We start from the raw sequence: 57,671 nt of genomic DNA, 5'->3' as shown, positions 1-57,671 counted from the left end.
CGCCAGGTGTTGCAGAGCCATGTTTAGAAATCGCAGCAAACGTTGAAGACGTTTATAAATATACAGCAAAAGGAAATTTAGTAGCTGTAATTTCAAACGGTACAGCTGTTTTAGGACTTGGAGATATTGGACCTGAGGCAGGGAAACCTGTAATGGAGGGGAAAGGTTTATTATTTAAAATATTCTCTGATATTGACGTTTTTGATATCGAAGTAGATACAAAAAATGTAGAAGAGTTTATCCAGACAGTAAAAAATATCGCTCCAACTTTTGGAGGAATTAATCTTGAAGACATCAAAGCTCCGGAATCTTTCGAAATCGAAAGAAGACTTATCGAAGAATTAGATATTCCGGTAATGCACGATGACCAACACGGAACAGCAATCATTTCTTCGGCTGCTTTAATTAATGCACTTGAATTAGCAGGTAAAAAAGCTGAAGATGTAAAAATGGTTGTTTCTGGTGCAGGATCGGCGGCAATTGCTTGTACAGATTTATATGTTTCATTAGGTGTAAAAGTAGAAAACATCTTAATGTATAATAGTAAAGGACTTTTAACAAAAGACAATCCTTCACTTTCAGACTTACAATTAAAATATGCTATTGATGGTCCAAAGATTGAATTAGCAGAAGCTGTAAAAGGCGCTGACGTTTTCATTGGATTATCTTCAGGAGGTATTTTATCGCCAGAAATGTTATTGACAATGAAAGATAACCCGATTGTTTTTGCAATGGCAAATCCAAATCCGGAAATCGATTATAATTTAGCTGTAGAAACTCGTAAAGATGTTATTATGGCTACAGGACGTTCAGATTTTCCTAATCAGGTTAACAACGTACTTGGATTTCCTTATATTTTTAGAGGAGCACTTGATGTAAGAGCTAGAAAAATTAACGAAGCTATGAAAATGGCTGCGGTAAAAGCTTTGGCGATTTTAGCAAAAGAACCAGTTCCAGAACAAGTTAACGTAGCTTATGGCGCGACAAAACTTGGTTTCGGACAAGAATATATTATCCCTAAACCGTTTGATCCACGTTTGATTACAGTTGTAGCTCCTGCAGTTGCAAAAGCAGCAATGGAATCTGGAGTTGCGAAAAATCCAATTACGGATTGGGCTGCTTATGAAGATAAGCTTCGCGAACGTATGGGTAACGATAATAAAATGGTGCGTTTGATTACAAACCGTGCTAAATTAAATCCTAAAAAAGTTGTTTTTGCAGAGGCTGATCAGTTAAATGTATTAAAAGCGGCACAAATTGTACATGAAGACGGAATTGGTATTCCGGTTTTATTAGGAAATAGAGAAACGATCTTAGAATTAAAAACTGAATTAGGATTTGATGCAGATTTAGAAATCATTGATCCTAAAACAAATGAAGAAGAAGAGAGACGTAATCGTTTTGCAAATTCATATTGGGAAGCAAGAGAAAGAAGAGGTGTTTCGTTACTTGATGCTCAGAAATTTATGCGCGAAAGAAACTATTTCGCTGCGATGATGGTAAACGAAGGCGAAGCAGATGCTGTCGTAACAGGATATTCAAGAAGTTATCCAAGTGTTGTAAAACCAATGCTTCAGTTGGTTGAAAAAGCGCCAGGCGCTTCACTTGTTGCTACTGCAAACATGATGCTTACGGCACGTGGACCAATGTTTTTGTCAGATACAGCAATTAATATCGATCCATCTTCTGAAGATTTAGTAAATATTGCATTGATGACGGCTAAAACAGCAAAAATGTTTGGTATTGAGCCAGTTATTGCAATGGTTTCTTACTCAAACTTTGGGTCTTCAACACATAAAAATGCTTCAAAAGTAAGAGAGGCAGTAGCTTATTTACATAAAAATCATCCAGATATGATTGTAGATGGTGAAATTCAAGCAGATTTTGCTTTAAATTCAGAAATGCTTAAGGAAAAATTCCCATTCTCTAAATTAGCAGGAAAAAAAGTAAATACATTGGTATTCCCTAATTTGGAAGCAGCAAACATTACTTACAAGTTAATGAAAGAATTAAATAAAGCAGGTTCAATTGGCCCAATCATGATGGGGCTTGGCAAACCAGTGCATATTTTCCAATTAGGAGCAAGTGTTGAAGAAATGGTAAATATGGCAGCAATTGCTGTGATTGATGCTCAAGAAAAAGAAAATAAAAAAAATAAATTAGCCCAATAGGCTACAGAAAGGATAAGAGTATTGTCTTACTTTTTATGTATATTTGGTACTATAAATTATTTTTATGATAGCACATTTGCAGGGAAAACTAGTTGAAAAGAATCCCACAGAAGTTGTAATTGATTGTGGTGGAGTGGGATACCATGTAAATATCTCTTTGCATACCTTTTCGTTAATTCCGAATGCTGATTTTATAAAATTGTATACGCATCTTCAAATCAAAGAAGATGCGCATACTTTATTTGGCTTTGTAGAAAAGTCAGAGCGTGAAATATTCAGAATGTTATTGTCGGTTTCTGGTATAGGCGCTAATATTGCGAGGACAATGCTGTCTTCAATAGAACCGAAACAAATTATAAATGCTATTGCATCTGGAGATGTAGCAGTTATTCAGTCAATTAAAGGAATAGGCAGCAAAACTGCCCAGCGAGTTATACTTGATTTGAAAGAAAAAGTGTTAAAATTGTATGATTTGGATGAAGTTTCAGTAATTCAAAACAATACAAACAGAGATGAAGCGTTATCTGCATTGGAAGTTTTAGGATTTGTCCGTAAAGCTTCTGAAAAAGTAGTTGAAAGGATTGTTAAGGAAGATCCAGAAGCTACAGCCGAAACCATCATCAAAAAAGCATTAAAAAGCTTGTAACACAACTAACATAAACCAATTGTATGCGTAAAATTTGTATTTTTTTACTGGTTTTATTTTGCGGCAATGTTTTGCGAGCGCAAGTAAATCCAGCAGTTCAAGATACAACCAAAACTCAGTATTCTACAGGTAAAGTAGAACTGAAAGATCCTCCAAGCATACTGTCGGCATATAAATACGATCCAATATCTGATCGTTATATTTATACAAATTCAGTTGATGGTTTTCCTGTCAATTATCCTATTATTTTAACTCCTAAAGAATATGAGGAATTAGTTTTGAAAGAATCTCGACGAGACTATTTCAAAAAAAAATCCGATGCAATTGATGGAAAAAAAGCAGGCAGTGAAGCGGCAAAGAAGAATCTATTGCCGAGATATTACGTGAATTCAAATTTCTTTGAAAGTGTTTTTGGAAGTAATACAATTGACGTAAAGCCAACAGGTTCAGTTGAAATGGATTTGGGGATACGTTATACAAAACAAGATAATCCTTCATTCTCGCCAAGAAACAGATCCAGTCTAACATTTGACTTTGATCAACGTATCAGCATGAGTTTGATGGGGAAAGTAGGTACAAGATTAGATGTAAATGCGAATTATGACACTCAGTCTACATTTGCTTTTCAAAACTTATTTAAACTTGCCTACACACCTTCAGAAGATGATATTATTCAGAAAGTTGAAGTGGGTAATGTTAGCATGCCTTTGAATAGTACCTTGATTCGTGGCGCACAAAGTTTATTTGGTGTGAAAACGCAATTGCAATTTGGTAGAACAACAATTACGGGTGTTTTCTCTGAACAAAAATCACAAACTAAGAGTGTTGTAGCCGAAGGAGGTGGTACCGTTCAAAACTTTGATTTGTATGCATTAGATTATGACAATGACAGACACTTTTTCTTGTCACAATATTTTAGAGATAAATATGATGAGTCATTAAAAACATATCCTGTAATAAATAGCCGTGTTCAGATTACTCGAATCGAGGTTTGGGTAACTAATAAACAAAATAGAGTAAGTACAACCAGCAACAATCTTCGTAACGTAGTTGCACTTCAGGATTTAGGTGAAGGACGTCTTAGTGATGTGCCAGACAATGAAGTGGTTGTTATCAGTTCAACAACTGGATTCTTTAATCCCTCAAAACCTATTGATTCTCCTGCGGAAAATGAGAACAATGCTTATGATCCTGCGGCAATTGGCCAGCCAGGTTCATTTTTAAATTCGAATATTAGGGAAATTGTTACGGCTAAGTCTGGATTTAACAATACAAATGTTAGTGAAGGAACGGATTATTCGATATTAGAAAATGCTAGAAAATTAACAGCAAACGAATTTACTTTCAACCCACAATTAGGATATATATCGTTGCAACAACGTTTGGCAAATGACGAAATTTTGGCTGTTGCTTACGAATATACTGAAGGGGGCAAAATTTATCAGGTAGGGGAATTTGGAAGTGACGGAGTTGATGCAACTGTTGTGACGGGAAGTAATAATTCGAATCAGGCAATCATTACACAAAGTTTGATTTTGAAAATGCTTAAGAGCAATTTGACAAACGTACAAAATCCGGTTTGGAACTTGATGATGAAAAACGTTTATCAAATTCCGCAAGCTTATCAAATCAAGCAGGATGATTTTAGAATGAATATTTTATATACAGATCCTTCTCCTATAAATTATATTACGCCGGTTACAGGAACTTCTTTTCCATCCAATCCAACAGCAGATAATAAAGTAGATCAAACGCCTTTATTGAATGTGTTTAATTTGGATAAATTGAATTATAATAATGATCCGCAAACTGGAGGAGATGGTTTCTTTGATTATTTGCCTGGTATTACGGTAGATGTTCAAAATGGTAGAATTATCTTTACTACAAAAGAGCCTTTTGGAGAATTGTTGTTTAAAAAATTGCAAAACCAAGGTTCTGGCGAAACCTATAACGATCCAAGTACTTATAATGCGAATCAGCAGAAATACGTGTTTAGAAACATGTATCGTAATACACAATCGGGGGCTTTACAGGATAGTGATAAAAATAAATTCTTGTTGAGAGGAAAATATAAATCTTCAGGAAGTAGCGGAATTCCAATCGGTGCTTTCAACGTGCCTCAAGGATCAGTTGTCGTAATGGCGGCAGGAAGAAGATTGGTTGAAGGAATTGATTATAGTGTCGATTATCAATTAGGACGTGTTCAAATATTAGATCCTTCGCTTCAAGCTTCAAATACACCAATTGAAGTTTCATTAGAGAATAACTCAATTTTTGGGCAACAAACTAGAAGGTTTATAGGATTCAATGTTGAGCATAAAATTTCAGATAAATTTGTTGTAGGAGGTTCTTATTTGAAAATGACTGAAAAGCCATTTACGCAAAAATCAAGCTATGGCCAGGAATCTGTAAACAATACAATTTTTGGATTCAATGGGAATTATGCGACAGAAGTTCCCTTTTTTACTAGATTAGTAAACAAACTGCCTAATATCGATACTGATGTTCCGTCAAATCTTTCGATCCGTGGTGAAGTCGCATTCTTAAAACCTGATGCTCCAAAAGCAAGCGATTTTGAAGGTGAAGCAACTATTTATGTTGATGACTTTGAAGGTTCTCAAACCACTATTGATATGAGATCTGCTTATGCATGGAGTTTGGCTTCGACACCTTTTTTGGGTTCAATAAACGACAATACTTTTAATGCTAATTCTAGTACATTAGATTACGGTTTCAAACGTGCAAAATTGGCATGGTACACGATTGATCCGGTCTTTTATTCTTCAAAACCGAGTGGAATTTCAAATGATGATTTGTCATTAAATACAACCCGAAGAATTTATAGTAAAGAGTTGTATCCAAATACAGATATTGCACAAGGGCAGATTCAAGTAATTAACACGCTTGATTTGACGTATTTCCCATCTGACAGAGGGCCTTATAACAATGATCCAAATTTTGGAACGAACAATCCGTCTTCTAATTTCGGAGGGATTATGCGTTCGTTAAATTCTACGAACTTTGAGCAAGGAAATGTTGAGTATATTCAATTTTGGGTACTAGATCCTTATGTTGGAAATGGACAAGCGCCGGCAAATAATACGGGAAAAATTTATTTCAACTTAGGTGAAATTTCAGAAGATGTTTTAAAAGATGGTAGAAAACAATACGAAAATGGTTTAGGCCCTGATCAAGTAATGGTAAATCCGCAACCACTTTGGGGAGATGTGCCAGCTTCTCAGTCGTTGATTTATGCATTTGACACAAATACAGATAATCGTAAAAACCAAGACGTCGGTCTTGATGGTTTGCCCGATGCTAAGGAAGGTTCTATTTATACTAATTATGCAGGAGAAAATGACCCTGCAGCGGATAATTATACATATTACCTAAATACAGATGGAGATGTCATCAACCGTTATAAAAAATATAATGGAACAGAAGGGAACTCAGCTGTAAGTATCGATGACCCAAATCGTGGATCAACAACATTGCCAGATGTAGAGGATATTAATCGTGACAATACTATGAGTACGATTAATGCTTACTATGAATATAGTGTAGAGCTTAAACCTGGAATGCAAGTTGGGTCAAATTATATTACTGATATCCGTGAAGTAACCAATGTTGAATTACCAAACGGCGGAACAACAACGGCAAGATGGATTCAGTTTAAGATTCCGGTAGCATCACCTCAAAATACAATTGGAAACATATCTGATTTTAGATCGATTCGTTTCATGCGTATGTTCATGACTGGCTTTAATGATCAAATGACAGTTCGTTTTGGAGCATTGGATTTAGTGCGAGGTGAATGGAGAAAATATACAGGAACACTTGATGCAAACGATCCAAATCCAGATGATGATGGCGTTCAGTTTGATGTTGCAGCAGTTAATATTCAGGAAAACGGTACAAAATGTCCTGTAAATTATGTAATGCCTCCTGGAGTTCAAAGAGAGCAATTGTATAACAATAATACCGTAATCAACCAAAATGAGCAGGCTTTAGCCGTTCGAATTGCAGGTAGTGGATTGCAATATTTAGATTCAAGAGCAGTTTTCAAGAATGTGAGTGTTGATATGCGTCAATACAAAAAATTAAAAATGTTTTTGCACGCAGAATCATTGCCAAATGAAGCAAATTTATTAGACGATGAAATGGTTGGTTTTATTCGTTTTGGTAATGACTTTACGCAAAACTATTATCAAGTCGAAATTCCTTTAAAAGTGACGCCAACAGGAGGTTCTTGTACAATAAGCCCAGATTTGGTTTGGATGGAAGAAAACGACATTGATTTAGCGCTTGAATTATTGACTCGTATGAAAATCAAGGCAATGCCTTTGGATGTGAATTCTCCAAAAAGAGATATTAATGGAGTATACTATCCTGATGATGATCCAGATTTGATTTCAAGTGGAGGTGATGGTGACAGTAAATTGAGATTAGGTATTAAAGGAAATCCGAATTTTGGTTTGGTCAGAAATTTAATGGTCGGAGTTAAGAGTAGGACAGATCATAAAGATCTAAAGGGAGAGGTTTGGTTCAATGAGCTTCGAATGTCAGATTTGGACAATAAAGGCGGAATGGCAGCATTGTTGAATGTGGATACCAATATGGCTGATTTTGCAACAGTTTCTGCGACCGGAAGAAAAAGTACAATTGGTTTTGGATCTTTAGAACAAGGCGCAAACGAAAGAGACAGAGAAGATATCCAGCAATATAATATTGTTACCAATTTGAATTTAGGAAAATTAATGCCTCATAAATGGGGAATTAATTTGCCGTTCAATTATGCTATTGGTGAAGAAGTTATTACGCCAGAATATGATCCGTTTAATCAGGATATCAAATTAGATCAATTGATTAAAGAGACTACTGATCCGGCAGAAAAAGACAATATTAGAACTCGTGCAGTAGATTATACAAAACGCAAGAGTATTAACTTTATTGGTGTTAGAAAAGATAGAGCTCCAGAACAAAAACCTCATGTTTATGATGTAGAAAATTTCACGTTTTCACAATCTTATAATGAAGTGGCACGTCATGATTATGAAGTGGAAGATTATCGCGATCAACAATCAAATTCAGCAGTGAATTATGCGTATACTTTTCAGCCAAAAGAAGTTGTACCATTCAAGCAAACTAAATTCATGAAAAAAAGTGATTATTGGAAAATGCTGAGTGATTTCAATTTTAATTATTTGCCTTCAAATATTACATTCAACACCAATATTTTAAGACAAAGCAATCGTCAGCAATATAGACTTGTTGAAGTAGAAGGAATTGGCCTTGATCCGCTTTATAGACGAAATTTTGCCTTTAATTATCAATATGGTTTTGGTTTTAATTTGACCAAATCTTTAAAATTAACATACACAGCGGCTTCGAATAATATTGTGAAAAATTATTTGAATGAAGATAAAACGCCAAAAGAAGATTTTAATATCTGGGACGATTATTTTGATTTAGGAACTCCAAATCAGCACATACAACAGTTAGTGTTGAATTATGAAATTCCGATCAATAAAATTCCAATTTTTAGTTTTGTAAAAGCAAATTATGAATACAAAGCAGATTACAGTTGGCAACGTTCTTCTACTGCAATGGCTGAATTTGTTGATGACAATGGAGTCCAATATAATTTAGGAAATACGATTCAGAATGCAAATTCAAATACGCTCACAACAGCTTTAAATATGAATTTGTTGTATAAATATCTTGGACTTACTCCTGATGCTAAAAAAGCAGCAAAACCTAAACAACCTGTTGGTCCGCCAAAACCAGGAGAAAAGGTGGTAAATACTCAAGCTAAGCCTGCGGTAGCTAATAATAGTCCGTTTTATGACGGTTTGATTGGTGTTTTGACAAGTGTGAAAAATGTTCAAATCAACTATACTAAAAATAGCGGAACCGTATTGCCGGGTTATACGCCTAGTATTGGTTTCTTCGGTACATCAAAACCTACATTAGGATTTATTTTTGGAAGCCAAGATGATGTTCGTTATGAATCTGCAAAAAATGGCTGGTTGACAAATTATGAAAATTTCAACCAAAATTTCACACAGGTTACAAACAAGCTTTTGAAAGTAACAGCAAATGTTGATTTACTGCCAGATTTAAAAATTGATTTGGCTATGGATCGTGCTTATTCGCAAAATTCATCAGAACAATATAGTGTGATAAATGGAGAATATACGCCATTATCACCATATACTTATGGAATGTTTTCGATTTCAACGGTGCTGATTAAAACATCTTTTGCGACAAGCAATGAAACTGAATCTGCTGCGTTTGATGAATTTAGAAATAATCGTCTGGTTATTGCAAACCGTTTGGCTGAAGAACATTATGGTGCGGGAGCTCCAATACCGAGATATGGAGATGCAAACAATCCAATTCCGGCAGTTGGAGATCCAAATTACGCTATTTATACAGCAAATGTTGGTTATCCAATTGGTTTTACAAAAAGTAATCAGTCGGTTTTATTGCCTTCATTTTTGGCAGCATATTCAGGGGGAAATGCATCAAGCAGCTCAACTGATATATTTAGAAGTTTCCCGATTCCAAACTGGAGCATAAAATACAATGGTTTGATGCGCTATAAATATTTCAAAGATAAATTTAGACGTTTCTCATTGCAACACAATTACCGTGCATCGTACACGATTAACCAGTTTAGATCTAATTTTGATTATTATGAAAATCCGAATGGACAAGATGTCAATACGAATTTCTATAATCAAACCATCATGTCAAACGTCAATTTAGTAGAACAATTTAGCCCGCTGATTCGTGTCGATTTTGAGTTGAAAAATTCATTCCGTTTGCTTACAGAAGTTAAAAGAGATCGAGCATTGTCAATGAGTTTTGACAATAATTTGTTGACTGAGGTTAGAGGAGTTGAATATGTTGTTGGTATGGGATACCGTTTCAAAGATGTTATTTTCTCATCTAAATTGGCAGATAGCCCAACAGGAATTATTAAAAGTGACATTAACATAAAAGCTGATTTTTCATATCGAAATAACCAGACATTGGTGCGTTATTTAGATTATGACAATAATCAATTGGCGGCAGGTCAAAATATTTGGGCATTAAAATTAACTGCAGATTATGCTTTCAGCAAAAATTTGACAGCGATATTTTATTATGACCATTCATTTTCAAAAGCAGTTATTTCGACTTCTTTCCCGCTTACAAATATTAGATCAGGATTTACGCTCAGATATAATTTCGGAAATTAAATTTAGGATTCTGAACCAAATTTTATTAGAAGATTATTACATTTGTGACTTAATTATTAAATTATCAATTTTCAAACATACTATTATGAGCATACCAGCAAATTTAAAGTACACAAAAGATCACGAATGGGTTAGCATCGATGGAGATGTTGCGACTGTAGGAATTACTCATTTTGCACAAAAAGAGTTAGGAGATATCGTGTATGTTGAGGTAGAAACTTTAGATCAGACATTAAATAAAGATGAGGTTTTTGGAACTGTTGAGGCTGTAAAAACAGTTTCAGATTTGTTTTTGCCTTTAACAGGTGAAATCATCGCATTCAATGACGATTTAGAAAGCGCTCCAGAAACTGTAAATTCTGATCCTTACGGAGCAGGATGGATGATCAAAATTAAAATTGCTGATGCATCAGAAATAGATTCATTATTGTCTGACGAAGCTTACAAACAACTTATCGGTGCCTAAACAACTTCTTTTAATTTGGGCAATTATTTGTTCAGGTATCATTACTTATTTTTGTTTGACAAATTCAAGTAATATTCCAGCAATAGATTTCCCAAGTATAGATAAGATTGTTCATTTTTGTTTTCATTTTGGATTTACGATTTCATGGATTTTGTTTTTCAAAAAAGAACTTAAGGGGCAACATGCAAATGATTATAAAGCCTATCTGATTTCGTTTATATTTTCAGTTTTCTTCGGAATTACAATTGAAATTATGCAAGGAGTTTTGACGACTACAAGAACTCCAGATGTAACAGATGTTTTAGCCAATACAATTGGTGCGACCGCCGGAGTATTTTCGGCAATAGGTTTTAGGAAGCTGATCGATAAAATAATAGGAATATAATTACCCACTTCGGTGGGTTTTTTATTATCCAAAAATGAAGCCTAATAATAGTGCTGTTTTTTGAATTTAAAATGTATTTTTGTGCCGATCTGATGAAATACAAAAATCATGAACATTAAGCAATACCTTGATTCAACGTATCTTAAAACTGCCTCCCAAGCTGGACTTTCGGAAGCAGAAAATAATGCTGTCGTTGTAAAAGCAATTGAAGAAGCAATTGCAGAAGGATTTAAATTGATCATGATTAGGCCGGAGCATGTTAGTTTGGCTAAAAAAATGATTTCGGAAGCTAGTTCGGCTTTGCTTGTTGGTACTGTAATTGATTTTCCAGAAGGCAAATCAGATTTGGAAACCAAAATTAAAGAGGCGAATGAAGCCATTGAAAATGGAGCAGATGATTTGGATTTTGTCTGCAATTACGAAGCTTTCAAAAATGGAGATGCCACTTTAGTCAAGAATGAGATTTTATTAGGCACGCAAATTGGCTTGGCTCATAACAAAACCGTAAAATGGATTATTGAAACGGCTGCCTTGACAGATAAAGAAATTATCCAGCTTTCTGCTTTGATAAAAAATGTAGTGGTGTCTAATTTTAAAGAAGAGAATTACGCGTCTGTATTTGTAAAGTCATCTACGGGTTTTTATAAAACAGAAAACGATTTGCCAAATGGAGCTACGGTTCCAGTAATTATTATAATGTTAGAAAACGCATCACCATTGCCAATCAAGGCTGCGGGCGGTGTGCGATCATATGAAGATGCAATAGAAATGATTCGTTTAGGTGTTAAACGAATTGGAACTTCGGCGGCAAAAGCAATTGCTGACGGAGGGAATACCCCAAATAAATATTAAATGAAAACCAAAACCTACTTAGCAAACAAAAGCGCCCTTACTTTTGTTTTATTAATAACTTCTTTATTTGCTTTTGCGCAGGAAAATAATGCTACTTCAGTTAAATCTGGATTTACGAGTGAACAGTTTCCCGTTTTTCAGAATTGTGAAAATTTAACCGATAAAAAATTAGAAGATTGCTTTTATAAAGAAGTTCATGATTTTGTTTTTCAAAATTTTGAAGTGCCAGAAAATTTAAAACAAAGCAATTATAAAGGAGAGGTAAAAGTGCTTTTTGAGGTTGATGCAACGGGCGTTTTTAAAGTCATTTATGTAAATACCGGAAATGAGGAATTATCTGAAGCGGCAAAACGCGTTTTTGCAAAGTTCCCAACAATTAAGCCTTCAACTTATAATGGAAAGCCTACGTACTCGAAATACACTATCACAATTAGTATTCCTTTAAAAAGTTCGGAACAATTGGCGGCTGAAGCTTTAGCGGCATCGCAAATTTTAAAGCCCGCCGAAAAGCCGATGACGGAATTGGATAGTATTGTGTACAAAAAATACAATAATCCAGAATTTGACAGTCATTTAAATATTCCTTTTTCTCATAGTTATTACGCACAATTTGATGGCGCTATGAATCAGGTAGGAAGTAATAGTCATACTGCTTCAAAACCTTATACGTACAGCGAGGTTTCAAAATATTATAATTTAAGAGCTGTAAATGAGTCGCTTCAAAAGAAAGCAACAACTTGGTTAGGAAGAAAATGGTGGAATGAAAATTTAGTACAGATTCAAGGAGAAGATTATTGGTTGGCTTTAAACCCTATAGTTGATTTACAACTTGGAAAAGCTTCAGATCTTGATGCTTCTTATACTTATGTAAATACGCGTGCTTTAAATTTTAAAGGCGGACTTGGGAAAAAATTAAACTTTACGACGACTATCTTTGAAAGCCAAGGTCGTTTTGCGGGATATTTTAATGATTATGCTGAATCATTAAAACCGTCGGGCGGAAATCCAGCGATTATTCCTGGAATTGGTATAGCAAAACGTTTTAAAACTGATGCGTATGATTTTCCATTGGCAGAAGCTGATATTACATATGCACCTTATAAGTTTTTTGATCTTCAGTTAGGTTATGGAAGAAATTTTATTGGAGATGGATATCGTTCGTTGCTTGAAGGTGACGGAGCAAGCCCGTATCCGTATTTTAAAATTAATACGACTTTTTGGAAAATCAAATATACAAATACGTACATGTGGCTGAAGGATGTTCGTCCAGAGGTTACTGTAGATAAGACATACGCAACAAAATTTATGGCGAATCACTATTTGAGCTGGAATGTTTCAAATAGATTAAACTTAGGTTTCTTTGAATCAGTTGTTTGGACAGATACAAACAATAGAGGATTTGACGTCAACTTTGTGAACCCAATTATTTTTTACAGAACGGTTGAGTTTACGTCTTCTTCAAGAAGCGGAAATGCAATGCTTGGAATTACTGGGAAATACAAATGGAACAACAGCATCAATTTGTATTCACAGTTTTTAATTGATGAATTTTCAGTTTCTGATGTGAAAGCGGGAGATCAAAGTTGGAAAAACAAATTTGGTTTTCAAATTGGAGGAAAATATTTCAACGCATTTAATGTAAAAGACCTTTTATTTCAGGTAGAATACAATCATGTTCGTCCGTATGTGTACTCGCATAGTGCTGTAATTACAAATTATGGGCATAACAATCAAAGTATTGGGCATCAATGGGGCGGAAACTTCAATGAGCTGGTAGTGATTGGAAGATATCATAAAGGCCGTCTTTTTGGTGATGCCAAATTTAATATTGGAAAACGTGGACTTGATTTTAATACCGCACAGGATAGTTATAATTATGGAGGTGATATCTATAAAAGCTATGACGTAAAACGTCCTTATGATAAAGGGGTGAAAGTGGGTCAAGGAAATAAAACAGATGTTTTTATTGCAGATATCCAAGGAGGTTATTTGATCAACCCAATGACGAATCTAAAATTGTTTGGAAGCTTTATTTATAGAAACTTCGATCCAACTCAAGATACACCAACAACTTTTAAGCAAAGCACTACTTGGTTTACTATCGGATTGCGTTCGGATATTTTCAATTGGTATTTCGATTACTAGAATTTTTATAGGATTTTTCGAAATAAATGTGTTAAAGATTTGCAAGTCCTTATTTTGTAAAGGTTTTATTGAAAAAAATCTAAATTTATAGGTTTAGATTCTACAATCTAATTTGTACATTTGCAGCACTCAAAAAAAATATACAAACAATAAAGGTTTGAACGCTACAAAAAATACAATTTCACTAAAATCAATATTTCTGGATTTCAAAGAGATTACTAAGGCTGGTTTGGCTATTAGTGTTTTGTTCTCTTCAATTGCTGGATATTTATTAGGTGTAAATGATGAACACCCTTTTAAATGGAGTGTTTTGCTTGTTTTGTCAATTGGCGGTTACTGTATGGTTGGAGCATCGAATGCATTCAATCAGGTAATTGAAAAAGATATCGATGCTTTAATGGATCGAACTAAAAACCGTCCAGTTCCTTCTGGGCGCATGTCGCCTAAAATGGCTTTGTTTGTAGCAAGTCTGTTGACGATTACCGGAATCAGTTTGCTTTATACGATCAATGCTAAGTCGGCAATGTTTGCTGCAATTTCTATATTTTTATACACAAGTATCTATACACCATTAAAAACGGTTACTTCATTGTCTGTTTTTGTGGGTGCCTTTCCTGGTGCAATTCCATTTATGTTAGGATGGGTTGCGGCTACAGGCGAATTTGGAATTGAAGCGGGGACATTGTTTTTGATTCAGTTTTTCTGGCAATTCCCTCATTTTTGGGCGATTGGATGGTTTTTGTATGAAGATTATGAAAAAGCTGGAATCTTTATGCTTCCAACAGGAAAGAAAGATAAAGGCACAGCCTTGCAGGTTATTTTGTATACAATTTGGCTTATTATAGCGTCATTGCTTCCGGTTTTGGGTTATACAGGGCAATTGTTTATTTCTCCAATTGCAGCAGTTTTGGTGTTTTTATTAGGATTGTGGATGTTGTTTTATGCGGTAAAGCTGTATCAGTTGAGAACTGCAAAAGCGGCAAGAACGTTGATGCTGGTGAGTGTTTCGTACATTTCGCTATTGCAGATCGTATTTATAGTAGATAAATTTTTAAGATAGTTATGGAAATGACAATTAAAGCAGATGATGAACAATTAAGAAAATCAAAATCGGCAAAACTGATTTTGTTATTCGCCATGGTAAGTATGACCATGATGTTTGCAGGACTTACAAGTGCATTTGTGGTAAGTAAATCAAGAGCCGACTGGTTGAAGGATTTTGAACTTCCATCAGCATTTTATTATAGTACAGCAGTAATTATCGGCTGCAGTATTACTTTTTATTTGGCAAAAAGAGCAATTCAGAAAGACAAAAGAAGTGAAGTTACGGCTTTGCTTTTGGGAACTTTGGCTTTAGGAGTTTTGTTTGTGGTATTACAATTTCAAGGATTTGGACAAATCGTTGAAAAAGGATATTATTTTACAGGACAAGGTAGCTCAATTACTACAACTTTTCTCTATGTAGTTACTGTAACGCACCTATTGCACTTGGCTGGCGGATTAATTTCGCTTTTAATTATAATTTATAATCATTTTAAACAAAAATACAATTCGACTCAAACTCTTGGTATAGAACTAGGTGCGATGTATTGGCACTTTTTGGATTTATTATGGGTATATTTATTTTTATTTTTATATTTCTTTAAATAAGAAAAAAACGTAAATTTGGGAACTTTTTAACGAATATCTTTTATGGAAGCGACAGTTACTACTGCAAATAACAACGAAAAAACTTGGGGAGGCGGAGATGATATCCAACCATTAGGAGCAAGTTATGGTAAAATGATGATGTGGTTTTTCATCGTATCAGATGCCTTAACATTCTCTGGATTCCTTGCTGCTTATGGTTTTTCTAGATTTAAATTTATTGAAACTTGGCCTTTGGCTGATGAAGTGTTTACTCACTTCCCATTTATGCATGGCGTTTCGGCTCCTATGTATTATGTAGCCTTAATGACTTTTATTTTGATTTTCTCATCTGTAACAATGGTTTTGGCTGTTGATGCAGGACATCAATTAAAAAAGACAAAGGTTGCTATTTATATGTTCTTAACTATTATTGGAGGTTTAATTTTCGTTGGTTCTCAAGCTTGGGAGTGGAAAAACTTCATTAAAGGAGAATATGGTGCAGTAGAAACAGCAGGTGGAAGTTTATTACAGTTTGTTGATAAAGATGGTAAAAGAGTTGCTCTTGAAGAGTTTGCTGTAAAATTACCTGAACAAAGAGAAGCACTTTCTAGAGCTAAAGCAAAATGGTTTATGGAAGATGCTGAAACGCAACCAACATATACAGTTGCTGAAGTACAAGCAGGTTTTAAAGCGCACCCTGAATTGTTGATAAGAACAGAACAGATTATTGAAAATAACGGAAAAAAGAGTAAAAAAATTCTAACTAGAGCAGAAGCTGAAACTCGTTTAGCAACTGCAAAATACGTAGTAGAAGGAGCAAACTTAACTAGAAACGAATACGGAAGTAAATTATTTGCTGATTTCTTCTTCTTCATCACTGGATTCCACGGATTCCACGTATTTTCTGGAGTTATCATTAATATCATTATTTTCTTTAATGTATTATTAGGAACTTACGAGAAAAGAAGAAGCTACGAAATGGTGGAGAAAGTTGGATTATACTGGCACTTTGTAGATTTAGTTTGGGTATTCGTATTTACAGTTTTCTACTTAGTTTAATTTTTTAAGATTTATTATTATGGCACACGGTCACGAATACGTATCAAATACAAAAAGAATCTGGTTTGTTTTTGCGTTACTATCAGTAGTAACTACAGTAGAGGTTATTCTTGGTATCTACAAACCTGCAGTTTTAGAAGGTAATCATTTTGTTGGTTTGAATTTGTTAAACTGGATTTTCTATATCCTTACAGTTTTCAAAGCATATTATATTGTATGGGCATTTATGCACATGGAAGGTGAAAAAAGCAGCCTTAGATGGTCTGTTGTATCACCAGTTATTTTCCTAGTTTTATATTTATTGTTTATTCTTTTGACGGAAGGACATTATATTTATGGGGTTTTTAAAGATTCTACTATTAAATGGAATTTTTAACATGATATTAATTCGAAAAGAAGCTCCGATTTACGGAGCTTTTTTTATTTTTGTACCTCAATATTTTCCCGCATAAACAATGAAAAAAAATATAGTTCTCTTTGTACTTTTTGTTTTGCCAATTGTAGCCTATTTGTTTTTTGCTTCTGGTGTAAATAGCTTTACAACACTTCCTGTAATAACACCTAAAGTGGCTGATTTTGGAAATTGGAATTCATTAAACGGAAAAAAAATCTCGCTCAATAAAAAGATTACTGTACTTGGTTTTGGAGGTACAAATATTTTAGAAAACCGAGGAAATTATTTTAATCTAAATGAAAAAATCTACAAACGTTATAACGGTTTTGAAGATCTTCAGTTTGTAGTTTTATGTCCGCTTGGAACTGAAAAAGAAGCTCAAAAAATAGTTGATGCTTTATCTCCTTTTACAGATGTCAAAAATTGGAATTTTGTATTTGCTTCAAAAGAAGAAATTCAAAAGTTTTATGACGGACTTCATTTAAAAGGGAAATTAGATCAGAATCTTGGAAGTCCAAACGTTTATATTGTTGATAAAGAAAGAAATCTGAGAGGTAGAAAAGATAAGAGTGAGTATAAGGAAGGGTATGATACTTTTCATCCGTCTGAGTTGAGCAATGAAATGCTGGATGATTTTAAAATCATTTTATATGAATATCGTGCCGCTCTTAAAAAGAATCACAACGCTACTAAACAACTTTAAATTTTATCTACATGTTTAAAAATAAATCATATATCGGAATTTCGTTTATCGTTCTTATTTTCGGAATTTATGCTGTGCCGAAAATTGTCGATAGAGTAAAAAACGGAGAAGTTGTAAAAGGAAACCGCTTGGATAATGTAGGTTTGAAAGATTCAAAAGACGCAGCTAAATTGTTGACTATTGGACCAGCTCCTAAATTTGAATTGACAAATCAGGACGGTGCAAAAGTTTCAAATGAGACTTATAAAGGAAAAGTTTATGTTTTAGAATTCTTCTTCACCACTTGTCCTTCAATTTGCCCAAAAATGAACTTGAGCATGTTGGAGATTGAAAAAACTTTCTTTGGAAATCCAAACTTCGGAATTGTTTCAATCACTATAGATCCTAATCACGATACGCCAAAGGTCTTAAAAGATCACGCGAAGTTGCTTGGAGTAAAATCGTCAAATTGGAACTTCCTTACGGGCGACAAAGCAACAATTATGGATTTGTCTAACAAAGGATTTAATTTATATGCTGGTGAAAATGACAAAGTGAGCGGTGGTTTTGAGCATTCTGGATTATTTGCTCTAATTGATAAAGACGGAAAAATCAGATGCAGAAAAGATGAATTCGGAAATCCTATTTTATACTATGATGGATTAGATAAAAAAGGAGTTAGAGAAATTCAGGAAGATATTAAAGTATTATTAGCAGAATAAAAATGGAAGATAATTCGATAGAAAAAAAATACAATAAATTTATTATTGCGGTTTCAATTGTAATACCGCTTGTTGTGGCAATTTTGTTTGGTGTCAAACTAAAAGATTTTGGGATCAATGTGGAGCCATTGTCAATGTTGCCTCCAATTTACGCAACGATAAACGGAATAACGGCTGTTGTGTTAGTTTGGGCTGTGATTTCGATTAAGAATGGAAAACGTGTATTGCATGAGCGTTTGATGACTTTTGCAATTGCTTTGTCTGTTGCTTTTTTAGTGATGTATGTTGCGTATCATATGACAGCAGATTCTACTAAGTTTGGAGATGTTAATCATGATGGAGTTCTTGATGCAGTAGAAAGTGCTAAGGTTGGATCGCTTCGATTAGTATATTTCGTTATTTTAATAACTCATATTTTGCTTTCAATAGCAATTATTCCACTTGTACTGATTACTTACGTTAGGGCTTTTGCACAGCGATTTGATAGACATAAAAAAATAGCTAAAATCACTTTTCCAATTTGGTTATACGTTGCTCTAACTGGAGTAGTGGTATTTTTAATGATTTCTCCTTATTATGCTAATTAATAAAAATAAAACTCAATATTTAAACTCAAAATTTCAAACCTTGTTTTTGGGAATTTGTGTTTTCTTTATCGGAATTTCAGCAAATGCTCAATGTGCTATGTGTCGCGCAGCATTGGCGGGAGATTCAAATACTAAAAAAGCAGAAGCAGTAAATGATGGAATTGTTTATCTAATGGTAATTCCGTATTTGTTAGTTGGTATAATTGGTTATCTGATTTACAGAATGTATCAATCTAAAAAGAAAAAAGCAGTCTAATTAGACTGCTTTTTTTATTTTAATCCGTTTACTGAAACATTCACCGTTCCGTTTATTTTGATGAAAGCTATAATGGCTTGATTGGTTAATTGGATTTTATCAAACTGAATATCTTCCATTTTTCCGTTTACAAAAACGCCTGGCATCGGAGAGTAGTTTTTAAGATACGAAGCCAAGCTTTTTTTTCCTTCTTCTAAATTCGGCTGAATCGAATAACGGCAACTTTCTTCCATCTTTCTCAAGATATAACCTTGCCCAAGCCAGCTTGCAGTTCGCATCAATTTGCTTTTGGTATCTAAAACATAATCAAGTTTGTCAAAATAGATTTCTTTTGTTTGTGGATTGTACTGCGGAAAGCCGTTTAGATATAAGGTTCCGTTTACTGATCCTAAAACATCTAAAGCAATAACCATTTTTCCGTCTTTATGCCAAATCGAGACATTTTTTACGGTCACCTTTTTGCTTCCGGATCCAAATTCCTGATCGGCAAAATTTTTGGTCATTATTTTTGAAGCATCCGTGTAGGTAGAAATAGCGGCAATGTTAGCAGCAATTTGATTTGGAATTTTGGCAACAGGTTTCAAGACGATTTTATTCGCATTGAATTTAGATTCCGGTTGTTTTCCCACAATGGTTTCCATGTTGCATTTCATTCCCATATCTAATAAAAAAGAATCATTTTTCAACTTCGCATTTGTTGAATAAACTTCTACAGGAGCAATTCTCAACCAGCTTTCATACGTATCGCTCATTTGAAAAGGCGTACAGATTTTTTCCAAAGCAGCTAAAACATTCGGTTTGAAATCCATCGATTTTTCAATGGATTCGTCTATTTTCTTTTCGATTTTTGATTTGAAAATTGAAATCGCGGGATTTATTAAATAAGTAATTGGCATGCTTTTTCCGAAAACCATCATAGTTGGACTTTCGTTCCAATCTAATGATTTGAATTCAGTTTTAGTGTTTAGTTTCCAATTCGTCAAAGCAACATCGCTCGACAGTGTAATGACGCCATTTAAATTGAATTCACGAGTATCATAGAGTTCAACACCTAATTTTTTTGTTCCAATTCTGTATTTTACAGTTGCTTTTAAGGGCAAAATAGTTTTGATCTTTTTATCAGGCGATGCTGGATCATTTTGAATTTTAATAGGTGCCTGTTTCCAAACTTTCATTTCAATATCATCATCTTCGATATTGTTGTCTTCATAAATCAATCCATTTAAAAGACCATTCGTCTGATTTTCGATATCAGCCAATTTTACGGTTATGGGCAAATTAATAAATGACGGACTCGCATCATAAACTAAAGGACTTGCGTCATCGGGTTCCGGTTTTAAAGTTTCTAATTTTTGAGATGTAGAACAGCCAGCAAGGATTGCAGAGGCAGTAAATAAAGCGAAAATTGAAGTAAGCTTCATTGGTACAATTTTTTTTAGTGACACAAAATTAAGAAAACAATTAAATAATTGTAAAAAAGTGTAACAATTGCAAAAGTATGCCGTCTTATTTAAATATTAAAATCAAATTATTAACGTTTTGTTATCATAATTTACTTATAAAAAATATTATTATTGTTTTAAAAAATTAACAATACCATGATTGAAATCAAAGATTTGCATAAATCCTATAAAATGGGTAGTTCAGAACTGCATGTGTTAAAAGGCATAAATTTTAATATTGAAGAAGGCGAGCTGGTAGCTATCATGGGATCTTCAGGATCTGGAAAATCGACGCTTCTTAACATTTTAGGAATCCTAGATGAAGCTGATTCTGGAAGTTATATTTTGGATAAAACTCCTATTAAAAAACTGAACGAAACAATTGCGTCTAAATACCGCAATAAATTTTTAGGTTTTGTGTTTCAGTCTTTTAATTTGATCAACTATAAAAGTGCGCTTGATAATGTGGCAATGCCATTGTATTATCAAGGTGTGAAAAGAAAAGAACGTTACGACATTGCAATGAAATATTTGGAGAAGGTTGGTTTGGGTTCGCACTCACATCACTTGCCAAATGAGCTTTCAGGAGGTCAAAAACAACGTGTTGCAATTGCAAGAGCCTTAGCTTCAAATCCAAAAGTTTTGCTTGCGGATGAGCCTACGGGAGCTTTGGATACCAAAACTTCTTATGAAGTAATGGAGCTTATTCAAGGTATTAACGATGAAGGTAAAACTATTTTGATCGTTACACACGAGCCGGATATTGCCGCTATGTGCAAGAGAAATGTGGTCCTGAAAGACGGATTAATTATCGATGACAAAAAAGTAGAACAAGTTAGAGCTTCATCTTATGTTTAATATTGAGCGTTGGCAAGAAATATTTGAAGCGATCTCCAAAAACCGGTTGCGAACATTTTTGACTGGAGTTTCAGTCGCATCTGGAATTTTTATTTTGGTGATTTTGCTTGGAGCTGGAAAAGGGCTTCAAAATGGAATTGAAAAACAGTTTGAGCGCGATGCCGCCGGACTTATTGAGGTTTGGTCTGGAACGACAACAAAAGAATACAAAGGATTAAATCCGGGAAGACAAATTCAGCTTAGAAATAGTGATTATAATCAATCTGTTCAAAAATTTGAAGATAAATTAGATTTACGTTCTGCTTCATATAATTTTTGGGGTGGTACGATTTCTTATGGTAAAGAATCTGCAAGTTATCAATTCAGAGGAGTAGATCCTGATCATGGTTCAGTAGAAAACCTTACCGTTGTTCAAGGCCGATTTATAAATAGTAACGATTTGGCTAACAATGAAAAAGTAGCGGCGATTGGGATGAAAGTAAAAACAGATTTGTTTAAAGATAAAGACGCTTTAGGTAAGGAAATCGCAATCAATAATGTCAATTTTAAAGTAGTGGGTGTTTTTACAGATCCTGGAGGAGAAAGAGAGGAATCCAGAGCGTATTTGCCTAGAACTACGGTGCAAAGAGCTTTTGGGGGAGGTGATAAAATTAGTTATATGTCTTTTAACTTAAAGAAAACAAAGGATTATGATGAAGCTTTGGCTGAATCAGAAAAGTTTACTCAAGATGTAAAGGCGCTACTTAAAAGTAAAAATATGGTCGCGCCAGATGATGATAGCGGAATTGGTGCATATAATTCAGTAAAAGATGCAAAGCAATTTTATGATTTAAATTTATATATAAGATTATTCTTTTGGTGGGTTGGTATTTGTACAATCATTGCAGGGGTTGTTGGTGTAAGTAATATCATGCTGATTATAGTGAAAGAAAGAACAAAAGAAATTGGAATTAGAAAAGCCTTGGGAGCATCTCCATTTTCTATTATTTCAATGATACTTCATGAGTCAATTTTTATTACCACAATTGCTGGCTTTACCGGATTACTAGCTAGTTTATTATTGCTGGAATTTGTTGGGCCAATGGTGCAGAGTGAATATTTCAGAAATCCAGAAGTTGATTTTAGTGTAGCTTTAACTACGCTTGTATTATTGGTATTTGCCGGAGCTATCGCTGGATTTTTCCCAGCTTATAGAGCAGCCAAAATTAAACCTATTGTAGCACTTAGAGACGAATAATTATGTTTAAGAAAGATAATTGGGACGAGATTTTACAGGCCTTGACTGCAAATCCTTTTAGGACAATCTTGACAGCATTTGGAGTATTTTGGGGAATCTTCATTTTGGTGATTTTGCTTGCTGCAGGTAATGGTCTGGAAAATGGAATTAAAAAAGGTTTTGATGGAATTGCTACAAACACCATGTTTATGTGGAGCCAAACGACGTCTAAAGCCTATAAAGGTTTGCCAAAAACACGCCGATATGATTTTAGAAACAGCGATGTCGCCGCTTTAAGAGCTGCATTGCCAGATTTATTATATGTTTCGCCAAGAAATCAGTTAGGAGATTTTAACGGAACAAATAATGTGGTGCGAGGAACAAAAACTTCTGCATTTACGATTTATGGCGATTATCCAGAACTGATTAAGCAACAGCCGATGGATATCATAAAAGGCCGTTTTGTAAACCAAAAAGATATTGAAGGTAAAAGAAAGGTTTGCGTAATTGGTCAAGGTGTTATCAGCGAACTTTATGGAAAAGAGGAAGAAGCCGTTGGAACTTACATTAAAATTAACGGAATAAATTTCATGGTTGTTGGGATTTATAAATCAAAACAACAAGGCGGAAATGCGGAACAAGAGCAGAAAAACATTTTTATTCCGTTTACGACTTTTCAGCAAGCATTTAATTATGGAGATAAAGTAGGATGGATGGCAATTACGGCAAAAGATGAAACTTCGATTACCGACTTAAAACCAAAAATCCTTGAAATAATTAAAGCATTACATTCGATAAATCCTGCAGATGACAGAGCAGTAGGTAATTTTGATTTGTACGAGCAGTTTAACAAAGTGCAAAGTTTGTTTAATATCTTGAAAATCATTGCTTATTTTGTTGGAATTCTGGTTCTGATTTCTGGAGTAATCGGGATTTCGAATATTATGCTTATTGTAGTTAAAGAGCGTACAAAAGAAATAGGAATTCGAAGAGCCTTAGGAGCTACTCCTGGAGCGATTCGCGGACAAATTTTATCAGAATCTATCTTTTTGACTATTATTTCAGGAATGCTTGGAATAGCCGTCGCCACCGGAATCATAGCTGTGCTAAATATGATTTTGGATTCGATGCCGGCTGACAGCAATACAATGTTCGCTAGTCCGAGTGTAGATTTAGGAGTTGTATTTGTTGCCTTATTAATATTAGTAGGTTCAGGTTTGCTGGCTGGATTTATTCCTGCACAAATCGCAATTAATGTAAAGCCAGTTGACGCTTTACGAACAGAATAATTATCAATCAAAATATAATCGATTAAACCAAAAACAAAATGAAAAAAGGAGTAACCGTAACCATTTTAATCTTTATTGCTATAATTTTCTTTGGTGCACTGTATTATTTATATGCTAAAAATCAAGAATCGCCAATTGTGTTTCAAACAGATAAGGCAGAGATTAAAACGATCGTAAAAAATACCATTGCAACTGGTAATATTCAGCCTGATGAAGAGGTCTTAATCAAACCAAATATTTCAGGAATTATTGAAGAAGTATACATCAAAGCCGGCGAGAAAATCAAGGCTGGTGATATGATTGCAAAAATTAGAGTTGTTGCCAATGTTTCAAATGTAAGCAGTACCGAAAATCAAGTACAGACTGCAAAAATTGCATTGGACAATCAAGAAAAAATTTATCAAAGACAAAAAACGTTGTTTGATAAAGATGTAATTTCTGCAAACGATTTTGATGCAGCACAAGTAGCTTACAAACAAGCAAAACAGAATTATGTGGCTGCAAAACAAAATTTAGACATTGTAAAAACTGGTACAACAACTTCTTTAGGAAATTATGCAAATACATTAATCCGTTCAACTGTAAACGGAATGGTATTGCAGGTACCTGTAAAAGTTGGAAACCAAGTTATCGAAAGTAATAATTTTAATGAGGGAACTACAATTGCCAGCGTAGCAGATGTTGGAAGAATGATTTTCATTGGAAAAATTGATGAATCTGAGGTAGGAAAAATCAAAGTTCAAATGCCAATTGAAATCACTGTTGGAGCTATCGAAAACAAAAAATTTGAAGCAGTTCTAACAGATATTGCACCAAAAGGTGTAGTGGAAAATGGCGCAATTCAGTTTGAAATAAAAGCTAAATTAGAAAATAAAGGGGATACTTTTATTAGAGCTGGTTTAAGTGCAAATGCATCGATTATTTTAGAAAAAGCAGACAAAGTTTTAGCTATCAAAGAATCGCTTGTGCAGTTTGACAAAAAAACTCAAAAACCTTATGTTGAAGTAGAAACTGCTCCACAAAAATTTCAAAGAAGAGATTTAGTTTTAGGAGTAAGCGACGGAATCTATGTTCAAGTTAAAAGCGGTGTAAAAGATTCAGATAAAATAAAAATCTGGAATCAAGGCTTGATTAACGAAGGAGACAAAGAGAAAAAATAATTTGATTATTTGAGGAGTTTTTTGGGTTTTTAAAATGTTAAATTTGCATGACTTGTGGTTGTGCTTCATTCAAAATATATGAAAATAAATAAAATAAATAGTCTTGTTTTTGCCATGCTTTTCGGATTTGGATTGTCAGGTCAGGCGCAAACAAAACAATGGACATTAGAGGAATGTGTACGATATGCATTGGACAATAATATCACGATCAAAAATTCGGAATTAGATGTCGAAAATGCTGAAATAAATAAAAAAGATGCTTTTGGCAGATATCTTCCATCAGTAAACGGAAATGCATCACATTCTTGGAATATTGGTTTGAACCAGGATGTAACTACGGGTGTTTTGCGTAATCAGACAACTCAGTATTCATCTGTAGGTTTAAATGCTGGAGTTGATATTTACAGAGGTCTGCAAAATCAAAATACATACAGAAGAACAAAACTTGCTATTATTGCATCTCAATATCAATTATTAAAAATGCAAGAAGATGTTTCGTTGAATGTTGCGAATGCTTTTCTTCAAATTTTGGGATATAAGGAAGATTTAAAAATCAAAACAGAACAGCTTGCAATTGATGAAAAACGTTTAAAACGTTCAGAAGAAATGGTGAGTGCCGGAACAATTCCGCGCGGTGATTTATTTGATTTGAAAGCAACTATTGCAACCGATAAGCAAAATATTGCAGTTTCAGAAAACAATTTATTGATTTCAAAATTGAGCTTAGCACAGCTTTTACAGCTTAAAGAATTTACTGATTTTGATGTTGTTGATGATACAAATGCAAAAGATGAAAATAATATCATGGCACAAAATCCAGTTGATATTTATAATAAAGCAAAGGAAACAAGAACGGAATTAAAACTGGCGCAAACCAATCTTGAAATTGCCGAAAAGAACGTAGCAATTGCTAAAGGTGCTTTTCAGCCTACTCTTACTGGCTTTTATGGTTTTAATACAAGAGCAAGTTATAGTGATCAAATAAAGTTTGATGATCAAAACCAGCCTTATACGACTGGACCAGATCCGATATTCCAACAATTTAGCGACAATAAAGGGCATAATTTTGGTTTGCAATTGAATGTTCCAATTTTCAATGGATTTTCAGTCAGAAATAATGTTGAACGAAATAAAGTAAGTTTAGAGAAATCTAAAATAGATTTAGAGCAAAAAAGTTTAGATTTGCAACGTAACGTTTATACTGCATTTACAAATGCAAAAGGTGCGTTGAATACTTATGAAGCTGCAACGGTAACATTAGAAGCGAGACAACAAGCTTATAACTATGCTAAGGAAAAGTATGATGTAGGATTGATGAATTCATTCGATTTTACGCAAGCGCAAACATTATTGACAAATGCACAATCAGAAGTTATTAGAACGAAATACGATTATATATTTAAAATAAAGATTCTTGAATTCTATTTTGGAATTCCAATTGTTCCAATTCCTGCAAAATAATTTACTATGTCAAAAAAAACAATTTATTTCTTAGTTGGGGGCGCAATTATTGTAATTGGCACTTTAATAGTTCTGTCGAAAAAGGGAATTATAGGAAATAAGGACGAAGGCAAAGAAGTAGAAATATCAAAAGTTGTGGCTTCAACAATTGTTGAAACCGTGTCAGCAACTGGAAAAATTCAGCCTGAAATCGAAGTTAAAATTGCTTCAATGGTTTCAGGCGAAATTATCGCACTAAACGTAAAAGAAGGCCAAGTAGTTAAAAAAGGCGATTTATTAGTTAAGATAAATCCGGATTTATATACTTCAGGTTTAGAGCGTTCGGTTGCAAATTTGGCTGGAACTAAAGCGGGTTTAACGCAATCTGATGCCAACTTTAGAGAAGCAAAAGCAAATTATGAGCGAAACAAAACCTTGTATGACAAAGGCGTAATTTCAAAATCAGATTGGGATAAAGCAATCTCGACTTATGAAGTTGCAAAAGCAACAAAACAAAGTTCGTATTATAATGTTCAAAGTGCTACGGCATCGGTTACTGAAGCCAGAGACAATTTAGGGCGTACAACGATTTATTCTCCTGCAGATGGTACTATTTCAGTATTAAATGTTGAATTAGGAGAGCGTGTTTTAGGAACACAACAAATGGCAGGAACAGAGCTTTTGCGTGTTGCAAACTTGAACAATATGGAAGTTGAAGTTGATGTCAACGAAAATGATATTGTAAAAATCAAGATTGGAGACGAAGCAAATGTTGAAGTGGATGCATATTTGAAAAAGAAATTCCGTGGAGTTGTAACCAGTATTTCGAATTCTGCAAGTACAGCTTTGACTTCTGATCAGGTCACTAACTTTAAAGTTAAAGTTCGTATTCTGAAAGATTCTTATAAAGATTTATTGGAAGGAAAACCAGAGGCTTATTCACCTTTCAGACCAGGAATGACCGCTACGGTTGATATCATCACAACAACTAAAACGAATGTTTTGGCAGTGCCAATTAGTTCTGTTGTCGTTAAAGCAGATACTACCGCAGTAAAAGAATTTAAGGTTGATGATCCAAACGAAGATAAAAAAGCTGCGCCAAAAGTGGATAAAAAATACGAATGTGTTTTTGTGAAAGTGGGTGATAAAGCGAAAATCAGAATCATTAAAACAGGAATTCAGGACGATACTAATATCGAAGTAATGTCTGGGTTAAAACCAGGAGATGTCGTGATTACAGGTCCTTATACAACGGTTTCTAAAGACTTGAATTCTGGCGATAAAGTAAAATTGAAAAAAGCAGAAACTCCTAAGAAATAATTTGCTATGATAATTGCATTACATGGTGGATTTTCAATGGAAATGATCTATGGGTTTGGTGCCGCATTAGCAACAATTGCTGTATTTATTATTTACATGCATGTTCGTGTATATAGATCAGATTATTATAATGAAGAATACGTTTATTTTTCTTCATGGAAAAAGCTATTTTTATACTTAGGTTTTTTGATTGTCAGTTTATTCATTTCTATAGCATTGTTTTGGATATTGTCATTCATTTTTATCGGGATAGCTGTCGCAGTTCAAAAAATAATTTGATTTTTAGTGATTATGGTTTCATTATGTGGAAGTCCGCCTGCGGGATTTTTTGAATTGATTGGTGTGAGCTTAATTATAGCGGTAATATTTCTTGGTTTTACTCATTATAAGGCCTACAAAACCGATTATTATAATGAAGAATATGTCTATTTTTCAGATGGAAAAAAGGTTTTGCTTTATTTATTGTTTTTAGCTCTAAATTTGTGTGTTCTGCCTTTATTGCTTTTATTAGTGGTTTCTCTCTATGCAGGACTTAACTAGAATATTTAATAATTAAAAAAATAAACATTTTGTCTTTTATTCTCAATATCGAAACAGCAACCAAAAATTGTTCAGTATCAATTGCAAAAAATGGAGAAACCATTGTCTGCAGAGAAATCGCTGAAGAAGGGTATTCGCATGCCGAAAAACTTCATGTTTTTATTGAAGAAATAATAGCCGAATCAAATATCTCGGTTCAGGATTTAGTGGCAATTGCTGTAAGTCAAGGACCGGGTTCTTATACCGGTTTGCGAATTGGAGTTTCTGCTGCAAAAGGATTGTGTTATGCTTTAAACATTCCGTTGATTGCCATTGATACGCTGGAAACTTTAGCTTCAAGAGTGTCAGTTTCAGAAGGAAAAATTATCCCGATGCTGGATGCTCGAAGAATGGAAGTGTACAACGAAATTTTTTCTGTAGATTTAAAAACAGAAAGAGCAATTCAAGCCGAAGTTATCACAGAAGATTCTTTTGCAGAATATACTGAAGTGCTTTATTTTGTTGGGGACTGCGCCGATAAATGCAAACCAGTTTTGACAAAAGAAAATTTTGTCTTTTTAGAAGAAATTAAATACCCTTCTGCGCGTGAAATGAGTAAAATCAGTTTTGATAAATATCAAAAAAGCGACACTGTTGATGTCGCTTATTTTGAACCTTATTATTTAAAAGATTTTATGATGACATTGCCATCAAAAAAATAACAATCTATTTTATTTTTGAAGTGTGTACGGCTGAACGGAAATTCCTGCTTGGTCTAAAGCCGTTTTGCAATTCTCTAAAGTTTCAGAAAAAACAGCTGAGTAATTGGCGTTTTTAGCCCAAGGACGAACTGCAAAATCCACAGAACTTGCTGATAGATTTTTTACAAAAACTTCTGGTGCAGGAGTTTTAAGCACTTTTGGGTTGTTGTTTAAGGTAGCTAAAAGAATGTCTTTTGCCTTTTTAATATCAGAATCATAAGAAATAGAGAAAGTCAAATCAGCTCTTCTTTCTCCTTGCATTGAATAATTGATAATTGTTCCGTTTGATAAAGCTCCATTTGGAACAAAAACAGTTTGATTGTTTCCAGTCAACATTTTAGTGACAAAAATTTGAATCTCTAATACGGTTGCTACAACTCCTTGCGCTTCGATTGTATCGCCTACTTTGAAAGGTTTAAAAACGATGATAAGCATTCCGCCGGCAAAATTAGAAAGCGAACCTTGAAGAGATAAACCAATCGCAAGTCCCATTGCTCCTAAAATAGCTACAAAAGACGAAGTGTCAATTCCTATTTTTGAAATAAAAGTTACAAACAATAAAACTCGCAGTGCCCACAATAAAATATCGGCGAGAAATTTAGTCAGAGTAGGATCTAAATTTCGCTTTACCATTATTTTTCTGATCAATCGGTTTATTAATCTTATAGCGTATAATCCAATAAATAAAATCAGAAAAGCTGAAAATAATTTTGGAGAATAATCAATTAATAAATTGATCAAACGGGTCGTGTAACTTGCTAATTGTTCTGGGCTCATATTTGTATTTTAAGAATAAAAAAACCTTCTCAAAACGAGAAGGTGTAAGATTTTGCAAATATAAAAAATATTTATTTTTATAAGAAAAGGAATGCGGTTTTATTCCTTGTCAGCTTCCTCGATTTCTGGTTCACTTGTGTCGACAACAGTTTCAGTAACAAGTCTTTTTGCGTCATCTGCAGTTTCAGTAGTTGCCTCTTTTATGCTTTCGATAACATCACTAATGGTGTCTGAAGCCTTTTCTGCATATTCGGTCACAGTTTCTTTTGCTTGATGCGCATATTCAGTGGCAGTTTCGATAATTGGTTCTGAGGCTTCTTTTGCTTTAGCGATTGTTTCTTCTGCAAAAGTTTCAGCTTTTTCAATATATGGAGCCGCGGCTTCTTTTGCCTGCTCTAAAGTAGTTTCGGCATTAGTTGCCAATTCAGTTACCGATTCTTTGGTTGAACCAAATAAATTTTTGAAAAAAGATGATAATCCCATAGTTTTATATTGATTGGTTTAGAACTACAATATTAAACTTTTTTGGAGAATTTCAATGTTCTCGTATTGATAATTTGTTGAGAACAAGATTAATATAAGGTTAAATAAAAAACGTCCGCAATTTGCGGACGTTTTCTAATATCTAATTTATTTTAGATTAAGCGTTCAAAGCTTCAACTGTAATCGCTTCATCATTCAGCATGCTTTTCAGCATATTTTCGATACCGCTTTTTAAAGTAAATGTTGATGAAGGACAACCGCTACAAGCGCCTTGTAGAATTACTTTAACGGTTTTGTTGTCTTCATTATAAGAATCAAAAGCAATGTTTCCACCATCTGCCGCAACCGCTGGTTTTACATATTCTTCCAAAATGTTGATGATTTGCTGTGAAGTCACATCTAATTTATCAAATGCTTCGTCTTTTGCAGCTTCATTTTTAGCTTTGGTTTCGATCAAGCTTTCGTCTAGAACAGTTCCTCCATTTTCGATATATTGTTTGATGAAAGTTCTTAATTCCAATGTAATTTCATCCCAATTGTTGATTTCATATTTCGTTACCGAAATGTAGTTTTCATCAATAAAAATCTCTTTTACATAAGGAAATTTGAACAATTCCTGCGCTAATGGAGAAGAAGCTGTTTGATCTATGTTTTTGTATTCAACAGCATTTCTAGTCAACATTCTGCTAACTACAAATTTTAATGCTGCAGGATTTGGAGTTGTTTCTCCATAAACTGTAATAGGTTGCTTTTTAGGCGCGTTTTCGTCAATATTAACGATAACGCCACCTTTGTCTACAAATGCAGCAATTTGTTCTGCTACAGCGTCTTTTACATCATCCCAATCTACGATGCTGAATCGCTCTATTGCAATAAAATTTCCAGAAATATATACTGTTTTTACAAACGGAAGATAAAATAACTGCTGTGCAAGAGGTGAAGACTTGGCTTCGTCAATGTTTTTGAACTCAAAATTTTGATTTCTAGTAATGAAATCATCAAACTCAAACTTAAGAATGGTAGGGTTTTGTGTTTCTTTTATAGTGATTTTTGTCATGGTCGTATATTTTTTGCAAATTTAGTAAAGTTATTTTCTACTAATACTTATATTTGATTTTTTAATAAAATAATTAAGACTCTTTACAAATAAATCGTATTAAATTAGAAGAGTCAAAAATTTCTTTAAACAATTTTGCCTTTATGAAATTTAGAATCAAGGTTTTGTTCATTTTTTTGGTTACCTCATTTTATTCCTATTCGCAAGAAGGAATTCCTGTTTACTCGGATTATTTGTCTGATAACCTTTATTTGATTCATCCATCTATGGCTGGGGCGGCAAATTGTGCAAAAGTTAGATTGACAGCAAGAAAACAATGGTTTGGTGAAGAAGATGCGCCATCATTGCAGACTTTAAGTTTTAACGGAAGGATAGGGGATCGTTCTGGTGCTGGAATTATTGTTTTTAATGATAAAAACGGATATCATTCTCAAAAAGGAGTAAAACTTACTTATGCCCATCATATTATGTTTTCGAGAGATGAGCTTGATTTGAATCAGCTTTCATTTGGTATCAGTGGCGGTTTGATTCAGAGTCAGCTAGATGAGACAAAATTTGGAGGAACTTTTGACCCGATCGTTTTTGGTTCAATTCAAAAAGATTCTTATTTCAATGTTGATGTTGGAGCATCTTATAACTATTTAAATTTTTATGCTCATGCCACAGTTCAAGGACTTCTTGAAACTAGGAGAGACTTATATACAGATTACGAAAGCGATAATTTGAGAAAATATTTGCTGAGTGCAGGATATGTTTTCGGGAAAAGAGAAAAATTTACTTGGGAGCCTTCAATATTGTTGCAAGTATTTGATAAGACAAAAGAAAAAACAATCGATTTGAATATGAAAGGCTACAAAAATATGGACTTTGGAAGTTTATGGGCAGCATTTTCATACAGAAGAAGTTTTGATGGAGCGCAATACAGCACGTCAAGTGGTGTAAAAGCTCAAAAATTACAATATTTTACTCCAATAATCGGAATCAATTTCAACAATTTTATGTTTGCTTATACGTACTCACAAGTGATGGGCGATGTGAAATTTGATACTGGAGCCTATCACCAAATTACTTTAGGGGTTAATTTGTTTTGTAAAAGAGAGCGTTACGATTGTAATTGCCCTGCTATTAATTAATTATTATGGTAATCAAGTCTGTAAACGGAAAATCGCCTTTAATTCCAGAGGATTGTTATGTTGCTGAAAATGCTACTATTGTAGGTGACGTGTCTTTTGGACATTCTTGTAGTGTTTGGTTTAATGCCGTTGTTCGTGGTGATGTTCACTTTATTAAAATTGGAAATAAAGTAAACATTCAAGACGGAGCAATTATTCATTGTACCTATCAGAAACATCCAACAATAATTGGAAATAATGTTTCAATAGGACATAACGCTATTGTTCATGGCTGTACAGTTCACGATAATGTTTTAGTTGGAATGGGCGCTATAGTGATGGATAATTGCGTAATAGAAAGCAATGCTATTATTGCGGCTGGCGCGGTGATTACACAAAATACAGTTGTCGAATCAGGAACCATTTATGCAGGCGTTCCAGCAAAAAAGGTAAAAGATATTGATCAATCTAATTTTGCGGGTGAAATTGAGCGTATTTCGAACAATTATGTGATGTATTCAAGTTGGTTTAAAGACGAGGAACAATAATTGAAATTCCAATATAAAAAAATCCAAATTCCAATATTGAAATTCCAAATTCCAAAGTCAAGCGCTTGGAATTTAAGCTGTAAATAGTAAAAATTTTAAATCCCAAATTCCACATTATCAAAATTGGAATTTGGGATTTTTTATATTGGAATTTATAATTAGAGGTTGATTTTTTCAAAAAAAGCAGTCTTGTAGCTTTCGCTGATCGGGATTCGCTTGTCGCTAATTAAAACCTTGTTTTTTTGTATCGATTTGACATGTTTTATATTGATGATATATGATCTGTGAATTCGCGAGAAACCTTTGCTAGAAAGCAAGTTTTCAAGTTTTATTAAACTGATCAAAGTCAAAGTAAATTTATTGTCTGTTGTGTAGATTTTTACATAATCTTTCAGGCCTTCGATGAATAAGATATCTGCAAAATTCATTTTTACGTTTTCATATTCAGCTCTTACAAACATAAAATCCTGCTCTAATTCAGGTGGCGTTGTATTTTCGGAAATAGCTTGAATGGCTGTTGCTGGATTCACAATTTGCTGTGCTCTCACCACCGATTTTAGAAAACGATGAAACGGAATAGGTTTTACCAAATAATCAACTGCGCCAAGGTTGAAACCTTCTACCGCATAATCAGAATAAGCAGTTGTGAAGATAACTAAAGGCTTTTTTTCAATAGTATTCAAAAAATCAATTCCAGAGAAATGTGGCATTTGAATGTCTAGAAAAATCAAATCGACATTGTTTTGGTTGATAAAAGAAACAGCATCAATAGCATTATTGAAAGTGCTGACTAATTCAAGATAATCTACTTTCTTGACAAAATCTTCTAATAATTCAACTGCTAAAGGTTCGTCATCAATAATTACACATTTCATTCTGCTGGAAATTAGATTTTAAAAAGTTTTGTTTTGGTGCTCAAAAGTACTTTGAAATCAATTAATTAAGTTTTAAAATTTTCATAAAATAAGCATTTATTTTATAATTATCTCTTAACGTTTTAGCATAAAATGTTAGTTTATAGCAGTCTGAATTTGATCCAAATTTAAATTTAGATGCACACGATAAAATGCATTGTCTTGTGTAATAGTAAGCTGATGCGCATTTGGGTAAAGCAAATCAAGTCGGCTTTGAATATTTACCAAACCAATTCCTGAATTTTCGGGATCTTTAACATAATTTTCGATTGTATTTTCGATCCAAAAATCAAGACTGTTTTCATGAATGAAAATTTTGATTTTTACGTGCGCCGCGCCTTTATAATCAGTTCCATATTTAAAGGCATTCTCAACAAAAGAGATCAGAAGCAACGGTTCGATAAACTTATTTCGAGTATCGCCATGAACATTTATGACAATGTCTTCAATATTGTTAAGTCTCAGTTTTTGCAGTTCAATATAATTCTGAATGTAATTGATCTCTTTTTCTAAAGCCACCGTTTTGTTATCAGTTTCATACAACATATATCGCATGAGTTCTGATAATGTCACGATGGCATCAGGGACCAAATCAGATTTCTTGTGTGCCAATGAATAAATACTGTTTAGCGAATTGAATAAAAAATGCGGATTCGTTTGTTTGCGCAAATAAATCAATTCAGTACTTGTTCTATGTGTTTCGGCAATTAATTTGTTTTGCTGATTGTTATAAAATTCAGTCAAAGTTCTAATAATTGCACTTATGGTAATGATTAAAATATAGAAAAAGGATGGGCCAATTTTAAAAAAAAGAGGTTGTCTTATTTGAGTTCTAAAATGAGGTCCTCCTTTTGGGAAAAATTTAGGGTCAGGCATCATTCTCGGCGGGCCCATATTTTCAGGTCGCAAATGTCTGAATTCCGGAATGAAATAATTCGTTCGGATGACCATGAACACTACGATAAGAGCCAAAGCAAAAATAAAGTACAACCAATATTTTTTCTCTAAAAGCAAAGCCGGAACCAAGTAAAAATAGTTTAGGTAAAACAATACGATTCCGGTAATCCATTGTGCATAAAAATCATTGTTGATTTTGAAAGGGCTTTCGTAAAATTGAATCAAAGAAGTCAATATAAAGAAAATCCATATGATGCAATGAAATAGAATTTTGTTTGAATTAGTATTTTTAATGGCCTCTAGCTTCATTTAGAATTTTATTTTTAATAAAATTAAATCATTTTTCGTTATCGTTGGCGACATATTTTGGTCTAGTTTGCTAACCACTAATTGACCGGTTTTTAAAGCATCTTCTTCAGATGAAAAACTTTTTGCAGTACTGATTACAGGAATAATAGACTGTTTTATAAGAATTTTGTTTTGAGCTGAAATCGTATATCCCCAGCCTGTTTTGGTCTGGAAAGCATCAATTTTAAATGTTTCTTTTTTTGCACAAGCAGTAAATAGCAAGACAAGTAAAATAAACAATAAATTCTTCTGGATGTTACTCCAGAAGAATTGTTTTTTAGTATTAATTATCATCGTCGCTTTGTTCGTCAAGTGGTTTAAATTCCCAAGCATCATCAAAATAAGTTGATCCCACTCTTCCTAGCATATAAAAACCTCGGTTATTGATTGCGAAACCTACTGCATCAGTTCTGGTTGCACCTTCCATAGAAGTTCTTTCAACCCAAAGATCAGTTGATGGATTGTATTCCCAAACGGTTTTTACACCGTCGCCACCAACAACATATCCTAAACCATTCATTGAAAAACTTGATGCATTTGAACGCGTTACAGCATAATCATCATTATAAGTGTAATCGTCATTAATATCTTTATCAATATCGCGTTTTCTTGTCCAGGCATCTGTTGCAGGATCAAATTCCCAAAAATCTTCCTGATAAACCCCATTGTTGATTCCCGTTCCTAAATAAGCTTTGTCGCCAATTATGAAAACGGTAGCATTACGTCTTTTGTTTCCACTAAAACCGTTTACTAATGTCCATGTGTTTGCCTGGTCATTGTATTGATAGAAATCTTTCAAGTAGTTTCCGTCATAACCAGTTCCAAAGTAAGCTTTTCCGCCAACTTGAAATCCAAGAGCGCCATATCGTCCTGTTCCTGCGAAATCTGTTTTTTGTGTCCAGCTGTTGCTAGTTGGGTCATATTGGAAAAAATCTTTTAATTTATTTGTTCCATCATAACCAAGACCTACATATCCTTTTTCGTTCAAAGCAAAACTTGAAGCAGAACTTCTTCCAACTCCAATAAAATCAGCTTTTTGTTCCCAATAATCACCATTTGAATTGTATGCCCATAAATCTTTTAAGTACACATCGCCGGTATAACCAGTTGCTACATATGCATAATCGCCAATAACGAAACTTGTGGCGCTAGATCGTGCTGGGCCATCAAATGCCGACTTTTTAATCCAGTTTCCAATCAAATCATCGTCATCATCATCATTACTGCAGCCTACAAAAACAAGAGCTGAAAATAGAGTCGCGAATAATATTCCTTTTTTCAAATTATTCATAATGTATTAAATTTATTTATTGTTTGTATTTGATCCCAATTCCTAAAATGTATCCATTGCCTGTATTAAAATTGTACAAAGTATGATCTTCAGAATCTGTGAGTTTGTATTTTTTATTGAAATCATACCCGGCCTTAAAATTCAAAAACCAATTTCCATCTACATTTCGTTCATATTCAAATGCCGAGGTCATTTGCGACAAACTCATTCGCGATGCGTTATAATATGCATTTGACTTTTGGTCTAAATTGTAAAAACTACCATTAAAGCTGTTTGTTAAATTGAATTTGTTTCGGATGTTATTTGAGTATGAAATTTTTGAATCTGGAAATCCGATCGAAATTGTACTTTTTTCACTTAGTATGTAGTTTACTGCCACAAGAGGAATGAATTTTGGATTTCCGAAAGCCGTTGATCTTGCAGCTCCAATAGTAATATTTGTATTCGAATTTAATTGTTGATTGATTTCAAAACTTCCTAAAAGTGTAAAATCAGACCAATCTAAATTCTGTTGAAAGCTAAACATTGGCGTAAGCGAAAATTCCACCTTCGTTTTATCCCAAGCTTGAAATGAATAATCGGTTTTGTTATGAAACTGATTAAAGCGATCTAAATTTTCAAGTTCTGAATAATGGTCAAAATCATAATTTATATTCAGTTTAGAATATTCAGATGTATTCGTGAGCTGATTTCTAGTGTTTAATTTTTTATTGAATACTACCGAAATATCGCTCTCGTTAAAATCAATTTTATCAGTAGGTTCTGTTTTTAAATTCACATTTGCCGAAAAAGTTTCTTGAGCCTTCATACTAAAAAATGAAATTGTAAAAACCGAACATATTAAAAGCCTTATTCTCATTACTTAATTATTGGCTCAAAAGTAGGTGGCTGATGCTTTTAAAAAAAAGAATATATATGTATGGCGTTTTTTGATAGACTAAATTGCCTTTTTAAGGGCTGAAATGAAGATTTGTTTGTCTTGCCATATTATAGATGATTTTTTGCTGTTTGTAGTGCAAAAAAGCATGGCTGTATATGTTATAGTGCGGTGCAGAATAGGGCATTTTATATTTGCTCAAAAATTTTATTATGCACAAGTTTATATTGATGTTCTTTTTTGCGATTACGATCATTTCGTGCGGTACAGATACAGATGCTGGAGAATTTGTTGTGGGGTCAGATTATTTGGCCGTGAACAATAAAGTTATTATGATTGACACTGTTACAGTCGATATGGCGACAATAAATTTTGATTCATTGATTACTTCAAATCAAAACAGAATTTTAGTTGGGAACTATGACGATCCTATTTTGGGAAAAGTAAAATCAAATAGCTATTTCCAATTGTCAGGTGATTCATATACTTTAAATTCAGGGGGAGGTTCTGATACTGAAACTGTGAATTATGTTTTTGATTCTATAGCCATGATTTTAAAATATGATAATTACTATTATGCTGATACTACAAATGTACAGACGCTTAATATTCATAGATTGACTCAAAAAGTAAAGCCAAATACCGAGGATGAAAATTTTTATAATAACTCGTCCTTGACCTACGCTGATGAAAGTATAGGAAGTATTTCGTACAAACCAAGGCCAACAGAAAAAGATTCTATTGTCATAAAAATGAGTGACGCCTTTGGTTCTGCACTTTTTCAGAAATTAAAGAAGAGAGAAATTACAGATTTTGATAGTTTTTCAGAATATCTAAAAGGATTGGTTATTGTTCCTTCGACAACAAATTCTTCGAGTATGATTGGTTTTCATGTCTCGACAAGCAAAGTACGGTTGTATTATTCCAAATATCAGGCAGATACTGAAGAGGTCTCTTATATATTAGATTTTACAATTGCTGATGCTAAAAAACAGTTTAATTCGGTTTCATCAGATAAAACAGGGACTTTGATTCAGAATTTGCCTGTCTCGAGTAGTAAATTATCAAGTACGCTCACAGATCGGCAAGGTTTTATTCAGTCGGGGACAGGTGTAGCTTGCAGAATCGATTTTCCAAACATCAAACAACTCAAGTATATTTCTGATAATGGAGCAATTGTCAATGCAGAGCTTATTTTGAAACCTGTCAATAATACGTATTCCGCCAAATATCCTTTAGCAGATTCCTTGTCTGTTTATGTGGCTGACAAATTAAATCGAATAAGTTCTTCTTTAGTAAATTCAGCAGGAACAACGGTGTATGGCATTTTAAATAAAAAAAGCGATGAGTTTAATGAAGATGTTGGATATTCAATTCCTCTTGGCAACTTTTTGCAAAAAGAAATGCTTAAAACATCAGATTCAAAATCCTCTTTGATTTTGACATTACCCGGAATTTACAAGACCGTAAACCGAATTGTTTTAGGCGATCAGAAACATCCGAACAATAAAGTTCAATTGAAAATTTATTATATCTCCTATTAAATGAAAAGTAAGATAATTTATTTAAGTTGCTTCATTTTATTGTCGCTGACTTCATTTTCTCAAAGTATTTCAAGCTCGCCTTATTCGCTTTACGGAGTTGGGAGTGTCTACGATTCTGATTTCGGAATTCTGCCTGCAATTGGAGGCTCAGGTATGGCTTTGCCGTCTGATACTTTTGTCAATAACTTAAATCCTGCGTCGTTGGGTTTTACTTCTTTAAATCATTTTATGTTTGATATTGGAGGAAAGGCAATTGCAACCACTTATCAGGGAAGCTCGAGAAGCGAAAAACGAAATAATTTCCAGTTTTCGCATATGGCTTTTGCTTTTCCAGTTACTAAAAATTCAGGGTTTAGTTTGGCATTACGTCCATATTCAAGTGCGGCTTTTAAAATTTCGAATTTAAAGTTGCCAATAGAAGGAAGCCAGGAATATTATTATTTAACCGCAGTTGGATCGGGCGGGCTGAATGATTTTGATTTCTCGTATGGTTATAGATTTGGAAAAAAACTTTCTGTTGGTTTTGCTGGTTCCGTATTGTTCGGAAGTACAGCCGATGAAAGGAATTTCCTGATTACAAATACACTCACGACCGTTAGCAAAAAAACAAGTTATAAAGGTGTGCGAGCAACATTTGGGGCGCAATACAAAATCGATTCAACTTTTACCATTGCTCCAGTGGTCAAACTTCCTTCTCAAGTTAATGCTTCAAAAGTGCAGAATGTTACTGTTATTGCAGATGAAGTGACCACGACAATTCAGTCTGATGTTGCTTCAGATATAGATGATTATTATATGCCTTTAGAAATAGGAATAGGGATTAGCAAACGCTTTAAAAATAATCTAAATATGACTTTAGATTACGAAAAGAGCTTTTGGGATGATACCAAACAATCTGAGTTATACGGAAATTTTGTAAATCAAGACCGATTTGCGCTTGGGTTTACCTATCGTCAAAGAAAAGATTATAGGAAATATTGGGATCGTGTGCAATATGCAATGGGAGCCAATTTTGATAATGGATATCTTGAAGTAGATGGTAAACGAGTAAATAATGCAGCAGTTTCTATTGGTCTTTCGTTACCGATAGAAAATACATTGACTACCCTGAATATTTCATATTCGTATGGGCAAAAAGGGAGAATAGCTGATAATTTAATAAAAGAAAATTATCATAAACTATCTCTCAATTTATCCTTAGACGGAATATGGTTCGTCAAGCGAAAGTTTGAGTAGCATTTTAGAAATCCTTTTTTATCACAGGATATTTGTGGTCTAATATAGATTCTAATACTGCAGGATTTGAATTAACATAAAACTCTGGCTCAGCTTCTTTAAGTTCTGAGAAACCAACTTTATCACGTAAAATATTTTGGGTCTGTCGGGCCACAGCTTCACCAGAATCTATAATCTGGATGTGGTCCGGCAGTATTTTTTTTATCTGAGGAATCAAGTATGGATAATGACTGCAACCCAAAACCAGATAATCAATATTTGCATCAATCATAGGTTTTAAGTACGATTCTAAAAGCTCCGTCATTTCTGACGAGTTTAAATTCCCGTCTTCAATAAGCTGTACTAAGCCGTGTCCTACTTGTTCTATGATTGTGGTATTCTGAAACATTTCGGCAGTTTTATTAAACAGTTCACTGTTCAAAGTTCCTTTTGTGGCTAAAATGCCAATGACTTGGGTTTTTGAATTATTTGCAGCAGGTTTGATTGCTGGTTCAATACCAATAAATGGAATGTCATAATCTGCACGAAGTTCACGAATAGCATTAGTTGTTGCAGTATTACACGCCACAACAATCAATTTACAGCCTCTTTCAATTAAAAATTCCACATTCTTTTTACTAAGCGCAACAATTTCTTCTTTGGTTTTTTGGCCATAAGGAGCATTTTTGCTGTCGGCTAAATAAATAGTTTTTTCGCTTGGAAGTAGATTATGAATTTCATTCCAGATTGAAGTTCCTCCAATTCCAGAATCAAAAACGCCTATAGGATTGTTGTTTGTCATAAATACAAATTTAGTATTTTTTGAAATAAATTGATGTTTGAATTTAGCTGAAATCTGCGAATTCTTTTCTTTTTTTATTTTAATTTATTGTAAAAAAAAACTGCTCAAACTTTTAAAAAGTATCGAGCAGTTTTTATAGTAAGGAATTCGTTTATTAGAATCCTAAATCTTTTTTAACGTCAGCAGTGATGTTTGGACCATCAGCTAATATAAGGCTAGAACCATCTAAAACGTATTGGTAACCTTTAGCTTTTCCAACTTTTTGGATAGAAGCTTTCACTTTCTCCATAATTGGTTTCATGATGTCGTTATCTTTTTGTTGTAGCTCTTTTTGTGCATTGTCTCTGTAATCAACAATTCTTTTTTGCATGTCTTGAACTTCTTTAGCACGCTCTGTGTTTACAGCGTCAGTTGCTGTAGTAGATTCAGTTTCGTACTTTTTGATTTTAGTTTGGTATTCGTCAACCATTTTTTTGTATTCAGCGTCGTATGTACCACTTAATTTTTGCAATTGATTTTGTGCATCTAGCATAGCAGGCATTTTCGACATAATCTCGCTAACATCAACATGGGCAACCTTCGCCTGTGCATTCATTGTGTTACTTGCTCCTAAAATTAGAACGGCAGCAATTAGTAAAGTTTTGATTTGTTTCATCATTTTTAAAATATTAATTAATTATTGGTCGTATTTGATTTTTGGGCTTCGGCTTCTTTTGCTTTTTTAGCCGCTTCTCTTTCCTCAAGTATTTTCTTTCTTCTTTCTTCTAATTCTTTTTTACGTTGTTCGTATAATTTTTGTCTTTCGGCTGCTTTGTCTACTGCTGGCTCAGTTGTTGCCGGTGCTGTGGTTGCTGGAGTAGTTTCAGTTGCTCCTGCAGTAGCTGGTTTGGCTGTCGTGCCTGTTTCAGTTGTCTTGCTGGCCTCAGTTGTTTTTGCAGGTTCAGAAACCGTGCCATTTTTTTTAGCTTCTCTCTCTGCTTGTAGAGCTTTTCTTCTGTCGTCGTATTCTTTTTTCTTAGCCTCTTGCTCTAATCGTCTGTCTTCGATTAGTTTTTCTCTCGCGGCTCTTTTTTCATCAAGTGCTTTTTGTCGATCGGCCATTGCTGGATTTTCATCAATAGCATTCTCTTTGCTTTCTTTTATTTCTTGATCCTTCAATTGTTTTTTAGTCAATTGCTCTCTCTTGTCAGTTCGGTTTAAAATACGAATAACTTGATCACTGATATCAAATTTCTTATTGCTGAAAAGCATGGTCAAATCTGAAGATTTATCAAAAATAAAATCATAATTTTTAGCTTCAGCGATATCTTGCACAGCTGTAAAAACTTGATCCTGGATTGGTTTGGCTAACGCCGCTTTTTGGTGAATCAGATTTCCATCAGAACCAAATTGCTTTTGCTGATAATCCATCATTTCTGTTTCCAGAAATTTTATTTCAGTTTCTCTTTCATCAATAAGCTCTTTTGTTAAAAGTGCTTTTTCTGCTTTTAAGCTTTCTTTCAGTTTGTTTATTTCTATTTTTTTGGATTCAATTTCTTGTTTCCATTTTTGAGCTTTCAACTCCAATTGAGCTGTTGCCTCTTTATAGTCAGAAACGTTTTCAAGAATATACTCCATGTCAATATAGCCAATCCTTGTCGTTCTTGTCTGTGCCTGACTTGTATTTGCTACAATCAAGGCTAAAAATATAAATAAAAACTGTTTTCTCATAACATAACTTTATTTGATGATTTTTAACCAAACGCTAATTGTCTAAAATTGTTGTCCAATAATGAAATGAGTTTCCCATCCATTTGGTTTATTGGTAACAGAATTAGGCAGCGCATCGAAACCGTAACCGAAATCAATTCCTAATAATCCAAATGCTGGCATGAATACACGTAATCCTACACCTGCAGAACGGCTCAAATCAAACGGATTGTAATCCTTAAATTGAGGATAAGATGCTCCTGCCTCTAAGAATGTCAATGCATAAATTGATGCTGACGATTTTAATGTAATAGGATAACGTAACTCCATAGAGAATTTGTTATAAATTGTTGCTCCAATTTGCTGACCAGCGGCATTTGTTGGAGTCAATGATCCATTTGGATAACCTCTTAAACCAATAGTTTCTCTACCGTCCATTGAGTATTGTGCCATTCCATCTCCTCCTAAATAGAAACGCTCAAATGGTACAACACCTCTTGCTTGATCGTAAGCTCCTAAGAAACCAAACTCTGTTAACGTTCTTAAGACTAATTTTCCATAAACTTTAGTATACCAGTCTGCTTTGAATTTAATTTTATAGTACTCTAACCAATTGTATTTCTTTTGATCGACTTTAGCAACGTCTGTATCAGCACTTGCATAATCAGATCCTACGCTAACTGTTTTTCCTGCAGAGTCAGTTTTATAGTAATCACCATTGTTAAGTGGTTGACCATAATCATCTGATCCATTTGCTCCTGTATATTGTTTTTTGTATTCTTTTTGATTTCCTAAATCAGAATAATTGATTCCGTTAAATAATGAATAAGGAGGCGTTACTTTTGCTGAGATACTAAATTCCGAACCATACATTGGGAAAATAGGGTTTGTCCCTTTATTATTTCTGGTAAGGCCTATAGTATAAGCAAGGTTTCGCGACGCTCCGTTACCAAAGGTAAACAATCCAGTGTAATAATTGTTCAAGTCATAGTGCTGGTAACTTACAGATTGTGATAATACGAAGAAGTCATCAGGCACCGTTAATCGTTTTGCTAAACCAACTTGTACAGTAAAAATATTAAAACTTTTGCTTTTATCAACGGTTCGGGTTGCATAATTGTTGTTGAACTGTTTACTATAAGAAATTGCAGAACTAAATTGTACTGGTTTCTTACCTCCAAACCATGGCTCAGAGAATGATAAACTATAGGTTTGGAAGTATGTACTTCCTTGTAAACGAAGTGCCACTTTTTGACCGTCTCCCATTGGAAGTGGTTTGTATGACTCTTTGTTGAATATGTTTCTTGCTGAGAAGTTGTTAAACGAAAGCCCTAAAGTTCCGATGAAACCACCTCCACCATAACCTCCTTGAAGCTCAACTTGGCTAGATCCTTTTTCAACAAGTTGATATTCAATATCTACTGTTCCAGCTCCTGCATCTACGTTTCTAAATTCAGGTTTGATAGATTCTGGATCGAAGAATCCTAACTGACCAATTTCACGAATTGTTCTAACTAATTCTTCTTTACTGTATTTGTTTCCAGGCTTAGTTCTTAGCTCGCGGTAAATAACGTGGTCATTTGTTTTGTCGTTTCCTGTAACGTATATTTTGTTGAAATAAGCAATCGGACCTTCTGTTACTCTAATTTCAAAATCAATTGTGTCGTTAACTGTTCTAGTCTCTACTGCGTTGATATTAGAGAACAAGTAACCATTGTTTTGGTACAAGTTTGTAATGTCTTCAGCATCAGGTTTTGTTTTGTCTGCGATACGTTTTTCAAGTAAAACTCCATTGTAAGTTTCTCCTTTTTTAATTCCTAAATAACGGTGTAAAAGTTGATCAGAATAAACCGTGTTTCCTAAGAATTTAATGTTACCAAAGTAGTATTTGTTACCTTCTTCTACATTGATTTTTATAGCAAGCATATTTTTGTCTTTGTTATAAGTAACAGAGTCATAAATAATACGGGCATCACGGTAACCTTTCTCTTTGTAGGCAGCAATTACCTTTTCTAAGTCGGTTTTGTATTTTTCAGGAATAAATTTTGAGGCTTTTAAAACACGAAGAACATTTTTCTGTTTCGTGTCTTTCATTGCGGCTCTTAATTGAGTATCTGTAAGTTGCTTGTTTCCAGTAAAATCAATGCTACTGATTTTTACTTTGTCACCCTTGTCAATACGAACCAACATATTTACTTGGTGTCCATTGATGGTGTCAGGTGTGTTTGTAATGGTAACTTTGGTATTGTAGTACCCTTCTTTTTTATATTTATTTTCAATATAATTTTTGGTTGTCGTAATTAAGTTTTCATTGACAATTTTACCTTTTGTCAAATTGTTATCCTTAATAAGTCCTTCAATTTTGCTTTTCTTGACACCAACAAGTTTAACTTCATTTAATTTAGGAAGTTCAACAATGTTTAAGTCCAGATAAATACTGTCATTTTCAACTTTATTGATATAAAAAGCGATTTCGTCAAAAAGACCAAGTTTACCTAATTTTTTGATTGCGCTACTGATTTCTTCACCAGGTACAGTGATTTCCTGTCCTTTTTGAAGGCCAGAGAAAGTAACAACTGTTTGTTCATTGAAGCTTATTTTACCAACTACAGAGACTTTAGCAAGAATATATTTTTTTCCTTGATCAAAAGGAACTCGTTCTTGAGCTTTCATTTGTGAAAAACTACCCAAAAATAATAGGGTACAGATTATTTGTGGTATTCTTTTTTGTAACACTAAAAAATTATTTAATTTGTTCACTTGTTTTTCCAAATCTACGTTCTCTTTTTTGATAACTAATGATAGCCTCATATAAATCTTGATCTTTAAAGTCTGGCCATAAGACATTCGTAAAATACAATTCTGCATAGGCTATTTGCCATAGCAAAAAGTTACTTATTCTATGTTCTCCACTTGTTCGTATTAATAAATCTACGTCAGGTAAATTTTGCGTGTAAAGATGCTCATTTATAATTGAATCGTCAATAGTGTCTAATGAAATTATATTATTTTTAACTTTATCGCTGATGATTCTCACGGCATTTACCAATTCTTCTCTCGATCCGTAACTTAAAGCTAGTGTAAGTGTAAGACGAGTATTGTTTTTCGTCTTCTCCATAACGTCTAAAAGTTCTTTTTGGGCTGATTTTGGCAATTTTTCAAGATTTCCAATAGCGTTAAGCCTAATATTGTTTTCCTGTAAGGTAACTAGCTCCTTTTTTAATGAATTGATCAATATTTTCATCAATGCTTCAACTTCCAATTTTGGACGGTTCCAGTTTTCAGTAGAAAAAGCATACAATGTCAAATACTCAATGCCAAGTTTGGCACAGGTTGTAATTGTTTTTTTTACAGATTTTGTTCCATTTTCATGGCCAAAAGCACGTAAAAAGCCTTGTTGTTTAGCCCAACGTCCGTTTCCATCCATAATAATGGCTAGGTGCTTAGGCAAGTTTTTGTGATCTATAGAGTCTAGTAAATTCATTGTATTATTGTGCGCAATAGCAAGGTTTTTGTCCGAAGGTATAGGTTAATGTAATACCAGAGAACACATACCAGTCATTATTATTTAAATTTCCAAAACGCAAATTCGAAAAATTGCTATTGTTTGGATTGCTTCCATCAATATTATCAGTAAAAGTATAGCGGGCGCCAACTTCTGCTCCGATGATAAAATGAGGCGTTACGTTAGATTTGATTCCCAAAGTCATCGGAATGGCAATTGAACTTGAGGTTTTGTCCTTGTAAGTTTCGCCTCCGGTAATGTATAAATCGTCATAAAAAAAGTAACTTAACCCTGTATATATATAAGGTGTAACTTTTGTATGATAATCGTGCAGATTAAAATCGAAAAAATTGAATTCTAAACCAGCAGAAAGCTCTTTGATATTGTTTCTAAAACTGTATCCTCTTCTGTTTCTTCCTGTTTCGTCTGAGTCGACATCATTTCCAGAAACTGTAGATTGCGTATACGAAAAGCGATATGCATGACGAGGACTTTTGTTCCATTTATACAATACACCAAAAGCCAGTTTGTCTGGATTGATATAGGTAGTGCTTCCTACGTCGCCGATAAAGTTACTTCCGCCAAGAAAAACACCTAACTCATTTATCTGAGCATTAAGTGTAATAAAGGGGAAAAAACATAACAATAAATTAAAAATTTTCTTCATTTAATTCAAAATTGCGTGCAAATATAATAATTATCAATACGAATCAACGTTGCTTTAGTTAAATGTGCTTTTTTTTCAATTTACATTATGATTTTGAGACATTTAATGCGGATTCGATACATGCAGAACGAGAAAAAGTGGTATTATCGTATAGTTGGGTGTCAGAAAAGGGCTTAATTTCTCTTGTCTTCACCCCAAAGCAATTTATTTCTTAATGTTTTCAGGAAAGTTTCGCCGGGAATCTCCACCATTTTGATTTTGTAATCTGTTTTTTTGATTTTTAAAATAGATTCATTTTTTACAGATGAAATCCTTGAATCTAAAGAAACTAAGTATTGATCTTCTCTTCCTGAAACACGTAAGGTTATTTCGGTGTCATCAGGAATTACAAGCGGTCTGGCGGTTAAATTGTGTGGTGCAATTGGTGTAATTACTAAGCTTTTGACATCGGGCGTTAATATAGGTCCGCCACAACTTAAAGAATATCCTGTAGATCCTGTTGGTGTTGAGATGATTAAGCCGTCAGCCCAATAAGAATTTAAATATTCATTGTTTAAGTATGTTTCTACAGTAATCATCGAAGTGGTGTCTTTACGGCTGACAGTAACTTCGTTCATTGCAAAATTCAATTCTGCGAAAGCCTCATTATTTGGTTCAGAAGTTAGGCCAAGTAGCGTTCTTTCAGAAGTAGTGTAATTTTGATCAATGACATATTGCAACAAGCTGTCAATGTTTTCTTTTTGAACTTTGGCAAGAAAACCTAATCGGCCAGCGTTGATTCCTAAAAGTGGTACGCCAGAATTTCGAACTAAAGCAGCAGATCTTAGAACTGTTCCATCTCCACCAATACTAATCAGCATTTCAAAACTATTATCTAGAATCGTAGTCGATGAAAAAGTTTTGTATTCTTTCTTTACCAGCTGTTTTTCATAAAGCATCTCCAGAAAATTCTCTTCAATAACAATTTCAACATTATTGGAGGTAAAAAACAAAAAGATATCTTTTATAATAGGCTCGGTGCTGTTTTGATAATATTGTCCGTAAATGGCTATTTTCATTCTTTTTAAATTAGATAATTTGTCAATGTGTCAATTAGATAATTAGGAAATGCGAAAATTATCTAATTAACAAATTTTCTCATTGGCACATTAAAAATTTATATGTTGAGATATTTGTCTAAGTAATCTGAGCGTTCTTTCAAGCTATTGATGTAAGCGTCTTCTTGGTGTTCCGAAATAATTTCATAATTATATCGTCTAAAAGTCTGGATAATTTCATTCAAAGGACCAGTTCCAATTTTTACTGTAATCTGAACATTTTCAAGATCAGCTTCTGATATAAAACAGCCAAGGACTTTTCCATTGTTGCTTTCAACAATTTGAGCGATTTGTCCCATAGAGTAATCCAAAAGCCCTTTTTGGACAATTATGATGCCGCCTTGTTCCTTTAAAAATGGCGTTTCCTGAAAGAATTTCATAATATCTTCCATTTCATAATAGCCAATATAGCTGTTGTTTTCGTCTAAAACAGGAACAGTATTCGTGTGGTTTTTGGCAAAGACCTCTAAAACGTCAAGCCAGATCATTGATTTTCGGGCAAAAAAACGTTCTAAAGTGTATTTGTAGTCGACTGCTTTTTTATCTGTATCAAAAGTTTCTATGTCATCGGCCGCGATACTGCCAATGAAAATCCCGTCTTCTAAAATTGGGAAATGAGAAAAATTTACATCGATAAAAAAATCCTGAATCGATGCTATCGTTTCCTGACTATCAATCGCTCTGAAATCATTGGTGATATAGTTTGTAATTTCTGTCATAAATCAATTGAAGATATTTCCTTTGCAAAATAATCAAAAAATACCAAAAACTACGACGTTTTACTTTGTATTTTTGTCTTTACAAATATAGTGTTACTAGAATTAATTATCTATTTATATGACAAAGTTAAGTGTTAATATCAATAAAATTGCAACTTTAAGAAATGCACGTGGCGGGAATGTTCCTGATTTATTAAAAGTAGCTGTAGATATTCAGAAATTTGGAGCTCAAGGAATTACTATTCACCCACGTCCAGACGAGCGCCATATACGTTATCAGGATGCACGCGATTTAAAAGCAATTGTTACAACAGAATATAATATTGAAGGAAATCCGCAACATAATTTTATTGATTTGGTTTTAGAATGCAAACCAGATCAGGTGACATTGGTTCCAGATGCAATTGGCGCAATTACGTCATCTGCTGGTTGGGATACCATCAAAAATCAAGAATATTTGACTGAAGTTATTCAGGAGTTTCAAAGAAACGGAATCAGAACATCAATTTTTGTTGATCCTGTTTTGGAAATTATTGAAGGAGCAAAAAAAACAGGTACAGACCGAATTGAATTATATACCGAAGGTTTTGCACACCAATACAGTTTAGGAAACGAAAAAGGAATTGAGCCTTATACGAAAGCGGCTGTTTTGGCAAACGAATTAGGTTTAGGAATCAATGCTGGACACGATTTGAGTTTAGATAACATCAAATTTTTCAAAGAGAATATTCCGGGCTTATTAGAAGTTTCAATTGGGCATGCTTTAATTTCAGAAGCACTTTATCTTGGATTAGATAATACGGTAAATATGTATCTGAATAAATTGAAATAAATCTTCAAAGTAAAAACAATAATATGCTTTATTCAAAAATAGAAGGCGAAGGAAAACCATTCATCATCATGCACGGTTTTTTGGGAATGTCTGATAATTGGAAAACACTTGCCGGACAATATGTAGAAGCCGGTTTTCAGGTTCATATTTTAGATTTAAGAAACCACGGGCGTAGTTTTCATTCAGATGAATGGAGTTATGAAGCGATGGTTCAAGATGTGTTCGGATATTGTCAAGTAAACAATTTAACTCGAATTGACATGCTTGGTCATTCAATGGGCGGAAAAGTGGCAATGCTTTTTGCAACCACACATCCGGAAATTGTCGATAAATTGATTGTGGCAGACATTGGTCCAAGATTTTACAAACAGCATCACCAAGATATTTTGGCAGGATTGAACGCTGTTGATTTTTCAGTAAAACCAAGCCGAAATGACGTTGAAGCCATTGTTGCGCAATATGTACCCGATTTTGGTACGCGTCAATTTTTATTGAAAAACTTATACTGGAAAGAGCCGGGGCAATTGGCATTCCGATTTAATTTGGAAGTTTTCAATAATAATTTGGATGCAATTGGAAAACCTTTGGCAGAAGGTTTGGTTTTCAATAATCCGACATTATTTATAAGAGGAGGAGATTCAGGTTATATTCAGGATGAAGATGTTGATGCGATAAAAGAGCATTTCCCGAATTTAAAATTAGAAACAATTCCGAATGCGGGGCACTGGCTTCATGCTGAAAATCCGAAGATGTTTTTTGAAATGACAGCAGGGTTTTTGAAAGAGTAGTTACTTTTGATAAAAATTTTATTACTTTTAAATAAATTTTAAACCTGAAAAACTATGAAATTATTACTTAGACTTCTTGTTACGGCTGCTTTGGTTTTATTATTGTCGAACCTTTTGACAGGGGTTGTGGTTACTAGTTTTGGAACGGCTGTAATTGTTGCAGTAGTTTTAGGCTTGTTGAATATTTTTGTAAAACCGATTTTGGTGATTTTGACTTTGCCGGTAACAGTGGTAACACTTGGTTTGTTTTTATTGGTCATAAATGCATTGATGATTTTAGCTTGTACTAAAATTGTGGGAGGTTTTGCTGTGGATTCATTCTGGACGGCGTTAATTTTTAGTGTTATTTTGTCTGTTCTGCAATCGATCACTTATAAAATACTGGGAGACGATAAATAAAACAAATTGAGCAGATTAAAACTGCTTCAAATACAATAGATTAAAAACTTGGTTGGGTTGCAAAAATTTTATAATTTTGCAACCCAATTTTATTATGTAAATTAAAGAAGAAGATGGATATTAAAAGAGTAGCAATAGACGCTGTAAACGAGACGATTGTTATGAACGTTGTTCATATGGATTATAAAGGTCAAGTGGCAAAAAGAATTAACGAAAAAATGCCTTTAGCACAAGTTAAAGGATTTAGAAAAGGGGCTGTGCCTAAAGATCTTGTTGAAAAGCAATACGGAAAAGCTATTAAGCAAGAAGAAATTAAAAAAGTAGTTGATTTGGCTTTGGAGCGTTATATTCAATCTGAAAGATTAAATCTTTTAGGAACTCCTCTTGCTAAAGTAAACGAAAACTTTAACTGGGATGCTGAAGAATTGACTTTCGAATATGAAATTGGTTTAGTGCCAAACTTCGAAATTGATTTAGAAGCTAAAAATAATATCGTAAAATATATTGTAACTGCTGACGATAAATTAATCGACGGACAAGTAGAGCGTATCCAAAAACAATTTGGAAAAGCAATTCCTCAAGATAAAGTTGAAGCTGATTCAGATTTGACTGGAACTTTCGCGAGCGAAGCAAACGGAATCAACAATACTACTACAATTTCAGTTGGAGCTTTCAGCAAAAAAGCTGGAAAACAATTCGTAGGTAAAAAAGTTGGAGATGTTGTTACAGTAAGCACAAAAGGTTTATTTGATGACGATCACCAATTAATGGATTACTTAAAAGTTGGTCACGAAGGTGTTCACGGTTTAGATGTTGAAGTAAACTTCACAATCGAAGCTATTAATGGTTCTGAACCAGCTGAATTAAACCAAGAATTATTCGACAAACTTTTTGGTGAAGGAAAAGTAGCTTCTTTAGAAGATTTAAAAGCTAAAATTAAAGAAGACGCTGAATCTCAATTCGCTCAACAAGCTGACCAAAAATTATTATTAGATGTTCAAGATTTCTTGATCGAAAATACAAAATTCGATTTGCCAGCTGAATTCTTGAAAAAATGGTTGCAAACTGTTGGAGAGAAAAAATTAACTGCTGAAGAAGCTGAAGTTGAGTACGCAAGATCTGAAAAAGGTTTACGTTTCCAACTAATCGAAGGAAAAGCATTAGCTCAAAGCAATATCCAAATTACATTTGAAGACTTGAAAGAGTTTACATCAAACGCTATCAGACAACAAATGGCTCAATTTGGTCAAACAAACCCAACTGACGAAGAAGTTCAAGGAATCGTGGCTAGAGTTTTATCGAACCAAGAAGAAGTGAAAAGACTTTCTGAGCAAGTTGTAGCGGCTAAAATGTTAGATATCTTCAAAGAAAAAGCTAACCCAACAACTAAAGAGGTTACTTACGAAGAATTTATTGCTGCTTCTTACGGAGAATAAATTTTAGTCTGAAAGTCGAAAGTTATAAAGTCGAAGATGGGGAATATGCTTCATCAACTGGATTTTAAAAATTAAGATTTTATTACAGAAACTGAAAGATAAAAATAATTATATTTGAACGTCAATGGAAGGTTTTCTTCTATTGACGTTCTTTTTTTATTTCAAGTTTCAGGGTAGTAAAAAATCCTAAGTCTAAAAAAAACTTAGAGTCTTAGCGCCTTAGAATCTTAGCATCTTAAAAAAGAAGACATATTGGCATCCTTTTTAAAAAGGTATGACCTTTGCAGAGATTAAGAAAAATATACACCAATAAACGTAAAACAAATACATATGAACTACGGTAAAGAATTCAAAAAATTTGCTACAAAGCACCAAGGGGTAAACGCAATGTATTACGATAAAATCATTGCAGCGATGAATCCAACGAATATGACTCCATACATTATCGAAGAACGTCAGTTGAATGTTTCTCAACTAGATGTTTTTTCTAGATTGATGATGGACAGAATTATCTTTTTAGGAACTGGTATCGACGATCAAATCGCAAATATCGTTCAAGCGCAATTACTATTCTTAGAAAGTGCTGACGCTTCAAAAGATATTCAAATTTACTTAAACTCTCCTGGAGGAAGTGTTTACGCAGGTTTAGGAATTTATGACACTATGCAGTACATCAAACCAGATGTTGCTACAATTTGTACGGGAATGGCAGCTTCTATGGGAGCGGTTTTATTGTGCGCAGGAGCTGAAGGAAAACGTTCGGCATTGCCACACTCAAGAGTAATGATTCACCAGCCATCTGGAGGAGCGCAAGGTGTTGCTACAGATATGGAAATCAACTTACGTGAAATGTTGAAATTAAAAGATGAATTATACAACATTATTTCACACCATTCTGGACAAACTTTTGACAAAGTGCACAAAGACAGTGAGCGCGATTACTGGATGAAAGCCGATGAAGCAAAAGAATACGGAATGATTGATGAAGTATTAAGAAGAGGATAATCTCTTAAAAGTTATATTTGTTTCATGTTTAAAGTTTTTAAGTTACCAATGAACTTGAAACTTTAAACATGAAACTTTAAAACAAAAATAAATTAAAATATTAAGCTGCAGAGAAGTTAACTTTTTAAGTTTTAGATTAAAAAGCTTAGAAACTTAGTATCTTTGCAGCTTAGTAACTTAAATAAAGAATGGCAAAAGTAGTTTTAGAATGTTCGTTTTGTGGAAGAAAAAAGCCAGAAACTAATTTATTAATTGCCGGTATTAATGCACATATTTGTGATAAGTGTATTGAGCAGGCACATGGAATCGTATTAGAAGAATTAAAATCCAGCGGAAATGCCAAACTGGTTGGGGACTTGATTTTAAAGAAACCGAAAGAAATCAGAGCTTTCTTGGATCAATATGTTATTGGTCAGGATCAAACTAAAAAAGTAATGTCGGTTGCGGTTTACAATCACTACAAGCGTTTAATGCAACAGCAATTAGACGACGAAGTTGAGATTGAAAAAAGCAACATCATTATGGTTGGTCAAACTGGAACAGGAAAAACATTAGTTGCAAAAACTATTGCAAAAATGTTGGATGTTCCATTAGCAATTGTTGATGCAACTGTATTAACAGAAGCTGGTTATGTTGGAGAAGATGTTGAAAGTATTTTAACTCGTCTTTTGCAAGCTGCGGATTATGATGTAGCCAAAGCAGAAAGAGGAATCGTTTTTATTGACGAAATTGATAAAATTGCACGTAAAAGCGACAATCCGTCAATAACTCGTGATGTTTCTGGAGAAGGTGTTCAACAGGCTTTATTGAAATTATTAGAAGGAACGGTTGTAAATGTACCACCAAAAGGAGGGCGTAAGCATCCAGACCAAAAATTTGTTGAAGTAAATACTCAAAACATTCTGTTTATTGCAGGTGGTGCTTTCGATGGAGTAGAACGTATTATTTCAAAACGTTTAAATCGTCAAGCAGTTGGTTACTCAACTTCTAAAAACACAGACAATATCGACAAGGATAACTTGTTGCAATATATTATCCCAAAAGACATCAAAGATTTTGGTTTGATTCCAGAGATCATTGGTCGTTTGCCAGTTTTAACGCATATGGATCCTTTGGACAAAGAAACGCTTCGTGCTATCTTGACACAGCCTAAAAATGCATTGGTAAAACAATATGAGAAATTGTTCTTAATGGATGATGTTGAATTGAGTGTTACCGATGAAGCTTTGGATTTTATTGTAGATAAAGCTTTGGAATACAAATTAGGTGCTCGTGGATTGCGTTCATTATGCGAAGCTATTTTAACAGATGCGATGTACGAATTACCAAGTTCTGACGATACAACTTTGACAATCGACAAAGAATATGCAGAACATACGTTGAGCAAAAACTTATTGAAGCGCATGGAAATTGCTTCTTAATTATTGAAAATATATTTTCTAAAACCTGTTCATTTTTTGAGCAGGTTTTTTTATACTTTTTTGAATCTATTTTCGTTTGTCTTTTTGTGTAAATTTAAACATGAAAAAAATGTTTCTTATAATTTGTCTGAGCGTCCTATTTTCTTGTAATCAAGAAAACAAAGCAACTGCAGTTTCTGAAAACAAGCATAAAAGTGAAATAGTTTCAACAGATAAACCTCGCGTTGAAATCAACTATAGCAATTACTATAAAGAAGCTGAGCAATACTGCAAGACAAACAAACTCAACCAAAATAAATTTATACTGATTGATCTAGGTGTTCATTCTGGTTATAAAAGATTTTTTGTTTACGATTTTAAAAAGAAAGCCATTTCTAATTCCTATATGGTAAGTCACGGTTGCGGTGATAATCAATGGGGAAGGACTTCATCTAAAGAAAAAGTGCAAATTAGCAATGAATTTGATTCGCATTGCTCTTCAATTGGAAAATATGTGATTTTAGATCGCGGTGTGAGTCAGTGGGGAATAAAAGTCAATTATATTTTGCAAGGAAAGGAGAAAACGAATTCGAATGCACGAAGCCGAGCAATTGTGTTGCATTCTTGGGATGCAATTCCAGATAATGAAGTCTATCCCGAAGGAACACCAGAAGGCTGGGGCTGTCCAGCGGTTTCAAATGAAGGCATGAAAGAGATTGACGAACTTTTGAAAACCAATAAAAAAGTATTGATGTGGATTGTCAAGTCATAATCCTCAAGACTTTTGAAAACAAAAACTTCTCGTATAGTCCTGATCGAAACGGCATCCTTTTGTGGTGGTCCCGATAATTATCGGGAACAAAAGATACAGTGAAGAGCAGGAGAAGACTTCTTTTGAAATGAAATATTTCTGCTCCTAATAATTATTGTACTCTAAATTTTTCGCGATATTCAATAGGCTTCATTCCGACCATTTTATAAAACACTTTTCGGAATGCTTTTGGATCGTTGTATCCTGTTTTCTCGATAATTTCTGAAATGGAAAGTTGCGTTTGTTCCAGATATTTTTTTGAGCTTTCGACTCTAATATTCTGCAGATATTCAATTGGCGGAATTCCTGTCACTTGTTTAAATCGGCGTGTCATGTTTCTGGCGCTTGTCGGAATATCTTTTGTGATTTCTTCCAATTTTTCAATCGTATGATATTGACTTTCGATTTTTTGCTGTAACTGCGCTACCAAAACGTCATTATGCAAATGATTAGGCCTGAAAGTGCTGAAATAACTTTGTTTATATCGATTTAAGTCAATGGAGAAGATTTTTGCAATCTGAACCGCAATTTCGTTGCCACAATATTTTTGAACTAAAAGTATAAGCAAATGAAAGGATGAAGTTGATCCGCCACTTGTGTACAAACTTCCATCGGCAGTCAAAGTTTCTTCGGGTTTTAATTTTACTAACGGAAAAGCTTTTGTAAAAGCACTGCAAGCGTCAACATGCGTAGTGGCTAATTTTTCGTTTAATAATCCAGAAGCGGCAAACAAAAATGCGCCGGTGCAAAAACTTGCTAATTCAGCTCCAGATTGATGTTGTTTTTTTAGCCACGGAATAAAATTTCGGTTTTTTGCAATCATTGCTCCCATATCATCAGTCGTGAAAGCTGGAATCAGAATGAGTTCCAAATTGATATTTGAAGTCTCAATTGCATGAACATTGTATCCAAATAATTTTTCCTGTGTAATCTGTTCAGCCGATTGAAATAACATAATATCAAAAGGTTTTTCAGCATCTTTGCTTAGTTTATTTGCCGTTTCAAAAACTTCTAAAATCGCTGCGATACTCAATAACTTATAGTCGTGTGGTACGATCAAACCTGTTCTCTTGCTCATGACTTTTTCTTTTTTGGAAGATTGTAATTCTTACAAAAGTAATCAAATTGTCTTAAATGACCCTAAAGTTGACTTTTATTGTCGTTTTAAACTAATCTTAAAATTTTACATTTGCTTTGATTAATTTGTAATTTTATAAAGATGAAAACAAAGATATTCTTAAATCTTGCAGTAAAAGATTTAACTCAAGCAGTGTCGTTTTTTAACGCACTTGGTTTTTCAACCAACCAAAAGTTTACAAACGATAAGGGAGCTTGTATCGTAATTAGCGAAGATATTAACGTCATGATTTTGGTTAAAGAGTTTTATCAAACTTTTACCAAGAAACAAATTTGTGATTCTAAGACAACAAGTGAGGTTCTAATTTCCCTTTCTATGGAATCGCATGAGAAAGTAAATGAAATTGTCGAGAAAGCAGTTAAAGCTGGTGGAACTGATTATATGGAAGCGAAAGATTATGGATGGATGTATCAAAGAAATTTTTTGGATTTAGATGGACATCATTGGGAAGTCTTTTATATGGATGAAAGTCAGATTCCAAATAGTTAATTATGATTTCGGTAGAAGTTATAATTCAGATGCCCATAGAAAAGGTCTGGGATTTTTGGATCACGCCCAAACACATTCAAAATTGGAATACCGCTTTGGGCAACTGGTACACGCCTTATGCTGAAAATGATTTGAAAGTAGAAGGAAAGTTTAGATATGAAATGGCATCAAAGGATAATACTGGAAGTTTTGATTTTGAAGGAAAATACACTAAAATTGAAAAATTTAAGTTAATAGAATATCTGCTTTTAGATAACAGAATCGGGAGTATTTATTTTGAGGATTTTGGCGATAAGGTGAAAATCATTGAAAAGTTTGAACCCAATAAAACTGATCCTGAAAGCATGCAGAAAAGCTGGTGTCAGGACGTTCTTGACAACTTTAAAAAATATACAGAAAGTATCTAAAAGATTTTAAAACTAAATTCAGAAATAATGATCACAATAAAAAATACAGTAAACGCACCGATAGCAAAAGTTTGGGAATATTGGAACACGCCAGAACATATTACAAAATGGAGTTTTGCTTCACCAGACTGGCACACACCATATGCAGAAGCTGATTTGAGAGAAGGCGGAAAATTCA

The 57,671-nt window shown here is 33.9% G+C and carries 56 protein-coding genes (2 of these 56 cut by a window edge); 38 read left to right on the top strand and 18 right to left on the bottom strand.

What is annotated here, in order from left to right:
* The 15 genes from AAYQ19_RS17710 to AAYQ19_RS17640 all read left to right on the top strand — a co-directional run.
* A protein-coding gene (locus AAYQ19_RS17710; RefSeq protein WP_343538064.1) for an NADP-dependent malic enzyme crosses the window boundary here: on the top strand, positions 1-2,171 show its 3' portion. Its footprint begins 121 nt before the window's first position; only the last 2,171 of its 2,292 coding nucleotides appear in the window; its start codon lies beyond the left edge, outside the window; it ends in the stop codon at positions 2,169-2,171.
* Between the two features lie 64 nt (positions 2,172-2,235).
* The gene (ruvA, locus tag AAYQ19_RS17705; RefSeq protein WP_320569900.1) at positions 2,236-2,817 is read left to right on the top strand and encodes a Holliday junction branch migration protein RuvA; all 582 of its coding nucleotides are present in this window, start codon (positions 2,236-2,238) and stop codon (positions 2,815-2,817) included.
* Between the two features lie 23 nt (positions 2,818-2,840).
* Positions 2,841-10,064 (top strand): T9SS outer membrane translocon Sov/SprA, encoded by a 7,224-nt coding sequence (gene sov, locus AAYQ19_RS17700; protein ID WP_343538062.1) that lies wholly within the window; start codon positions 2,841-2,843, stop codon positions 10,062-10,064.
* 85 nt (positions 10,065-10,149) lie between these two features.
* The gene (gene gcvH, locus AAYQ19_RS17695; protein WP_343538061.1) at positions 10,150-10,530 is read left to right on the top strand and encodes a glycine cleavage system protein GcvH; all 381 of its coding nucleotides are present in this window, start codon (positions 10,150-10,152) and stop codon (positions 10,528-10,530) included.
* Positions 10,523-10,915, top strand: a complete 393-nt coding sequence (locus tag AAYQ19_RS17690; protein ID WP_343538059.1) for a VanZ family protein — start codon at positions 10,523-10,525, stop codon at positions 10,913-10,915. The genes gcvH and AAYQ19_RS17690 overlap by 8 nt, the downstream gene beginning before the upstream one ends.
* A 108-nt stretch (positions 10,916-11,023) precedes the next feature.
* Entirely contained in the window at positions 11,024-11,767 is a 744-nt protein-coding gene (gene deoC, locus AAYQ19_RS17685) for a deoxyribose-phosphate aldolase (RefSeq protein WP_343538057.1), read from the top strand.
* Positions 11,768-13,912: a gliding motility outer membrane protein RemB gene (remB, locus tag AAYQ19_RS17680; protein WP_343538055.1), complete on the top strand. Its 2,145-nt coding sequence runs from the start codon at positions 11,768-11,770 to the stop codon at positions 13,910-13,912.
* A 157-nt stretch (positions 13,913-14,069) separates the two neighbouring features.
* Positions 14,070-14,972 carry a heme o synthase gene (gene cyoE, locus AAYQ19_RS17675; RefSeq protein ID WP_343538054.1) on the top strand — a complete coding sequence of 301 codons (903 nt, stop codon included), beginning with the start codon at positions 14,070-14,072 and terminating at the stop codon, positions 14,970-14,972.
* Between the two features lie 2 nt (positions 14,973-14,974).
* Complete coding sequence (locus AAYQ19_RS17670) at positions 14,975-15,562, top strand: cytochrome c oxidase subunit 3 (protein WP_343538053.1); 588 nt, start codon at positions 14,975-14,977, stop codon at positions 15,560-15,562.
* Between the two features lie 42 nt (positions 15,563-15,604).
* The gene (locus tag AAYQ19_RS17665; RefSeq protein WP_343538052.1) at positions 15,605-16,600 is read left to right on the top strand and encodes a cytochrome c oxidase subunit 3; all 996 of its coding nucleotides are present in this window, start codon (positions 15,605-15,607) and stop codon (positions 16,598-16,600) included.
* Between the two features lie 19 nt (positions 16,601-16,619).
* Complete coding sequence (locus AAYQ19_RS17660) at positions 16,620-16,976, top strand: cytochrome C oxidase subunit IV family protein (protein ID WP_343538051.1); 357 nt, start codon at positions 16,620-16,622, stop codon at positions 16,974-16,976.
* Positions 16,977-17,055: 79 nt separating this feature from the next.
* Positions 17,056-17,697: a hypothetical protein gene (locus AAYQ19_RS17655; RefSeq protein ID WP_343538050.1), complete on the top strand. Its 642-nt coding sequence runs from the start codon at positions 17,056-17,058 to the stop codon at positions 17,695-17,697.
* A gap of 11 nt (positions 17,698-17,708) precedes the next feature.
* Entirely contained in the window at positions 17,709-18,398 is a 690-nt protein-coding gene (locus AAYQ19_RS17650) for an SCO family protein (RefSeq protein ID WP_343538048.1), read from the top strand.
* 2 nt (positions 18,399-18,400) lie between these two features.
* Positions 18,401-18,985 carry a DUF420 domain-containing protein gene (locus tag AAYQ19_RS17645; protein ID WP_343538046.1) on the top strand — a complete coding sequence of 195 codons (585 nt, stop codon included), beginning with the start codon at positions 18,401-18,403 and terminating at the stop codon, positions 18,983-18,985.
* The gene (locus AAYQ19_RS17640) at positions 18,975-19,241 is read left to right on the top strand and encodes a CAMCR motif-containing small membrane protein (protein ID WP_343538044.1); all 267 of its coding nucleotides are present in this window, start codon (positions 18,975-18,977) and stop codon (positions 19,239-19,241) included. Before AAYQ19_RS17645 ends, AAYQ19_RS17640 begins: the two co-directional genes overlap by 11 nt.
* Positions 19,242-19,255: 14 nt before the next feature.
* On the opposite strand, the gene AAYQ19_RS17635 is transcribed toward AAYQ19_RS17640, so the two are convergent.
* The gene (locus tag AAYQ19_RS17635; protein ID WP_343538043.1) at positions 19,256-20,662 is read right to left on the bottom strand and encodes a DUF4403 family protein; all 1,407 of its coding nucleotides are present in this window, start codon (positions 20,660-20,662) and stop codon (positions 19,256-19,258) included.
* 177 nt (positions 20,663-20,839) lie between these two features.
* Between AAYQ19_RS17635 and AAYQ19_RS17630 the strand changes: the two genes are divergently transcribed.
* The 9 genes from AAYQ19_RS17630 (at position 20,840) to tsaB (ending at position 29,207) form a co-directional block, all read left to right on the top strand.
* Positions 20,840-21,541: an ABC transporter ATP-binding protein gene (locus tag AAYQ19_RS17630; RefSeq protein WP_343538041.1), complete on the top strand. Its 702-nt coding sequence runs from the start codon at positions 20,840-20,842 to the stop codon at positions 21,539-21,541.
* Positions 21,534-22,778, top strand: coding sequence for an ABC transporter permease (locus AAYQ19_RS17625; protein WP_343538039.1), 1,245 nt, complete (start codon positions 21,534-21,536; stop codon positions 22,776-22,778). The genes AAYQ19_RS17630 and AAYQ19_RS17625 overlap by 8 nt, the downstream gene beginning before the upstream one ends.
* A gap of 2 nt (positions 22,779-22,780) precedes the next feature.
* Positions 22,781-24,046: an ABC transporter permease gene (locus AAYQ19_RS17620; RefSeq protein ID WP_343538038.1), complete on the top strand. Its 1,266-nt coding sequence runs from the start codon at positions 22,781-22,783 to the stop codon at positions 24,044-24,046.
* Positions 24,047-24,084: 38 nt separating this feature from the next.
* Positions 24,085-25,206, top strand: a complete 1,122-nt coding sequence (locus AAYQ19_RS17615) for an efflux RND transporter periplasmic adaptor subunit (protein ID WP_343538036.1) — start codon at positions 24,085-24,087, stop codon at positions 25,204-25,206.
* A gap of 78 nt (positions 25,207-25,284) precedes the next feature.
* On the top strand, positions 25,285-26,667 hold the full coding sequence (locus AAYQ19_RS17610) for a TolC family protein (protein ID WP_343538034.1): 1,383 nt from the start codon (positions 25,285-25,287) through the stop codon (positions 26,665-26,667).
* A 6-nt stretch (positions 26,668-26,673) separates the two neighbouring features.
* A complete protein-coding gene (locus tag AAYQ19_RS17605; protein WP_343538032.1) occupies positions 26,674-27,966 on the top strand; it encodes an efflux RND transporter periplasmic adaptor subunit in 1,293 nt (430 codons plus the stop codon).
* 6 nt (positions 27,967-27,972) lie between these two features.
* On the top strand, positions 27,973-28,245 hold the full coding sequence (locus AAYQ19_RS17600) for a hypothetical protein (RefSeq protein WP_343538031.1): 273 nt from the start codon (positions 27,973-27,975) through the stop codon (positions 28,243-28,245).
* A 12-nt stretch (positions 28,246-28,257) separates the two neighbouring features.
* Positions 28,258-28,506: a hypothetical protein gene (locus AAYQ19_RS17595; protein WP_343538030.1), complete on the top strand. Its 249-nt coding sequence runs from the start codon at positions 28,258-28,260 to the stop codon at positions 28,504-28,506.
* Positions 28,507-28,535: 29 nt separating this feature from the next.
* Positions 28,536-29,207, top strand: coding sequence for a tRNA (adenosine(37)-N6)-threonylcarbamoyltransferase complex dimerization subunit type 1 TsaB (gene tsaB / locus AAYQ19_RS17590; protein WP_343538028.1), 672 nt, complete (start codon positions 28,536-28,538; stop codon positions 29,205-29,207).
* A gap of 9 nt (positions 29,208-29,216) precedes the next feature.
* Here tsaB and AAYQ19_RS17585 read toward each other — a convergent pair whose 3' ends face one another.
* The 3 genes from AAYQ19_RS17585 to AAYQ19_RS17575 form a co-directional block, all read right to left on the bottom strand.
* Complete coding sequence (locus AAYQ19_RS17585; RefSeq protein ID WP_343538026.1) at positions 29,217-30,023, bottom strand: mechanosensitive ion channel family protein; 807 nt, start codon at positions 30,021-30,023, stop codon at positions 29,217-29,219.
* Positions 30,024-30,122: 99 nt separating this feature from the next.
* Entirely contained in the window at positions 30,123-30,506 is a 384-nt protein-coding gene (locus tag AAYQ19_RS17580; protein ID WP_343538024.1) for a YtxH domain-containing protein, read from the bottom strand.
* 157 nt (positions 30,507-30,663) lie between these two features.
* On the bottom strand, positions 30,664-31,563 hold the full coding sequence (locus tag AAYQ19_RS17575) for a NifU family protein (RefSeq protein ID WP_343538022.1): 900 nt from the start codon (positions 31,561-31,563) through the stop codon (positions 30,664-30,666).
* Positions 31,564-31,706: 143 nt separating this feature from the next.
* Between AAYQ19_RS17575 and AAYQ19_RS17570 the strand changes: the two genes are divergently transcribed.
* Both AAYQ19_RS17570 and AAYQ19_RS17565 read left to right on the top strand, forming a co-directional pair.
* Positions 31,707-32,696: a PorP/SprF family type IX secretion system membrane protein gene (locus AAYQ19_RS17570; protein WP_343538020.1), complete on the top strand. Its 990-nt coding sequence runs from the start codon at positions 31,707-31,709 to the stop codon at positions 32,694-32,696.
* A gap of 5 nt (positions 32,697-32,701) precedes the next feature.
* A complete protein-coding gene (locus AAYQ19_RS17565) occupies positions 32,702-33,223 on the top strand; it encodes a gamma carbonic anhydrase family protein (RefSeq protein ID WP_343538018.1) in 522 nt (173 codons plus the stop codon).
* A 158-nt stretch (positions 33,224-33,381) separates the two neighbouring features.
* Here the strand turns inward: AAYQ19_RS17565 and AAYQ19_RS17560 are convergent, their stop codons facing one another.
* The 5 genes from AAYQ19_RS17560 to AAYQ19_RS17540 all read right to left on the bottom strand — a co-directional run bounded on the left by AAYQ19_RS17560 (position 33,382) and on the right by AAYQ19_RS17540 (position 37,481).
* Positions 33,382-34,098 (bottom strand): LytR/AlgR family response regulator transcription factor, encoded by a 717-nt coding sequence (locus AAYQ19_RS17560; protein ID WP_343538016.1) that lies wholly within the window; start codon positions 34,096-34,098, stop codon positions 33,382-33,384.
* A gap of 135 nt (positions 34,099-34,233) precedes the next feature.
* Positions 34,234-35,343 (bottom strand): sensor histidine kinase, encoded by a 1,110-nt coding sequence (locus tag AAYQ19_RS17555; RefSeq protein WP_343538015.1) that lies wholly within the window; start codon positions 35,341-35,343, stop codon positions 34,234-34,236.
* Positions 35,344-35,676 carry a DUF4907 domain-containing protein gene (locus AAYQ19_RS17550; protein WP_343538013.1) on the bottom strand — a complete coding sequence of 111 codons (333 nt, stop codon included), beginning with the start codon at positions 35,674-35,676 and terminating at the stop codon, positions 35,344-35,346. It lies immediately after the preceding gene.
* Positions 35,666-36,673: a Kelch repeat-containing protein gene (locus AAYQ19_RS17545; protein ID WP_343538011.1), complete on the bottom strand. Its 1,008-nt coding sequence runs from the start codon at positions 36,671-36,673 to the stop codon at positions 35,666-35,668. The genes AAYQ19_RS17550 and AAYQ19_RS17545 overlap by 11 nt, the downstream gene beginning before the upstream one ends.
* A gap of 16 nt (positions 36,674-36,689) precedes the next feature.
* Positions 36,690-37,481 carry a DUF6268 family outer membrane beta-barrel protein gene (locus AAYQ19_RS17540; protein WP_343538010.1) on the bottom strand — a complete coding sequence of 264 codons (792 nt, stop codon included), beginning with the start codon at positions 37,479-37,481 and terminating at the stop codon, positions 36,690-36,692.
* Between the two features lie 281 nt (positions 37,482-37,762).
* On the opposite strand from AAYQ19_RS17540, the gene AAYQ19_RS17535 reads away from it, so the two are divergent.
* Together AAYQ19_RS17535 and bamG are read left to right on the top strand one after the other, a co-directional pair.
* A complete protein-coding gene (locus tag AAYQ19_RS17535; RefSeq protein WP_343538009.1) occupies positions 37,763-39,094 on the top strand; it encodes a DUF4270 family protein in 1,332 nt (443 codons plus the stop codon).
* Positions 39,095-40,330, top strand: a complete 1,236-nt coding sequence (gene bamG, locus AAYQ19_RS17530; protein ID WP_343538008.1) for a BamG family beta-barrel-assembly machinery protein — start codon at positions 39,095-39,097, stop codon at positions 40,328-40,330.
* A 4-nt stretch (positions 40,331-40,334) separates the two neighbouring features.
* Here bamG and murI read toward each other — a convergent pair whose 3' ends face one another.
* From murI to AAYQ19_RS17490, 8 genes are all read right to left on the bottom strand, one after another.
* Positions 40,335-41,111: a glutamate racemase gene (gene murI, locus AAYQ19_RS17525; RefSeq protein WP_343538007.1), complete on the bottom strand. Its 777-nt coding sequence runs from the start codon at positions 41,109-41,111 to the stop codon at positions 40,335-40,337.
* Positions 41,112-41,265: 154 nt separating this feature from the next.
* Positions 41,266-41,769 (bottom strand): OmpH/Skp family outer membrane protein, encoded by a 504-nt coding sequence (locus tag AAYQ19_RS17520; protein ID WP_343538006.1) that lies wholly within the window; start codon positions 41,767-41,769, stop codon positions 41,266-41,268.
* Positions 41,770-41,783: 14 nt separating this feature from the next.
* Positions 41,784-42,821: an OmpH/Skp family outer membrane protein gene (locus AAYQ19_RS17515; protein ID WP_343538004.1), complete on the bottom strand. Its 1,038-nt coding sequence runs from the start codon at positions 42,819-42,821 to the stop codon at positions 41,784-41,786.
* 42 nt (positions 42,822-42,863) lie between these two features.
* Positions 42,864-45,611 carry a BamA/OMP85 family outer membrane protein gene (locus AAYQ19_RS17510; RefSeq protein WP_343538002.1) on the bottom strand — a complete coding sequence of 916 codons (2,748 nt, stop codon included), beginning with the start codon at positions 45,609-45,611 and terminating at the stop codon, positions 42,864-42,866.
* Positions 45,544-46,284, bottom strand: a complete 741-nt coding sequence (uppS, locus tag AAYQ19_RS17505) for an undecaprenyl pyrophosphate synthase (protein WP_343538001.1) — start codon at positions 46,282-46,284, stop codon at positions 45,544-45,546. The genes AAYQ19_RS17510 and uppS overlap by 68 nt, the downstream gene beginning before the upstream one ends.
* 4 nt (positions 46,285-46,288) lie before the next feature.
* Positions 46,289-46,972 carry a type IX secretion system protein PorG gene (gene porG / locus AAYQ19_RS17500; protein WP_343538000.1) on the bottom strand — a complete coding sequence of 228 codons (684 nt, stop codon included), beginning with the start codon at positions 46,970-46,972 and terminating at the stop codon, positions 46,289-46,291.
* Positions 46,973-47,145: 173 nt separating this feature from the next.
* Positions 47,146-48,030 carry an NAD kinase gene (locus AAYQ19_RS17495; RefSeq protein WP_343537998.1) on the bottom strand — a complete coding sequence of 295 codons (885 nt, stop codon included), beginning with the start codon at positions 48,028-48,030 and terminating at the stop codon, positions 47,146-47,148.
* A 98-nt stretch (positions 48,031-48,128) separates the two neighbouring features.
* On the bottom strand, positions 48,129-48,788 hold the full coding sequence (locus tag AAYQ19_RS17490) for a CBS domain-containing protein (protein ID WP_343537996.1): 660 nt from the start codon (positions 48,786-48,788) through the stop codon (positions 48,129-48,131).
* 118 nt (positions 48,789-48,906) lie between these two features.
* Here AAYQ19_RS17490 and AAYQ19_RS17485 point away from each other — a divergent pair, with 118 nt between their 5' ends.
* The 7 genes from AAYQ19_RS17485 to AAYQ19_RS17455 all read left to right on the top strand — a co-directional run bounded on the left by AAYQ19_RS17485 (position 48,907) and on the right by AAYQ19_RS17455 (position 55,420).
* Positions 48,907-49,620 (top strand): pyridoxine 5'-phosphate synthase, encoded by a 714-nt coding sequence (locus AAYQ19_RS17485; protein ID WP_320569947.1) that lies wholly within the window; start codon positions 48,907-48,909, stop codon positions 49,618-49,620.
* A gap of 23 nt (positions 49,621-49,643) precedes the next feature.
* On the top strand, positions 49,644-50,408 hold the full coding sequence (locus AAYQ19_RS17480; RefSeq protein ID WP_343537993.1) for an alpha/beta fold hydrolase: 765 nt from the start codon (positions 49,644-49,646) through the stop codon (positions 50,406-50,408).
* A 54-nt stretch (positions 50,409-50,462) separates the two neighbouring features.
* Positions 50,463-50,807, top strand: a complete 345-nt coding sequence (locus tag AAYQ19_RS17475) for a phage holin family protein (RefSeq protein ID WP_343537991.1) — start codon at positions 50,463-50,465, stop codon at positions 50,805-50,807.
* A gap of 113 nt (positions 50,808-50,920) precedes the next feature.
* The gene (locus AAYQ19_RS17470; protein ID WP_343537989.1) at positions 50,921-52,243 is read left to right on the top strand and encodes a trigger factor; all 1,323 of its coding nucleotides are present in this window, start codon (positions 50,921-50,923) and stop codon (positions 52,241-52,243) included.
* 330 nt (positions 52,244-52,573) lie between these two features.
* On the top strand, positions 52,574-53,248 hold the full coding sequence (clpP, locus tag AAYQ19_RS17465) for an ATP-dependent Clp endopeptidase proteolytic subunit ClpP (protein ID WP_132989322.1): 675 nt from the start codon (positions 52,574-52,576) through the stop codon (positions 53,246-53,248).
* Positions 53,249-53,436: 188 nt separating this feature from the next.
* Positions 53,437-54,669 carry an ATP-dependent Clp protease ATP-binding subunit ClpX gene (gene clpX / locus AAYQ19_RS17460; RefSeq protein ID WP_343537987.1) on the top strand — a complete coding sequence of 411 codons (1,233 nt, stop codon included), beginning with the start codon at positions 53,437-53,439 and terminating at the stop codon, positions 54,667-54,669.
* Positions 54,670-54,778: 109 nt separating this feature from the next.
* Complete coding sequence (locus AAYQ19_RS17455; RefSeq protein ID WP_343537986.1) at positions 54,779-55,420, top strand: murein L,D-transpeptidase catalytic domain-containing protein; 642 nt, start codon at positions 54,779-54,781, stop codon at positions 55,418-55,420.
* Positions 55,421-55,571: 151 nt separating this feature from the next.
* Here the strand turns inward: AAYQ19_RS17455 and AAYQ19_RS17450 are convergent, their stop codons facing one another.
* The gene (locus AAYQ19_RS17450) at positions 55,572-56,537 is read right to left on the bottom strand and encodes a GlxA family transcriptional regulator (RefSeq protein ID WP_343537984.1); all 966 of its coding nucleotides are present in this window, start codon (positions 56,535-56,537) and stop codon (positions 55,572-55,574) included.
* A 141-nt stretch (positions 56,538-56,678) separates the two neighbouring features.
* Between AAYQ19_RS17450 and AAYQ19_RS17445 the strand changes: the two genes are divergently transcribed.
* The 3 genes in view from AAYQ19_RS17445 to AAYQ19_RS17435 are tightly spaced (at most 27 nt apart) and all read left to right on the top strand, a layout consistent with a single transcriptional unit that may run on beyond the window.
* The gene (locus AAYQ19_RS17445) at positions 56,679-57,086 is read left to right on the top strand and encodes a VOC family protein (RefSeq protein ID WP_343537982.1); all 408 of its coding nucleotides are present in this window, start codon (positions 56,679-56,681) and stop codon (positions 57,084-57,086) included.
* 2 nt (positions 57,087-57,088) lie between these two features.
* Complete coding sequence (locus AAYQ19_RS17440; RefSeq protein ID WP_343537981.1) at positions 57,089-57,493, top strand: SRPBCC domain-containing protein; 405 nt, start codon at positions 57,089-57,091, stop codon at positions 57,491-57,493.
* A gap of 27 nt (positions 57,494-57,520) precedes the next feature.
* Positions 57,521-57,671, top strand: partial view of an SRPBCC family protein gene (locus AAYQ19_RS17435; RefSeq protein ID WP_026730666.1) — the 5' portion only. It continues 254 nt past the right edge of the window; only the first 151 of its 405 coding nucleotides appear in the window; it begins with the start codon at positions 57,521-57,523; its stop codon lies off the right edge, out of view.

This window comes from Flavobacterium mesophilum (assembly GCF_039581405.1).
Taxonomy (GTDB): domain Bacteria; phylum Bacteroidota; class Bacteroidia; order Flavobacteriales; family Flavobacteriaceae; genus Flavobacterium.
This window is presented reverse-complemented; position numbering and strand designations above follow the sequence as displayed.

What these genes read in the sequence shown, in the direction of transcription:
- ruvA (WP_320569900.1), top strand. Translation starts at nt 2,236, where the DNA reads ATGATAGCACATTTGCAGGGAAAACTAGTTGAAAAGAATCCCACAGAA.
- AAYQ19_RS17520 (WP_343538006.1), bottom strand. Translation starts at nt 41,769, where the DNA reads ATGATGAAACAAATCAAAACTTTACTAATTGCTGCCGTTCTAATTTTA.
- clpP (WP_132989322.1), top strand. Translation starts at nt 52,574, where the DNA reads ATGAACTACGGTAAAGAATTCAAAAAATTTGCTACAAAGCACCAAGGG.
- AAYQ19_RS17660 (WP_343538051.1), top strand. Translation starts at nt 16,620, where the DNA reads ATGGCACACGGTCACGAATACGTATCAAATACAAAAAGAATCTGGTTT.
- AAYQ19_RS17550 (WP_343538013.1), bottom strand. Translation starts at nt 35,676, where the DNA reads ATGATAATTAATACTAAAAAACAATTCTTCTGGAGTAACATCCAGAAG.
- AAYQ19_RS17625 (WP_343538039.1), top strand. Translation starts at nt 21,534, where the DNA reads ATGTTTAATATTGAGCGTTGGCAAGAAATATTTGAAGCGATCTCCAAA.
- sov (WP_343538062.1), top strand. Translation starts at nt 2,841, where the DNA reads ATGCGTAAAATTTGTATTTTTTTACTGGTTTTATTTTGCGGCAATGTT.
- AAYQ19_RS17450 (WP_343537984.1), bottom strand. Translation starts at nt 56,537, where the DNA reads ATGAGCAAGAGAACAGGTTTGATCGTACCACACGACTATAAGTTATTG.
- AAYQ19_RS17480 (WP_343537993.1), top strand. Translation starts at nt 49,644, where the DNA reads ATGCTTTATTCAAAAATAGAAGGCGAAGGAAAACCATTCATCATCATG.
- AAYQ19_RS17570 (WP_343538020.1), top strand. Translation starts at nt 31,707, where the DNA reads ATGAAATTTAGAATCAAGGTTTTGTTCATTTTTTTGGTTACCTCATTT.
- murI (WP_343538007.1), bottom strand. Translation starts at nt 41,111, where the DNA reads ATGACAAACAACAATCCTATAGGCGTTTTTGATTCTGGAATTGGAGGA.
- AAYQ19_RS17560 (WP_343538016.1), bottom strand. Translation starts at nt 34,098, where the DNA reads ATGAAATGTGTAATTATTGATGACGAACCTTTAGCAGTTGAATTATTA.
- AAYQ19_RS17670 (WP_343538053.1), top strand. Translation starts at nt 14,975, where the DNA reads ATGGAAATGACAATTAAAGCAGATGATGAACAATTAAGAAAATCAAAA.
- AAYQ19_RS17515 (WP_343538004.1), bottom strand. Translation starts at nt 42,821, where the DNA reads ATGAGAAAACAGTTTTTATTTATATTTTTAGCCTTGATTGTAGCAAAT.
- uppS (WP_343538001.1), bottom strand. Translation starts at nt 46,284, where the DNA reads ATGAATTTACTAGACTCTATAGATCACAAAAACTTGCCTAAGCACCTA.
- AAYQ19_RS17545 (WP_343538011.1), bottom strand. Translation starts at nt 36,673, where the DNA reads ATGAATAATTTGAAAAAAGGAATATTATTCGCGACTCTATTTTCAGCT.
- gcvH (WP_343538061.1), top strand. Translation starts at nt 10,150, where the DNA reads ATGAGCATACCAGCAAATTTAAAGTACACAAAAGATCACGAATGGGTT.
- AAYQ19_RS17470 (WP_343537989.1), top strand. Translation starts at nt 50,921, where the DNA reads ATGGATATTAAAAGAGTAGCAATAGACGCTGTAAACGAGACGATTGTT.
- AAYQ19_RS17655 (WP_343538050.1), top strand. Translation starts at nt 17,056, where the DNA reads ATGAAAAAAAATATAGTTCTCTTTGTACTTTTTGTTTTGCCAATTGTA.
- AAYQ19_RS17665 (WP_343538052.1), top strand. Translation starts at nt 15,605, where the DNA reads ATGGAAGCGACAGTTACTACTGCAAATAACAACGAAAAAACTTGGGGA.
- AAYQ19_RS17610 (WP_343538034.1), top strand. Translation starts at nt 25,285, where the DNA reads ATGAAAATAAATAAAATAAATAGTCTTGTTTTTGCCATGCTTTTCGGA.
- clpX (WP_343537987.1), top strand. Translation starts at nt 53,437, where the DNA reads ATGGCAAAAGTAGTTTTAGAATGTTCGTTTTGTGGAAGAAAAAAGCCA.
- AAYQ19_RS17475 (WP_343537991.1), top strand. Translation starts at nt 50,463, where the DNA reads ATGAAATTATTACTTAGACTTCTTGTTACGGCTGCTTTGGTTTTATTA.
- AAYQ19_RS17495 (WP_343537998.1), bottom strand. Translation starts at nt 48,030, where the DNA reads ATGAAAATAGCCATTTACGGACAATATTATCAAAACAGCACCGAGCCT.
- AAYQ19_RS17595 (WP_343538030.1), top strand. Translation starts at nt 28,258, where the DNA reads ATGGTTTCATTATGTGGAAGTCCGCCTGCGGGATTTTTTGAATTGATT.
- AAYQ19_RS17620 (WP_343538038.1), top strand. Translation starts at nt 22,781, where the DNA reads ATGTTTAAGAAAGATAATTGGGACGAGATTTTACAGGCCTTGACTGCA.
- AAYQ19_RS17580 (WP_343538024.1), bottom strand. Translation starts at nt 30,506, where the DNA reads ATGGGATTATCATCTTTTTTCAAAAATTTATTTGGTTCAACCAAAGAA.
- AAYQ19_RS17640 (WP_343538044.1), top strand. Translation starts at nt 18,975, where the DNA reads ATGCTAATTAATAAAAATAAAACTCAATATTTAAACTCAAAATTTCAA.
- AAYQ19_RS17540 (WP_343538010.1), bottom strand. Translation starts at nt 37,481, where the DNA reads ATGAAGGCTCAAGAAACTTTTTCGGCAAATGTGAATTTAAAAACAGAA.
- AAYQ19_RS17565 (WP_343538018.1), top strand. Translation starts at nt 32,702, where the DNA reads ATGGTAATCAAGTCTGTAAACGGAAAATCGCCTTTAATTCCAGAGGAT.
- AAYQ19_RS17535 (WP_343538009.1), top strand. Translation starts at nt 37,763, where the DNA reads ATGCACAAGTTTATATTGATGTTCTTTTTTGCGATTACGATCATTTCG.
- porG (WP_343538000.1), bottom strand. Translation starts at nt 46,972, where the DNA reads ATGAAGAAAATTTTTAATTTATTGTTATGTTTTTTCCCCTTTATTACA.
- AAYQ19_RS17650 (WP_343538048.1), top strand. Translation starts at nt 17,709, where the DNA reads ATGTTTAAAAATAAATCATATATCGGAATTTCGTTTATCGTTCTTATT.
- AAYQ19_RS17645 (WP_343538046.1), top strand. Translation starts at nt 18,401, where the DNA reads ATGGAAGATAATTCGATAGAAAAAAAATACAATAAATTTATTATTGCG.
- AAYQ19_RS17585 (WP_343538026.1), bottom strand. Translation starts at nt 30,023, where the DNA reads ATGAGCCCAGAACAATTAGCAAGTTACACGACCCGTTTGATCAATTTA.
- AAYQ19_RS17485 (WP_320569947.1), top strand. Translation starts at nt 48,907, where the DNA reads ATGACAAAGTTAAGTGTTAATATCAATAAAATTGCAACTTTAAGAAAT.
- remB (WP_343538055.1), top strand. Translation starts at nt 11,768, where the DNA reads ATGAAAACCAAAACCTACTTAGCAAACAAAAGCGCCCTTACTTTTGTT.
- AAYQ19_RS17615 (WP_343538036.1), top strand. Translation starts at nt 24,085, where the DNA reads ATGAAAAAAGGAGTAACCGTAACCATTTTAATCTTTATTGCTATAATT.
- AAYQ19_RS17440 (WP_343537981.1), top strand. Translation starts at nt 57,089, where the DNA reads ATGATTTCGGTAGAAGTTATAATTCAGATGCCCATAGAAAAGGTCTGG.
- AAYQ19_RS17555 (WP_343538015.1), bottom strand. Translation starts at nt 35,343, where the DNA reads ATGAAGCTAGAGGCCATTAAAAATACTAATTCAAACAAAATTCTATTT.
- AAYQ19_RS17605 (WP_343538032.1), top strand. Translation starts at nt 26,674, where the DNA reads ATGTCAAAAAAAACAATTTATTTCTTAGTTGGGGGCGCAATTATTGTA.
- AAYQ19_RS17635 (WP_343538043.1), bottom strand. Translation starts at nt 20,662, where the DNA reads ATGAAGCTTACTTCAATTTTCGCTTTATTTACTGCCTCTGCAATCCTT.
- AAYQ19_RS17600 (WP_343538031.1), top strand. Translation starts at nt 27,973, where the DNA reads ATGATAATTGCATTACATGGTGGATTTTCAATGGAAATGATCTATGGG.
- AAYQ19_RS17510 (WP_343538002.1), bottom strand. Translation starts at nt 45,611, where the DNA reads ATGAGGCTATCATTAGTTATCAAAAAAGAGAACGTAGATTTGGAAAAA.
- AAYQ19_RS17445 (WP_343537982.1), top strand. Translation starts at nt 56,679, where the DNA reads ATGAAAACAAAGATATTCTTAAATCTTGCAGTAAAAGATTTAACTCAA.
- deoC (WP_343538057.1), top strand. Translation starts at nt 11,024, where the DNA reads ATGAACATTAAGCAATACCTTGATTCAACGTATCTTAAAACTGCCTCC.
- AAYQ19_RS17490 (WP_343537996.1), bottom strand. Translation starts at nt 48,788, where the DNA reads ATGACAGAAATTACAAACTATATCACCAATGATTTCAGAGCGATTGAT.
- AAYQ19_RS17455 (WP_343537986.1), top strand. Translation starts at nt 54,779, where the DNA reads ATGTTTCTTATAATTTGTCTGAGCGTCCTATTTTCTTGTAATCAAGAA.
- bamG (WP_343538008.1), top strand. Translation starts at nt 39,095, where the DNA reads ATGAAAAGTAAGATAATTTATTTAAGTTGCTTCATTTTATTGTCGCTG.
- AAYQ19_RS17630 (WP_343538041.1), top strand. Translation starts at nt 20,840, where the DNA reads ATGATTGAAATCAAAGATTTGCATAAATCCTATAAAATGGGTAGTTCA.
- AAYQ19_RS17575 (WP_343538022.1), bottom strand. Translation starts at nt 31,563, where the DNA reads ATGACAAAAATCACTATAAAAGAAACACAAAACCCTACCATTCTTAAG.